Annotated in this window: 35 protein-coding genes and 2 pseudogenes; 13 read left to right on the plus strand and 24 right to left on the minus strand. The window is 55.6% G+C overall.

Going from position 1 to position 43,091, the window contains the following annotated elements; genetic code table 11:
* Positions 1–126: 126 nt before the first annotated feature.
* A pseudogene (locus ACI2KA_RS24000) lies at positions 127–725 on the minus strand (DDE-type integrase/transposase/recombinase); the annotation flags it as partial.
* A gap of 63 nt (positions 726–788) precedes the next feature.
* Positions 789–842, minus strand: a pseudogene (locus ACI2KA_RS24005) (hypothetical protein); the annotation flags it as partial.
* 229 nt (positions 843–1,071) lie between these two features.
* Here ACI2KA_RS24005 and ACI2KA_RS24010 point away from each other — a divergent pair.
* The 6 genes from ACI2KA_RS24010 (at position 1,072) to ACI2KA_RS24035 (ending at position 7,770) form a co-directional block, all read left to right on the plus strand.
* The gene (locus ACI2KA_RS24010) at positions 1,072–2,634 is read left to right on the plus strand and encodes an ABC transporter substrate-binding protein (RefSeq protein ID WP_404504958.1); all 1,563 of its coding nucleotides are present in this window, start codon (positions 1,072–1,074) and stop codon (positions 2,632–2,634) included.
* A 185-nt stretch (positions 2,635–2,819) separates the two neighbouring features.
* Positions 2,820–3,791, plus strand: coding sequence for an ABC transporter permease (locus ACI2KA_RS24015; protein WP_404504959.1), 972 nt, complete (start codon positions 2,820–2,822; stop codon positions 3,789–3,791).
* Between the two features lies 1 nt (position 3,792).
* The gene (locus tag ACI2KA_RS24020) at positions 3,793–4,692 is read left to right on the plus strand and encodes an ABC transporter permease (protein ID WP_404504960.1); all 900 of its coding nucleotides are present in this window, start codon (positions 3,793–3,795) and stop codon (positions 4,690–4,692) included.
* Entirely contained in the window at positions 4,689–5,663 is a 975-nt protein-coding gene (locus ACI2KA_RS24025) for an ABC transporter ATP-binding protein (RefSeq protein ID WP_404504961.1), read from the plus strand. The genes ACI2KA_RS24020 and ACI2KA_RS24025 overlap by 4 nt, the downstream gene beginning before the upstream one ends.
* The gene (locus ACI2KA_RS24030; protein WP_404504962.1) at positions 5,660–6,649 is read left to right on the plus strand and encodes an ABC transporter ATP-binding protein; all 990 of its coding nucleotides are present in this window, start codon (positions 5,660–5,662) and stop codon (positions 6,647–6,649) included. The genes ACI2KA_RS24025 and ACI2KA_RS24030 overlap by 4 nt, the downstream gene beginning before the upstream one ends.
* Before the next feature lie 41 nt (positions 6,650–6,690).
* Positions 6,691–7,770 carry a serine hydrolase domain-containing protein gene (locus ACI2KA_RS24035; RefSeq protein WP_404504963.1) on the plus strand — a complete coding sequence of 360 codons (1,080 nt, stop codon included), beginning with the start codon at positions 6,691–6,693 and terminating at the stop codon, positions 7,768–7,770.
* Between the two features lie 27 nt (positions 7,771–7,797).
* Here the strand turns inward: ACI2KA_RS24035 and ACI2KA_RS24040 are convergent, their stop codons facing one another.
* The 5 genes from ACI2KA_RS24040 to ACI2KA_RS24060 form a co-directional block, all read right to left on the minus strand.
* Entirely contained in the window at positions 7,798–8,748 is a 951-nt protein-coding gene (locus ACI2KA_RS24040) for a LysR family transcriptional regulator (RefSeq protein ID WP_404504964.1), read from the minus strand.
* A 569-nt stretch (positions 8,749–9,317) separates the two neighbouring features.
* Positions 9,318–10,094 carry an ABC transporter permease gene (locus ACI2KA_RS24045; RefSeq protein WP_404504965.1) on the minus strand — a complete coding sequence of 259 codons (777 nt, stop codon included), beginning with the start codon at positions 10,092–10,094 and terminating at the stop codon, positions 9,318–9,320.
* The gene (locus ACI2KA_RS24050) at positions 10,081–10,902 is read right to left on the minus strand and encodes an ABC transporter ATP-binding protein (protein WP_404504966.1); all 822 of its coding nucleotides are present in this window, start codon (positions 10,900–10,902) and stop codon (positions 10,081–10,083) included. The genes ACI2KA_RS24045 and ACI2KA_RS24050 overlap by 14 nt, the downstream gene beginning before the upstream one ends.
* 10 nt (positions 10,903–10,912) lie before the next feature.
* Positions 10,913–11,914, minus strand: a complete 1,002-nt coding sequence (locus ACI2KA_RS24055) for an ABC transporter substrate-binding protein (RefSeq protein WP_404504967.1) — start codon at positions 11,912–11,914, stop codon at positions 10,913–10,915.
* A 45-nt stretch (positions 11,915–11,959) separates the two neighbouring features.
* Positions 11,960–13,042 (minus strand): 4-oxalomesaconate tautomerase, encoded by a 1,083-nt coding sequence (locus tag ACI2KA_RS24060; RefSeq protein WP_404504968.1) that lies wholly within the window; start codon positions 13,040–13,042, stop codon positions 11,960–11,962.
* Positions 13,043–13,150: 108 nt separating this feature from the next.
* On the opposite strand from ACI2KA_RS24060, the gene ACI2KA_RS24065 reads away from it, so the two are divergent.
* Positions 13,151–14,047, plus strand: a complete 897-nt coding sequence (locus ACI2KA_RS24065; protein WP_404504969.1) for a LysR family transcriptional regulator — start codon at positions 13,151–13,153, stop codon at positions 14,045–14,047.
* Positions 14,048–14,260: 213 nt separating this feature from the next.
* Here the strand turns inward: ACI2KA_RS24065 and ACI2KA_RS24070 are convergent, their stop codons facing one another.
* The 12 genes from ACI2KA_RS24070 to ACI2KA_RS24125 form a co-directional block, all read right to left on the minus strand.
* Positions 14,261–14,548, minus strand: coding sequence for a transposase (locus ACI2KA_RS24070; protein ID WP_404504970.1), 288 nt, complete (start codon positions 14,546–14,548; stop codon positions 14,261–14,263).
* A 102-nt stretch (positions 14,549–14,650) separates the two neighbouring features.
* Positions 14,651–14,806 carry an ATP-binding cassette domain-containing protein gene (locus ACI2KA_RS24075; protein ID WP_404504971.1) on the minus strand — a complete coding sequence of 52 codons (156 nt, stop codon included), beginning with the start codon at positions 14,804–14,806 and terminating at the stop codon, positions 14,651–14,653.
* 79 nt (positions 14,807–14,885) lie between these two features.
* The gene (locus ACI2KA_RS24080) at positions 14,886–16,619 is read right to left on the minus strand and encodes a phytoene desaturase family protein (protein WP_404504972.1); all 1,734 of its coding nucleotides are present in this window, start codon (positions 16,617–16,619) and stop codon (positions 14,886–14,888) included.
* A 107-nt stretch (positions 16,620–16,726) separates the two neighbouring features.
* Positions 16,727–17,161: a hypothetical protein gene (locus ACI2KA_RS24085; protein ID WP_404504973.1), complete on the minus strand. Its 435-nt coding sequence runs from the start codon at positions 17,159–17,161 to the stop codon at positions 16,727–16,729.
* Between the two features lie 82 nt (positions 17,162–17,243).
* On the minus strand, positions 17,244–18,206 hold the full coding sequence (locus ACI2KA_RS24090) for a carbohydrate ABC transporter permease (protein WP_404504974.1): 963 nt from the start codon (positions 18,204–18,206) through the stop codon (positions 17,244–17,246).
* Positions 18,203–19,063 (minus strand): carbohydrate ABC transporter permease, encoded by an 861-nt coding sequence (locus ACI2KA_RS24095; RefSeq protein WP_404504975.1) that lies wholly within the window; start codon positions 19,061–19,063, stop codon positions 18,203–18,205. Before ACI2KA_RS24095 ends, ACI2KA_RS24090 begins: the two co-directional genes overlap by 4 nt.
* 59 nt (positions 19,064–19,122) lie before the next feature.
* Complete coding sequence (locus ACI2KA_RS24100) at positions 19,123–20,475, minus strand: ABC transporter substrate-binding protein (protein ID WP_404504976.1); 1,353 nt, start codon at positions 20,473–20,475, stop codon at positions 19,123–19,125.
* A gap of 152 nt (positions 20,476–20,627) precedes the next feature.
* Positions 20,628–21,665: an ABC transporter ATP-binding protein gene (locus tag ACI2KA_RS24105; RefSeq protein WP_404504977.1), complete on the minus strand. Its 1,038-nt coding sequence runs from the start codon at positions 21,663–21,665 to the stop codon at positions 20,628–20,630.
* Positions 21,666–21,722: 57 nt separating this feature from the next.
* A complete protein-coding gene (locus tag ACI2KA_RS24110; protein ID WP_404504978.1) occupies positions 21,723–23,069 on the minus strand; it encodes an aspartate aminotransferase family protein in 1,347 nt (448 codons plus the stop codon).
* Positions 23,066–24,130 (minus strand): phosphotransferase, encoded by a 1,065-nt coding sequence (locus ACI2KA_RS24115; protein ID WP_404504979.1) that lies wholly within the window; start codon positions 24,128–24,130, stop codon positions 23,066–23,068. The genes ACI2KA_RS24110 and ACI2KA_RS24115 overlap by 4 nt, the downstream gene beginning before the upstream one ends.
* A 258-nt stretch (positions 24,131–24,388) precedes the next feature.
* Positions 24,389–25,840, minus strand: a complete 1,452-nt coding sequence (locus ACI2KA_RS24120) for a gamma-aminobutyraldehyde dehydrogenase (RefSeq protein WP_404504980.1) — start codon at positions 25,838–25,840, stop codon at positions 24,389–24,391.
* Between the two features lie 146 nt (positions 25,841–25,986).
* Positions 25,987–26,889 (minus strand): LysR family transcriptional regulator, encoded by a 903-nt coding sequence (locus ACI2KA_RS24125; protein WP_404504981.1) that lies wholly within the window; start codon positions 26,887–26,889, stop codon positions 25,987–25,989.
* Between the two features lie 311 nt (positions 26,890–27,200).
* On the opposite strand from ACI2KA_RS24125, the gene ACI2KA_RS24130 reads away from it, so the two are divergent.
* The 4 genes from ACI2KA_RS24130 to gabD all read left to right on the plus strand — a co-directional run bounded on the left by ACI2KA_RS24130 (position 27,201) and on the right by gabD (position 32,212).
* Positions 27,201–28,796 (plus strand): GMC family oxidoreductase, encoded by a 1,596-nt coding sequence (locus ACI2KA_RS24130; RefSeq protein ID WP_404504982.1) that lies wholly within the window; start codon positions 27,201–27,203, stop codon positions 28,794–28,796.
* Positions 28,797–28,852: 56 nt separating this feature from the next.
* Positions 28,853–29,599: an SDR family NAD(P)-dependent oxidoreductase gene (locus ACI2KA_RS24135; RefSeq protein ID WP_404504983.1), complete on the plus strand. Its 747-nt coding sequence runs from the start codon at positions 28,853–28,855 to the stop codon at positions 29,597–29,599.
* 76 nt (positions 29,600–29,675) lie between these two features.
* Positions 29,676–30,728: a tartrate dehydrogenase gene (locus ACI2KA_RS24140; protein WP_404504984.1), complete on the plus strand. Its 1,053-nt coding sequence runs from the start codon at positions 29,676–29,678 to the stop codon at positions 30,726–30,728.
* A 35-nt stretch (positions 30,729–30,763) separates the two neighbouring features.
* Positions 30,764–32,212 (plus strand): NADP-dependent succinate-semialdehyde dehydrogenase, encoded by a 1,449-nt coding sequence (gabD, locus tag ACI2KA_RS24145; RefSeq protein ID WP_404504985.1) that lies wholly within the window; start codon positions 30,764–30,766, stop codon positions 32,210–32,212.
* Between the two features lie 376 nt (positions 32,213–32,588).
* Here the strand turns inward: gabD and ACI2KA_RS24150 are convergent, their stop codons facing one another.
* The 5 genes from ACI2KA_RS24150 to ACI2KA_RS24170 form a co-directional block, all read right to left on the minus strand.
* Positions 32,589–34,661 carry a CocE/NonD family hydrolase gene (locus tag ACI2KA_RS24150; protein ID WP_404504986.1) on the minus strand — a complete coding sequence of 691 codons (2,073 nt, stop codon included), beginning with the start codon at positions 34,659–34,661 and terminating at the stop codon, positions 32,589–32,591.
* A 19-nt stretch (positions 34,662–34,680) separates the two neighbouring features.
* Complete coding sequence (locus tag ACI2KA_RS24155; protein ID WP_404504987.1) at positions 34,681–36,324, minus strand: dipeptide ABC transporter ATP-binding protein; 1,644 nt, start codon at positions 36,322–36,324, stop codon at positions 34,681–34,683.
* Positions 36,321–37,229 carry an ABC transporter permease gene (locus ACI2KA_RS24160; protein WP_404504988.1) on the minus strand — a complete coding sequence of 303 codons (909 nt, stop codon included), beginning with the start codon at positions 37,227–37,229 and terminating at the stop codon, positions 36,321–36,323. Before ACI2KA_RS24160 ends, ACI2KA_RS24155 begins: the two co-directional genes overlap by 4 nt.
* Complete coding sequence (locus tag ACI2KA_RS24165; protein ID WP_404504989.1) at positions 37,226–38,170, minus strand: ABC transporter permease; 945 nt, start codon at positions 38,168–38,170, stop codon at positions 37,226–37,228. Before ACI2KA_RS24165 ends, ACI2KA_RS24160 begins: the two co-directional genes overlap by 4 nt.
* Before the next feature lie 90 nt (positions 38,171–38,260).
* Complete coding sequence (locus ACI2KA_RS24170) at positions 38,261–39,868, minus strand: ABC transporter substrate-binding protein (protein ID WP_404504990.1); 1,608 nt, start codon at positions 39,866–39,868, stop codon at positions 38,261–38,263.
* 531 nt (positions 39,869–40,399) lie between these two features.
* Between ACI2KA_RS24170 and ggt the strand changes: the two genes are divergently transcribed.
* Together ggt and ACI2KA_RS24180 are read left to right on the plus strand one after the other, a co-directional pair.
* Positions 40,400–42,007, plus strand: coding sequence for a gamma-glutamyltransferase (gene ggt, locus ACI2KA_RS24175; RefSeq protein WP_404504991.1), 1,608 nt, complete (start codon positions 40,400–40,402; stop codon positions 42,005–42,007).
* A gap of 127 nt (positions 42,008–42,134) precedes the next feature.
* A complete protein-coding gene (locus ACI2KA_RS24180) occupies positions 42,135–42,995 on the plus strand; it encodes a carbon-nitrogen hydrolase family protein (protein ID WP_404504992.1) in 861 nt (286 codons plus the stop codon).
* The last annotated feature ends 96 nt before the right edge of the window (positions 42,996–43,091 follow it).

A 43,091-nucleotide genomic window follows, 5' to 3' on the forward strand; every position in this document is an offset into this window, starting at 1 on the left:
CCCTGATCGCATCGCAAACCTCCGGTTTGCACCAGAGATTCAGATTCATCGCGTTTTGGGAAGGCCAAAGAGTCGAGATCAGCGAGGCGGCGTATAATGCCACTGGGCCTTATGATCATTCGACTAGGCAAGAATGGCGTTCGAGGTGAACTCCGTGCCGTGGTCAGAGACGATCATGCCGGGTTGCCACGCCTCTCGATGAGGGTCGTCAGTTCTCGCGCTACGCGACGCCCGGAGGTGTCGGGGATGGCGGCCAGGCACTTGCGCGTCACATCGTCGACGACATTGAGAACGCGGAAGCGCCCGCTGCAGGCGAACGGGTCATGCACGAAATCCAGAAACCAGCGGGCATTGGCCTTCGCCTCGACGAGGATCGGTGCACGCGTGCCGACGGGTTTTCCGCTTGTGAACGGAAAGTCCTTCCTCGCGATAGAGCCGGTAGATGCGATTGATCCCGGACGATTCTCCGTCCCGTCGGAGGAGGACGAACGGTCGCCGATAGCCGAAACGCCGCCGCTCATTGGCGCAGCTTCGCCCGCAATCCTACCTCCGGCGGTCCACTTGACCGATAACGGATCGTCTTGCGGTCGGTGGATATGATCGGGCGGGCCCGTCGGTCCGAGAGGCCCATCACGGCCTTCAGATGCGCAACGGCGTCACGCTTGGCGGCAGGCCCTACCATTTCTTGAAAGAAGCTCGCGAAGTGCGGCTGTATCCAGCATCCTGTTCAAGCACGTTCCCATCAGGCGTTCTGCGGTGACAGGCTTTGCCTCGAAACCAACAGCGCCTAAATGGTCGATCACCGGCGAAGCGAAAATCTGCCCGGTGATAACTGTTGTCATGAAGACTGCAGTGCCGCGATGTAAATCACTCTGGCAACACACAGATAGCACTTATTGGTTCCTCGGATAGAAACGGGTGTAAAGTCCCGCGTATCGTTATTCACCCTACGAATGACGCGCCATAAAAACATTCATTTGATAAATCGTTTGAGCCTTCCAATAATCACCGTATTGCTGCTGGCAGAGAACCAATGGCCTGCAAGGTCATAAGCATAAAAAAGGGAACGAGATGAAATTGAGAGCTTTTCTGTTCTGTCTGGCAAGTACCGCCAGCTTGATTGCCTGTCCTGTTGTCGCAAAGGATCTTATCATAGGTCTCAGCGGAACGGTAACGTCTATCGATCCACACTTCTATAATGCTTCCCCCAATAACAGCATTGCCATGCAGATATTCGACAGACTGACGGAGCGCACGGCTGAGGGGCAATTGGTCGAAGGCTTGGCGCGCAAGTGGGAAGCAGTATCGGAAACAAAGTGGCGTTTTACGTTGCGCGAGGGCGTGAAATGGCACGATGGTAAACCTTTCACTTCCGATGATGTCGTGTTTACGCTCAGTCGCGCTGGTAGTGTGCCGAACAGCCCGGGCGGCTTCGGCGGCTTCGTGAGAAACATCGTGAGTGTCGAAGCCGATGGAGATATGGCGGTCATCATCAATACGAAGACGCCCGCACCAACCCTTCCGGGAGATGTTGCCAATATTGCCATTGTGTCGCGCCACGCAGGCGAGGGCGCCGATACAGTGGATTACAATTCCGGTAAGGCTGCTATCGGTACCGGAGCATTTCGTTTTTCCACATTCAAGCAGGGTATTGAGGTTGCACTCGAGCGCAATCCCGACTGGTGGGGGAAGAAAGTTGTCTGGGATCATGCAACATACCGCATGATCTCCAGCGCCAGCGCGCGTACAACCGCAATTCTGGCGGGTGATGTCGACATAATCGATGCTCCCGCAGCAACCGACATCCCGCGCTTCATATCCACCGAAAGCCTCAAATTGGTCAGCACCCCTGGCCTGCGCGTAATCTATCTGGCACCTTCCGCTTCCGGTGATGCCTGGAAGGCCAATGTGAAGGGCGCAAACGGAGAAATGCTGGAGGCAAATCCCCTTGCCGATCTGCGTGTGCGTAATGCGCTCTCGGTGGCGATCAATCGAGAGGGCATCGTCGACAAGATCATGGAAGGCACCGCCACCGCTTCGGGACAATGGCTCCCGAAGGGAGCCTTCTCATATTCTCCCGATATTCAGCCACCCAAGCAGGAACCTGCTACCGCAAAGAAGATGCTTGCTGATGCAGGGTTCCCCAATGGTTTCCAACTCATCGTTCACGTTCCTAATGATCGCTACCCCAATGCGCCCGCCGTCGTGCAGGCCGTTGCCCAGATGTGGACGAGAATTGGCGTGAAAACCAATGTGGAGGCTCTTCCGTGGACGACCTTTTCGTCGCGCAAATCGGAATTCGCCATGAAGCTTCTTGGGCTCGGCAATGCTACTTATGATGCGAGCTCGATGCTGGTCAACGTCCTAGGCACCGTCGATCCGAAGCGCGGACTGGGGGCTGCCAACGACAGCGGATACTCCAACCCAAGGCTTGACGATCTCGTCGCCAAGGCAATGACAATTTACGATGACAAGGCGCGTGAGGCGGCGCTTATCAATGCGGTGAAGATCGCTGTGAATGACGGAGCGATTATCCCTCTTTATCAGCAGAGCAATGCATGGGTTGCTCGCAAAGGACTGTCATATGCACCGCGCATCGACGAGCGCACGTTGGCCAAGGATATCTCTGAGTAAGACAAAGACTTGAGTGGCTGGTGGCCCTGTCGCCAGCCTGCGCTTCCTCCAGCAGATCACGTCGCAGAACCGGATTCTTGGCGCGTTGGCGTGGAACTATCGGCTACAAATGCAACATGTGAGATGTCGCGCGCCGGCGCGCGCGACACAGCAGTCGTCCATCTCATCAATAGCAAGAGGGCATCATGACCCTATGGATTATACAGCGCCTGCTGCAAGCGATCTTGGTCGCTTTGGCAATGGCTCTGATCGTGTTCATCGGCCTTCACCTGATCGGCAGTCCGATAGAGACGCTGCTTCCTGCAGAAGCAACTCACGAAGATCGCCTCAGACTGATTGCCGATTTTGGTCTCGACCGGCCTCTTTACGAACAGTTCTTCCTGTTCCTGAAAGGTATTCTTCAGGGCAACCTCGGAACGAGCTATGTCTATAAGGAACCCGCCGTCGAACTGATACTTTCGCGCCTGCCCGCAACGCTGGAGCTTGCCTTTGCTGCTGTCCTGCTTTCGCTCATCGTTGGTGTGCCGCTTGGCCTCGCCGCCGGGTGGAAACCGGAAAGTCCCTTCGCCCGGATGATCATGATCGGTTCGATCTTCGGCTTCAGCCTACCAATCTTCTGGATCGCAATCCTTTTGATCATGACCTTCAGCGTCCAGTTCGGCTGGTTGCCAAGTTCAGGGCGGGGCACGACCAAAAGCATCTTTGGTGTGCCGTGGTCCTTCATCACGCTGGATGGCCTCCGCCACATGCTTCTGCCGGCCGTCAGTCTATCTCTTTTCAATATCTCCGTGGTCACGCGGCTCACCGAGGCTGGCGTCCGCGAAGCAATGTCCAGCGAGTATGTGAAATTCGCCAGAGCAAAAGGCCTCACACCGCAGCGCATTCTCGGCGTCCACGTTCTCAAAAACGTCATGATCCCGGTCGTCACGGTGGTTGGCCTCGATATCGGCCAGACGATCGCGTTTTCCATCGTAACCGAAACCATCTTTGCGTGGCCTGGTGTGGGCAAGATCATCATCGACAGTATCGCTGCGCTCGACCGCCCTGTGATTGTGGCTTATCTCATGCTGGTGGTCATCATGTTCGTCATTATCAATCTTGTCGTGGATGTCACCTACCGCCTGCTCGATCCACGCATCCGCCTTCAGGGAGAGTGACGTGCGCGCCATTTTGAGCCCACCCAAATTCTGGTCCGGCCTGCAATTCCTACGGCAGTTTTCCCGCTCGTCACTGGCGGTTTTCGGGCTGATAACAATCATATTGATCGTTCTCTTGGCGATCTTTGCGCCGTTACTATCACCACAAAATCCTTACGACCTCATGCAACTGGACATCATGGACGGACGCATGGCACCGGGAACCGAGTCCTCTGTCGGGTTTACCTTCCTTTTCGGCTCTGACGATCAGGGCCGCGATATGCTCTCGGCCATTCTGTATGGGCTAAGAATTAGCCTCATTGTCGGGATGGGTTCCGCCGCTTTCGCTTTCCTGATCGGAACCGCTTTCGGGCTGATTGCTGCCTATGCCGGAGGCAGGATCGAGACCGTAATGATGCGCATTGTCGACCTCCAACTCTCCTTTCCGACCATTCTTTCAGCGCTTCTGATCCTGGCACTTCTCGGAAAAAGCGTGGGTAATGTCGTCTTCGCCATCGTCCTCGTGGAATGGGCAACGTATGCCCGCACGGCCCGCGGCGCAGCCCTGACGGAACTTCGCCGAGAATATGTGGAGGCAGCCAGATTGCTGCGCATGTCGCATCGGAACATTTTGTTCCGCCAACTCCTCCCGAACTGTCTTTCTCCTCTGGTCGTACTCCTGACGATGCAGGTCGCGCGCGCGATCACGCTGGAAGCTACGTTGAGTTTCCTCGGGCTTGGCGTACCGGTGACGGAACCCTCGCTCGGGCTTCTGATCTCCAGCGGCTACGAGTTCATGCTCTCGGGCACGTACTGGATTGCTCTCTTTCCTGGAATAGCGCTGCTTGTGACGATTTTCGCAATAAATCTGGTCGGTGACCGGTTGCGTCAATTGCTAGATCCGAAGGCTGCACAGAAATGACCGCTATACTTGAAATCAAATGCTTGAAGGCCGAAGTTATGAGCGATCGGGGCCGCATTACCCTCATCGACGATATCAATCTGAACCTCGCCGCCGGTGAAGTCATGGGACTTGTCGGTGAATCCGGGTCGGGAAAATCCGTGACCGGCCTGTCCATTATGGGATTGATAGAAAAGCCGGTACAGGTCACGGGTGGACAAATTCTTTTCAAGGGACAGGATCTGCGGACGCTCCCCCAAAAAGAGATGAGATCCATCCGCGGCAACCGCATCGCCATGATCTTTCAGGATCCAATGTCCACGCTCAATCCCGTGCTGCGTATCGATACGCAGATGATGGAAGTGGTGCACACTCACGAGGCCGTAAGCAAACAGACTGCGCGGGAGCGTGCACGAGACGCCTTGGGTATGGTTGGAATTCCCAGTCCTGAAGAGAGGTTGAGCGCCTATCCGCATCAGTTTTCCGGCGGCATGCGGCAGCGTGTGGCGATTGCTATTGCTCTTATGATGTCACCCGATCTCATCATTGCCGATGAGCCGACGACCGCGCTCGACGTGACGATCCAGGCGCAGATTCTTTCCATCGTACAGAAACTTGCCCGCGAAAAAGGGACCGCCTTGATTTGGGTCACCCATGATCTCTCGGTCGTTGCAGGCTTGTCTGAAAAGCTCTCCGTCATGTATGCGGGCCGCATCGTAGAGCAAGGATCGACCGCGGCTCTACTCCGACGCCCGCTACATCCCTACACAAACGGGCTGATTGCAAGCCTACCTGCTCATAACAGGCGAGGTTCCAGGCTCAAGCAGATAACCGGCACGACCCCGTCGTTCGCCAACATGCCAAAAGGATGCGCGTTTCATTCTCGCTGTTCCTTCGCAACGGATATCTGTCTCAGTTCTCCGTCGCTGGAGTTGATGGAAGGCCGCCTTCTTCGCTGTTTTCACCCCGTCATCGAAGGCGCGTCATCATGAGCAATCGATTGGAAGTTCGCAATGTCAGCAAGTGCTTCAGCCGCAAATCCGGCATGGTTGAACGTGGTGCAGAGTTTATTGGCCTGAAAGCTCCCAATCCCATAGTCCGTGCACTGGACGACGTGAGCTTATCCGTTGCTGAAGGTGAAGTGGTCGGTATCGTTGGAGAATCCGGTTGTGGTAAATCGACACTCGGCCGGGTCATTGCGGGCCTCCTGCAAGCCTCCGAAGGCTCGGTTCTCCTCCGGGGGAAACGGCTGGAGGACATGTCCGGAAAAGAGGCAGAGGATGCTGGGCTAAAAGTCCAGATGATTTTCCAGGACCCGTCTTCGTCTCTCAATCCCCGACAGCGTGTGCGCGACATCATCGGCGCCGCCCCACTTCATCACGGAATGACTACAGTACACGAACTCGATGATTATGTTAGCCAGCAGATGGTCCGGTCGGGCCTCGACCCTTCGATGGCAAATCGTTTTCCACACCAGTTTAGTGGCGGCCAGCGCCAGCGTATCGGGATTGCCCGCGCTCTGGCCGTTCAGCCGGATGTGCTGATTTGCGATGAGTCCGTTGCGGCTCTCGACGTTTCGATCCAGGCACAGATTCTCAATCTGTTTCTCGATCTGAGAGAGCAGCTTGATCTCACCTATCTATTCATCAGCCACGACCTCTCCGTTGTCGAGCATATTTCCGATCGCGTTGTCGTCATGTATCTGGGACGTGTCGTTGAAGAGGCACCCGTCGGCGAACTATTTTCCAATCCAAACCATCCCTATACCCGAGCGCTTCTTCAGGAGAGGCCAAGTCTCGATCTTGCTCAACGGCAATTTTCGGCGATTGAGGGAGAAATACCCAGTCCACTTTCGCCTCCCTCGGGATGTCATTTCCATCCTCGGTGCCCAATGGCAATGGAACTGTGTCGGGTCGAACGCCCGGAACTTCGTTCCCTTGGCTTAAAACACAAGAGCGCCTGCCACCTGAACGATTGAGCCTCCCGCAATCGATATCTTTAACCTTAGAAGGATGCATTATGCCTGTTTCAGCACCACTGGGCCATTTGTCCCAACCCGCCAGTAATGAATTTCCCGCACGGGACTGGGCAACGGTCGAATTCCCTGAAGTACATGGCCTTTCTGCCGATGTGCATGCGAAGGTTGACGCCATACTCGATGGCCTGCCGACGACATCCTTTATGGTGGTCTTGCGAGGGCGAGTTCTTTATAGCTACGGTGACACATCCGAGGTGAGCTACCTCGCTTCGACAAGAAAAAGCATTCTCTCGATGCTTATGGGCAAGGCTGTTGCCGAAGGGAAGATCGACCTCGACCTGACCATGGCGGATCTGAATATCGATGAGGATCACAGTCTTCTCCCTATCGAAAAGACAGCGACGTTACGCAATCTTCTAATCAGCAGCTCGGGTGTCTACCATCAACCGGGAAGTCCTGGCAGCAATACGAAGAACATCCCGGAACGCGGTTCAAAAAAGCCTGGGGCATACTTTCACTATAATAATTGGGATTTCAACGTCCTCGGTGCCGTCTTCGAACAGCTGACTGGCCGCAGCGTCTTTAAAGCTTTCGAGGAAGATTTTGCAGGCCCGATGGAAATGCAGGATTTCGATCCGGCGCGCCAACGTATGATGGGATACGAAGGAACATCGCGCTACCTAGCATACCACTTTTTCCTTTCCGCGCGAGACATGGCACGGCTGGGGCTGGCGATGGTGCGAGAGGGGCGTTGGCGGGATGAGGAGATCGTACCGGCCGAGTGGGTTTCGGAGAGCACGCAGATTCGCGTACCAGCGGATAAGTTGAACGAAAGCGAAAGGTCTCGGATCGCCGGTTACAGTTATCTCTGGTGGATTCCGGTTGTGACAAATGACACACCGGAGTGGAAAGGTGCCTGCGTTGCCTCTGGCCATTTCGGACAGTTTATCCTGTGCCTGCCCGCGCTCGATATGGTCTTCGTCAACAGACGGGCGATCCCGGACGAGCTCGCCATTGCGCGTAATGACGGTAGCTTCAAGGAAGAGCTTCCTGCCGTCACGATGGAGGATTTCCTAAGTGTTGCCGATCAGTTCATTAAGGCGAAACTGAATGCGCACTGAGCGATGTTCTGTGGGCCGACGTCTTTTCTAGGGGCGGTCTTCAGTAAAACATGCAGAGATTTGTTTGCGTAGCCAAAGGCTTGCTGGATCGTGTTCCTTTTCGGCAAGCCAGATCATGCTGGTGGATTGCTTTTCTTCGGCGAAAGGCGATTCCAGTATCAGCAGTTCGCGCGAACGTTCAAAAAGCTTCGCGACACTTTCGGGCATGATGGCAACGAGATCGCTGCGCGCAACGATGGCGACCGCAGCGGAAAAATGCGGAACGACAGCCACCACTCTGCGCTCCAGTCCCATAGCATCCAACCGCTCGTCAATCCAACCACGGCGGCTCGGCGCCGAGGTCACTTTAACATGCCCGAGGGATAGCAAGGCATCGAGAGTGAGAGCTTTCTTTGCTGCTGGGTTTTGCGCCGACATAATGCAGACCCTTCTCTCGGTGAAGAGGGAGGTACAGCGATAGCGGGCGGGGAAATTATCCGCCGTCATAACTGCGACATCGATGGCACCCTCATCGAGATGCTCCTGTACCACCGGAAGAAAGTTTCTATTATTGGCAACCCCCGTACGCGGCATGTGGATGACTTCCAGAACGCAATGTTCGGCTTTGGATCGAACACGTTCTACGAGACGTGGCATCAGGACGACCGAGAAATAATCGTTCATGCCAATTCTAAAGGTGCGATGAGATGTTGTCGGTTCGAAAGTGAGCCGTGATAACATGACGGATTCTGTGTCCTCAATAATGCGCCTTACGGCAGGAAATATCTCGGTACAAAATTGCGTCATGACGAAGCCGCCAGAGGTCTTTTTGAACAATTCGTCGCCAGTTATTGCGCGCACGCGCTTCAAAGCGTGGCTCATGGCAGGCTGCGAAAGGCCAATATACGCACCGGCGGCGGTCATGTTTCCCTTCACAACCAGCGCGTAGATCACTTTGAGAAGATTGAGGTCGATGGCTCCCAATTGAAACCGCTGCATAGTAAATCCTGTCCGCCTCGGTAAAACTCTACGGTAATCACACTGACATGGATCCCGTCTCGAAAAATAGAAGTCTGCTTCCTCACGAGTAATAAACAAGTGACACCGGCCGCAAAAAGGAGTGCAAGTCCGTACCCGGTCATCCCTTTTTCCGGATTGACAGTTCCGCTGGCAAAATGGGGTCGGGGAGGAATGCCCAGGTAACCAGCTTCTCTAAGGCGTTGGAGCGGGATTGCAGGCGAAAACCGTGTGCAGTTTTCGCCTGCAATCCCGCTCCAACTTTATGATGTAGATTGGTATTCAGATTTCAGGTCCGATCGGACCTGAAATCGTCCTGGGCTGGCAACGCTCCTCGTGGCGAAATGTAGATAAAAACAAGTATTATGTGAATGTAAATAGTCGAAGTATTATTGCGTCAGGTGCATAAACTATATCTCGTATCATGATCTCAGACAGTTCGGCGGCCTCTATCTGTAGAGGTTGCGAGCGTGTGCTTCGCGAGGGCAAAATGCGCAACAAAAAAGGGCGGTCCGAAAACCGCCCCAAGCTATTGCCGGTATTCCGTCTGTTTATGCGGAACGCTCTTCATTCGCATTCGGCCGCCAGGTGATGAGTTTTTTCTCGGCGACATCAAGGATAAGGTCGATGATCAAAACGAAGACGGCAAGGATGATGATACCGGCAAACACGCCAACTGCATCGAAGTTGCCTTCAGAACGGGCAATCAGGTAACCGAGGCCTGCCGAAGCCCCCAGATATTCGCCGATGATCGCGCCCACCACTGCGAAGCCGACAGAGGTGCGCAGCGACGACAGGATCCAGCTCGCGGCAGCCGGGAAGTAGACGTGCCGCAACAGGTCGGAGCGCTTGGCACCGAGAATGCGGGCATTCGACAGAACAACGGGGTTCACTTCGCGCACGCCCTGCATGGCGTTGAAGAAGGTAACGAAGAACACCAGAGTAACGGCGAGCGCAACCTTGGACCACAGGCCGAGGCCAAGCCAGAGAACAAAGATAGGAGCCAGAACCACACGCGGAATGGCGTTCACGGCCTTGATGAATGGGTCGAGAACACGGGCGACAAATGGGCTGAGCCCTAGCCAGACGCCCGCGCCGACGCCGAGACCCGTACCAATGAGATAACCAAGCACTGTTTCACTGAGGGTGATGCCGACATGTTTGTAAAAACCGGCATCGGCAACCCAGTTGATCACCTGCTTGACGATGTCAAAAGGCGCCGGGAAGAAGAAGCGGTCGATCGCGCCGGTTGAAACGCCTAGCTGCCATCCGCCAAGGAATACGACCAGGAGTAAGACCTGGATGATGCGAACATTAATGGCTTGCATAGCTTTTCTCCACCTCGCCGCGCAGGGATGCCCAGATGTCGCGGTACAGAGTCATGAATTTCGGATCGAGTTTGATCTCCGCGACGTTGCGGGGCCGTTCCAGATCGACAGGGAAGCTTTCGATAACGCGACTTTTCGGACCGGCCGCGAGAACGACGACGCGGTCTCCGAGCGCGATTGCCTCTTCAAGATCATGCGTGATCATGACCACGGCGCGGCGGTCCTCCTGCCACAGCCGCAGCAGTTCGTTCTGCATCAGATGGCGGGTATGGATATCCAGTGCGGAGAAGGGTTCGTCCATCAGGATGACCTTTGGCTCGGTGATGAGCGCCTGCGCCATCTGCACGCGTTTGCGCTGTCCGCCCGAAAGCTGGTGCGGAAAACGGTTCTCGAAACCTTTCAGGCCGACCTTTTCGAGCCAGGCCAGAACCTTTACACGCCGTTCGTCTTCGGTAACGCCCCGGAACAACAAGCCAAGCTCGACGTTCTGATAAGCTGTCTTCCAGGGAAGAAGTGCATCCTGCTGGAAGAGGTACCCAATATTGTTCTGCACGCCCTGAACGGTTGCGTCATCAATGCTGACCGACCCTTTGGCAGGTTTCAACAGTCCTGCAATCGCATTGAGAATGGTCGATTTACCGCAGCCGGTCGGTCCGACGATAGAGAGAAACTCTCCATCGCCGACCTTGAGGTTCACGTCCTGGACGGCAACGAACGAACCAAAAGCCATGGTTACATTGTCGATTACCACCATTGATTTAGGTTCGGATTGTGCCACAGGCGTTAACTTTCTAACTGACGAAGACATGGATCGGCTTTCAGTTTGCGGCCTTCGAGGCGGCGGCCTCGACGAACTTGTTGGTATAGGTCGAGTTGAGATCGATCGTTGCTTTCGCGACCGCTTCGTTGAAGCTCTTGAGGACCGCCAGGGGCGTTTCCAGATCGGCGGGTACGAACTTCCCGTCTTCAGAGAAGATCGCCTTGGCGGCTTCGACAGCCTTGATGTAAGTCTGCTTGTCGCCCGACACGAAATCATCGGGAAGCTTTGCGACGATTTCTTCCGCGGAATGCTGCTTCATCCAGTGCAGCGCCCGGACCGTGGCATTGGTCACTTTCTGGATCACTTCGGGATTGGCATTGATGTAGTCCTGCGTCGCGTAAAGGACCGATGTCGGATAAATGCCGCCATAAACATCCTTGGCGCCCTGATCGCTTCGCGCGTCGATGAGGATCTTGCCTAAGCCTCGCTCGACGACAATCGTGGCTGCGGGATCGTAGTTGACGAGCAGATCGATTTTTCCCTGCTGTAGAGCGGCAACGGCCGCAGCACCTGAACCGACACCGATGATGGAGATGTCGTTATCACTGAGGTTGTGTTCCTTCAGGTAGTAGCGGATGAAGAAATCGGAGGATGAGCCGGGAGATGTGATGCCAACCTTCTTGCCCTTGATGGTTTCGGGCTTCGCCGGATCGAAGTCTGTGTCGTTCTTTCCGGCAAGCACCAGGCCCGAGTTGCGGGCAAGCATGACGAAGCCGACGACGTGCTTGTTCTGCGACTGCATCTGGATCGTGTGATCGTAGAAACCGACGGCGACGTCGGTGGAGCCGGCAACCAGCGCCTGCAGCACCTTCGATCCGCCCTGGGCAAAGTTCTCGGTGGTTACATCGAGACCTTCGTCCTTATAGAAGCCGAGGCTGGCTGCCACGGGAAAGGGCAGGTTGTTGAGGTTGTATGAGCCTACGCTCATTCTGACGGATTCGGCATTCGCAGATGCTGCCAGCGCACAGAGCGCCGCGGTTGCAAGCAGGTATTTACGCATGAGGGTCTCCTCCCTGTTTCATGTTTTGTGTCAATATGGCTATATTTAAGCTGCGTCTTCAATCGCAGCGGTCGGCTTGGCGAAGGCGAAGCCTTCGAAAAGTCTGCGCGCCGTTCTGACAAGCCCGGCGGTTATTGCTCCATCCCGCATTTCCAGCTGCACGTCGAGACGGCCGGCGGGGTGTTCGATGCGGATCTGGGTCGGCACGGAAAGGCGGCCTGCCAAATCGTAGGCAACCGAGCCTTCGGTCACGGCCGCGGTCGCGATGCCGACGGCGCCGGTCGTCGCCAGTGCGGGATGACATTCATTCGGCATGAAGTATCGTACCGAAAGAGTGCCGCCCCTGCGGGCGGGCGCGACGAGCACGGGCTTTGGAATGACCATGTCCGTGACATCACCCATGCCCATCAGCTTGCCGGCCTGAATGCGGATGCGTGTCATGCGCTCGATGAGATCGCTCTTGGCGGTGAGCGCCTGCGGGTCCTCATAGCCGGTCAGGCCTAGATCTACCGCGCGCATCAGCACCATCGGAATGGCGCAATCGATGGCCGTCACCTTCACGCCGTCGATCATGTCTACGGCTTTGCCTGTCGGCAGCAACCTGCCGGTTTTTGCGCCCGCAGCATCCATGAACGTCAAGGCGATCGGCGCTGCGAGGCCCGGCACACCATCGATCGAAGCGTCGCCGAGATAGATAACTTCGCGGCCGCGTGTCGGAACCTTCGCCTCGATCAGCTTGCCGGTATTGACGTTGTGAATGCGCACCAGCGTGTCGCTGCCATGGGCCTCGACAAGCCCGGCCTCGATCGCGAAGGGGCCGACGGCAGCGAGCATATTTCCGCAATTGGGCGAATAGTCGACATATTGCCTGTCGGTGCGGACCTGCGCGAAAAGATAGTCGATATCCGCACCCTTGACCGTGGAAGGGCCAATGATCGCCACTTTCGATGTGACCGGATTGCCGCCGCCGATGCCATCGATCTGCAACGGATGGCCGGACCCCATGATGGAGAGGAGGGCCGCGTCCCGTTCGGCTTGATCGTGGGGAAGATCGGATGCGAGAAAGAACGGTCCACGCGATGTTCCGCCGCGCATCAGCACACAGGGTATCTTGAGTAGATCGTTCATGGGAGGAAGCCTCAATCTTGCATTTGGTGGATCAATGCGCTGCGTTGTTGCAATATGGGGAAAAAAGTATAATCTGTTAAATGCAATGTTCGGAGGTTTTATTGCGATATGAGCATCAATTGCGAAATTCTTGATTTGCGGGCTTTTCAAGCAGTGGTTGAATTGGAGAGCTTTCACAGAGCGGCTGATGCGCTGCATATCTCGCAACCGGCACTCACCCGGCGTATCCAGAAACTGGAGCAGGCCATCGGTGCGCCGCTTCTCGAAAGGACCACACGCCATGTCGCTCCAACGGCGATGGGCCAGGAGGTCATGCCGCTTGTCCGGCGCATGCTGGAGGAATTTGACGGATCGCTTTTTGCAATGAAGGACGGTGCGCAGCGGCGCGGCCTTATTACCATGGCATGTGTTCCGACTGCGGCATTCTACTTTCTACCCACCGTCATCAAGACATTCAGCCAGCAATATCCGCATATTCGGCTGCGTATCAGGGACCTGACGGCAAACGAGGGCTTGCAGGCGGTTGCCCGTGGCGAGGTGGAGTTCGGAATTAACCTGATGGGAAATTCCGATCCCGATCTGGCGTTCGAGCCGCTGATCGATGACCCATTTGTGCTGGCGATGAGGAAAGACCATCCTCTGGCGGCGTTCGAAACGATCCAGTGGGATCAATTGGAGCCACACCCTCTGGTGGTTGTCGATCGCTCCAGCGGCAACAGGACGCTTCTTGATGGCGCGCTTGCGCGACACAATCTGAAGCTGAACTGGTTTTACGAAGTGACACACCTCAACACGTCACTCGGTCTCGTGGAAGCTGGGCTGGGGATTTCGGTGCTGCCACGATTGGCCACCCCACAGGATGACCACCCTTTCCTTGTTACGCGACCGATCGTCAATCCCGTGGTCTCCCGAACGATCGGTATCGTGCAGAGGCGCAGCAGCGCGTTGTCTCCGGCTGCGGAAAAATTCGTGGAAATGCTGTTGAAGACCTGGAAAACACCCTGAATACCAACGCCATGCTAAAAATGATGGTGCGGACTATCCTTCGCATCGGCTTGAAGGATGTATATTGTGGTGACGCAAATCGCTGTAAGTGGAATGGTTGCTGTCGATCGGTAATAGCAAGTGCTTTCTGGGAGATCGATCACTTTGCACCTCTGCCTGAAGGAGTAGGCCGCGGGCCGGTGACGAAGGAGGATTTCTCGTTGCTGCCGACGATCAGTTGGTGCGGTGTTTTTTAACAAGATCTAGCTCCATTGTAAGCTGGCCGAGCTTGCGTTCGAGTGCTGCGATCTGCGCATCATATTCGGCGATGGTGCTCGCCCCAGCCTCGCCATCGTTCAGCTCGCCACGATCGAACTGCGTTTGCCACAACTGGATGAGGTTGGCCGAAACACCGTAGGTACGCTGTGCATCACGACGTCCGATGACCCCGTTTCTGATATCCTGGCAAAGTTGCCATTTGAACGGCGTCGAATGCCGTCGATATGGACCTCGGGACTTCATGAGCCTTCTCCGATTGAGGCCCGCAGAGTGTAGCAGTTTTTCCCTGTCCCGTGGTCCAGCTCGAGGGGTTCACTCCGGCGCCGGGCCATTTCTCAGTGGCAATCAACAGCTATCCGAAAGACTGACCGTTCGGGCGATTGGCTCATCGAAATGCAAAAGAGGCGGGTTCATGGCCAGCGCACGGGCAATCGCCAGATGTTGGCTCTGGCCACTGGAAAGTCGGCTCGGGGAGCGCGTGCGCTTTGCCAAACAGGCCAACTTTTTCCGGCAGCTTCAAAACGAAAACTCAATTCTGCCAAAATAGCGCTGGAATTATGGAGCAGCGGATCGTTGCGCTCTATTTTGTTTTGTTCATTCTCTCCGTAAATTTTCGGAATACAGAGTTCCGTGCGATCGTGTAGCCAAGTTTTCGACCCAGGCCCGTACTCATCACGAGCTTCGTCAGCGACGAACTACGCATAACGGCGTCTTCCCGGATAAGGCGCTCGTCATGACGCCCTTGCCGGTCGGCAATGATACGTTTTGCCGAATTGTGACCCGGAGCACCTGAAACTCCACCACCGGGATGGCTCCCCGAACCACAAAGATAATATCCCTGTATGGGAGTGCGATAGTGTGCTGCTTCCTCTATTGGCCGTTTGTCGAAATTGTTCTCGGTACCGATCATCGACGAATGGAAGATGTTGCCTCCGGTGATATTGTAGACCCGCTCGAGATCAAGCGGCGTAATGATATGGCGGCCGAGAATTCTGCCACGCAGGTTGGGCGCATAGCGGAAGTATGCTTCAAGAACCTTATCGGCCCATTCGTCCTTGCGACTATCCCAGTCGCCCTCTGCGAGATCGAACGGCAGCTGCTGCACACCGAGCGATATCGTGTGATGTCCGGGTGTATCGACCAGACCGGGATGCGTCACGGAAGGTATCAGGGCCTCAATCACGAAATCGTCCGGGAAGTCACCCTTCTTTTGGGCCTCCCAAGCCTTTTCGTAAAGGGCTGGGCTCGCTCCCATGATGACGAGTCCCTGATGTTGCGGTCCTATTTTGCCCGGAGCAAGGCCCACATAGTCTGGCAGCGTGTCGACGAGAAGATGAATGCGGGCCATGGAACCACGGACATCGATCTGAGATGCCTTCTGCTCAACCGCCAGCGGCAAAACACCGGCATCGAGAAAACCTTCCAGTGAGCGCTTGGGATCGGCGTTGGAAATGACCAGATCTGCCTCGATCACTTCGCCGGAGACCAGCTCCACACCAATTACCTTGCTGTCCTGAACAATGACTTTACGAACTGGCGATCCTGTCCTGACAGAGCCGCCATGCGCTTCCAGTCCCTTTGCAAGCGCACCGGAAATCATGCCCATCCCGCCTTGCGGGAGGCCGTATTGACCATAGTTGCCTTCGAACTCGCCCTGGGCGTGGTAGCCGTAAACATAGGCGGTGCCGGGCGTACGGGGACCGCCCCAGGTTGAAACCATCCCCATGAACATCATGAAGCCACGGAGGCGATCGCTTTCAAAATATCGTGACAACAGATCCTCAGCGGAAATCAGGACGAACTCGTTAAACAGCTCGCTCTCTCCTGCTTGCTCAAAGACCTCGCTAAGCTCCTCGACAGAAGGTGGGTCGCTCATCAAAAGCGCCCCGGTCAATTCGCCAAAGCGCCTCAATCGCGTTCCAAAGCGCATGAAATTCGCACCGTCACGCGCGTTGTGCTTCTCGATAGACTTCAGGGTACGGTCGATATCGCGCCATAGCATAACATGGTCGCCGTCTTCCCACAGGCCCATTTCCAGCATGTCAGGCGCGATCGATACCAGGCCAAACTTCTTTAACTCCAGATCCTCGACAACTTCGCGTCGCAACATCATCTGGATATATGAACAGGATGAGAATGTGCCCCCGGGCACGAGCTCTTCGCTGACGCAGGCCCCACCGATCACGTCACGCGCTTCAACAACAAGAACGCGAAGGCCTTCCCTTGCCAGATAATTTGCACAAACCAAACCGTTGTGACCCGCTCCAATCACAATGGCGTCTGTTTTCAATCTGCTTGTGGATTCGGTAGTCATGTCAAGCGGTCCCTTCCATAGTGGCACTCACGCCAATCAGGTTCATTAAATTCTTTGTAACAGCCGCGCACGCGCTTTGCTCAAGATTGAGCACGGGTTCTCTATTTTCAGGGTAGAAGTATGCGGTAAACTTGATGATCGACGAAGGTACCGTCTGGATAACCGACAAAATTGCCTGTGACGACGCCGGTTGCGCCTTCGAATTCGCCTCCACCCTCCCTGATATGCCAGGTGATCGAGCCGATTTCTTTTCCTTCGTCCGCCGGGACCACTATTCCGGTTTCGGGGGTGAATACGTCCAGGTAGCTATCGATTTCCGGAAAAAGGACGCGACCGGCCTCCACGGTCCTGCCGTTTCTTGCCATCACGACGGTTTCGAAGCGAGCTTTTCCGCACGGGCTTGAGAGCTGACCGTCTTGGGCGACACCCGGCAGCTCAGCCGTTGCGATCACGCCATCGGCGGCTGAGGATACAAATCCCTGTGCATGGCCGATCTGCTCTCCCTTGCCGGAAAAAACGATCAGCATTGTTTTCATGCGCATTTTATATTTCCTTTCATAATTTAAAATCAGCCTGCACTCGATGAGAGGCGTTTTTAAAAGCATTTCCGGATGCAAAATCGCCTTAGACCGTATGCAACGCAGCTCGCTGTCGCCCCGAGAGGTTTTCAACGTATCGGTACGCGATCAGATAAAGTCCCGTCAGAACCCCCATCATCAGAAGAATGAGGCCGCCCACCGCTGCTGCCCGGTCGAAGCGGTATTCTTGGAACGCCAGCTTGTAGAGATAGGTCGCCAGCACTTCCGAAGATCTGCCGGGGCCACCCTTCGTCATGATCCAGGTCATATCGAAGAACCGGAACGTCCAGAAGAAATCGAGCAAACATGCTGTCAGCATGACCGGGGCAAGGTGGGGAAGGGTGACAAGCCGGAATTTGTCCCAAGCGTCACCTCCATCAACATCCATGGCCTCATAGAGATCATCGGGTATGTTTTGCAGGGCAGCCAGCAAAATCAGTGTCAGGAAGGGATACCAGTTCCATATGCTGGCAATCGTTACTGCCGCCAGTGCGGAGGACGGTTGCCCAAGCCAGTCGATCGCCCAGCTGCCGAGACCGGCGCCGCGAAGCAGGGAGTTCAGGAGCCCGAACTGACCTTGATAGATCAATATCCAGAGGATCGACACAGCGGCCGGCGGGAATAACCAGGGAATAAACTGCAACCCCCTCCAGAAAGACTGCATGCTTTTCGCCGAATTCAATAGAAGTGCGAAGGTCAAGCCGATCAGCAGATGCCCGACAACGGTACCGCCGGTAAAGATGAAACTGTTGATGGTCGATGCCCAGAAAAGCTCGTCTTGGAGAGCCCATTTGTAGTGCGTAAAGCCGACGAAAAACTGCTCCCCGCGTCGAGTCTGAAAAAAGCCGGTGTAGATGCTTGCCACCAACGGGAATATCCCGGTGACAACCAGAAACAGGAATGTCGGACCTACAAAGAAGGCCCATTCCCGGCGGTAAGCTCTGGCGAGCTTCACACGATTTTCGCCGACGGAAACCAGAGGTACATGCGACTGTTGTTCGATTATCATTTCACACCTCCTGCAACCATGCCCTTGATGAAAACACCCTGGAACAAGGCGAAAACGACCAGCAAGGGAAATGCCGATAGGAAACTTGCAGCCATAAGAGCTTCCCAACTGATCGTATAGTGACCAATCAGGAGGTTGAGCGCGACCGTAATCGGGCGCGCATTGAGCGAAGCGGTGAACGTCAATCCGTAAAGGAACTCCTGCCAGGCCATCAGGAACGCGAAGATAAAGGTTGCCAGAATACCACCCCAGCTCAGCGGAAGGGTAATCCGGAAAAAGCATTCCAGAGACGTACATCCGTCGATGCGGGCAGCCTGTTCGATGTCTTCAGGCACCCCGTCGAACATGGACTTCAGGATGAGGGTGCATAACGGTACGGTCAGCGTGGTGTCCAGAAATATCAGTCCGGCCCAGGTATCGACCAGGCCACTGGATTTCAGGAAAGGGAAGTAACTCAGAACCAGAATTTCGACCGGGATGACCTGGGTGAACAGCAGCAGTACGATAAGTGTTCCGGATAGGCCTACTCTATAGCGTGACATGCCATATGCGGCGGGTGCAGCCAAAATAATCGTGAAAAACGCAGTGAGAGCGGAAATCCCGACTGAGTTTCGGAACGGTAAGACCAGTTCTTCTGTCGAGAAAACTTTTAGCAGGTTCTGGAATGTCACGCGTTCGGGAATGATCTGTTTGAAAAGCAGGTCTGCCGGCGTTATAGCTATGATGATCATATAAGCGATGGGCAGCAGCATTATGCCCAGCAAAAGCCCAAGCATAATATAAGTATGGTAGTTGCCACGTATCACGCGGCGGACGGCGGACGGTCTTTTCCGCGATGCAAGACTATCGAAGGTCACGGCGCACTCCTTTCAAACTGTTACGTGGCCCATCGGCCGCGCACGTCCGTCGTCCTTGTCTATCGAGTATAGCGGTCTCCGAGTTCGCCGTAGCTGTCGTCCCATTGCTGGTAGAGGTCCGCCCATTTTGCGGCTACCTTGTCCATTCCCTCTTGGGCCGTCTGTTGTTTGGCAACGACGCCATGAAGTTCGGTTCGGAAAATGTCTACCGCCTGAAGTAACTGTGGGGGCATTTCACTGTAGGTATCGTAGGCGTTCGGGCGCTGGGATTGCTCCAACGCGACCTTCAGCGAGTCGGATGTGCCTACCGTGCCCTTCTGGACCTCATCCCATATTTCTTTCCGGGTGATGAGGAACGGCCATTTGTCGGCGATCGCCTGCTGGGTGTCATGGGCTGCGAGGACCTTAATGAATTCCCAAGCAGCTTTTTTGTCTTTCGCGTTGGTACTGATCGCATAGGTGCTGTCACCGCCCATCAGCATTGCCCCGGTCGTCTTGCCTTTCGGCAGCGGCGAGATGGCCCACTCGAAGGTCGGTTTCAATCCCTCGATCACCGCCGGAACGCCATTCCAGTCCGGCATCATGGCGACACGGCCAGTCGCAAACGAACTCCGCAGCTTCTCAAAGTCGGTCGTCGTGAACGAAGGTACGACACCATGCTTGTTCACGAGATCCACGATGAACTGAACGGTTTCGACCGCTTTTGGCTTGTTGATCTGGAAGTCTCCACCAACGCGGCCAATGCGGGTTTCATTCGCATAGAACATCCAGGCAAGAGCTAGCCAAAGCTCGGGACCGTTGCCATCGAGGCCGAGGCCATACATTTCCGGTGGCTTGTTCAGTTTCTTTGAGAATTCGAGCATCTCGTCGATGGTCTCGGGAGCGCGGTCTGGAAGGCCGGCTTCTTTGAATGCCGTCCTATTCCAGAGGAGGACGTTGGTGAGACCGAGCGAGGGAAGGACGTAGGTCGAACCCTTGTAGCCCGTGTCTGCCCACGGCTCGTAGGCGCCAAGGATATCGTTTCCGGCCGCTTTGTCTGCGTCGATCAGTTCGTCGAGCGGAGCGATCCAGCCTTCCTCGACAAAGCGAGCGAGCTGTGTGGGAACCCAGAGCTCGAACGTGTCCGGCAATGCACCGGCCTGGCCGGAAAGCTCCATTTTCTTGATGTATTCAATAAAGCCGATCTCTTCGACCTGTAAATCGACTTGCGGATTGGCTTTGCGATAATCGTCGAAAACCTTCAGGAAAATTTCCGGCATCTCCGTCGAACGCCAGTTCGAATGTGTAACGACAGTCTTGCCTTGTGCGAACAAGCCTGAAGGCGACGCGGCGGCGGCGAGTGCGATTGCGCTCGATTGCAGGAGGAAGCGGCGCGATATATGCGGAACTGTGAAACGAGGTGTAGTTGTCATAATTCATTCCCCTATCGTTTTCCGATTTTGACTGATCGATCCGTTTTTATTTTAAATGCGGCAATGCTCGGGGACCGGACGCACGTCCCCATAAAACCGTGCGCCCAGTCGCACGGGTCACTGCGTTCTTCCCAAAACCGTTCGCAGATTTGTCAGGCTGCGACAGCAGCACTTGTTTCCAGCCGTTTTCCGGTTGATTTGTCGAACGAGTGAATTTCTTGGAGCGGCACCCGAAATGTCTGACGCTCTCCAATCGTAAACTTGCCGCCAGCCATAGCAGGCACGTCAGCTACGATTTGCACGTCGTCCGCGCCGTCCAGTGTGCCGTAGACGAGCTGAGTAGAGCCCAGTTTTTCTACCCGCCGCACGATGATGTTGACCTCTCTGGTCGCGCCTTTTTCGGATACCAGATCATCGGCGAGGAGTTGCTCTGGACGGAAGCCTTCAAGGACATCGCCACGTGGAACAAGGTTCATCGCGGGTGATCCGACAAATGTTGCAACGAACATGTCGGCCGGACGATTGTAGATTTCATCCGGTGTCCCCACCTGCCGGACGACACCCTCGGACAGGACGGCAATTCGATGTCCCAGAGACATGGCTTCGACCTGATCATGTGTGACATATATCGTGGTTGCTTTGGTTTCCGATTGGAACTGCTGGATTTCCTGTCGAGCTGTTGCCCTCAGCTTCGCGTCGAGGTTGGACAGTGGTTCATCCATCATAAACACGGATGGACTGCGCACCAATGCTCGTGCCAAGGCGACACGCTGGCGCTCGCCACCCGAAAGTTGCTTTGGTTTGCGGTCGAGGTGCCTCTCGATCCTGAACATACGCGCCGCCCAAAGTGTGCGTTCCTCGATCTGCTTGCGGTCCAGCTTCATCTTTCTCAATGGAAATTCGATGTTGGCGCGGACAGTGAGATGCGGGTAAAGCGCGTAGGTCTGGAAGACCATTGCGACATTTCTGTCCTTTGGCGAGAGGTCCGTGACGTCCTTGCCATCGATTCTGATGGCTCCTGACGTCACGGTTTCAATACCGGCAATCATCCGCATCAATGTGGACTTGCCGCAACCTGATGGGCCCAGCAAAACAAGAAATTCGCCATCAGCTACGTCGAGACTGATCCCGTTGACAGCCGCATAATGACCGAAGGACTTTGTGACGTTGCTGATTTGAACGAAGCTCATGCTGTGTCCCCGAATATATGTTGAACGATAGTCACCCCGTGAAAGGTGGCCGGTTTTTTATACGGCGGCCTTCCGCTGGAACTCAGGGCTGCGAATGACGTCCTGGAATGCCTCCAGGAAGATGTCTGCATGTTCTGTCGAAAATGGAAGAGGCGGACGGATCTTCAAAACATTGCCTTCAACACCGCTCGCACTGATCAGGATGTTCCTGTCGCGCAGCTCATTTACAACGAAAAGACCGAGATCCCCGTCCGGCTCTTTGGTCTGGGGATCCTTTACAAAGTCCAGCCCAACAAACAGGCCGGCACCTCGGATGTCGCCGGTTGCAGCCATACCTGCTGTCAGTTCACGAAGACCGGCCTGTAGATAATTGCCGACCTTCACGGAATTATCGGCAAGCCCTTCGTCTTCGATCACGGAGAGCGTGGCGTGGGCGGCGGCGCAGCAAACAGGATTCCCACCAAACGTATTGAAATACCGAGCAGTTGTTGCGAATTCGCCCAGAATTTCCGGACGTGCAACCACCCCTCCGATCGGCAAGCCGTTACCCATCGGTTTACCCATAAGGACGAGGTCGGGTACAATGCCGTGTCGTGCAAATCCCCACATCGGGCCGGTTCGTCCAAATCCAGGCTGGACTTCGTCGGCAATGAACAGGGCGCCTGCCGCGTGGACAGCTTCGAGAGCGGGCTTCAGGAAGCCTGCAGGATCCGCAAAAATGCCATCGGAGGAAAAGATCATGTCGGCGACGAAAGCGGCAGGCTTGAAGCCGTGGCGCGATAGGTCTTCGAAGGCTTCCTTGATGGAGGCAGCGAAGACTTCGGCGACGTTTTCATCCCCGATGCGGTATGCATCCGGGGCCGGAACGGTCCGCACGTCGGGCCAGAGCGCAACGCCGGTGCCGAGGGAAGGAGACATTCGAGCTATCTGCTCGGTGATGCCGTGATACGCATTTTCGGTCACGACTATACCCGTGCCGCCAGTATGGGTTTTGGCAATGCGCATGGCGAGATCGGAAGATTCGCTGCCCGTGCAGGTAAACATGACATTCGAAAGTTCGGACGGGAAATGTCCGAGCAATTTCTCGGCATAGCTCAGTACGACATCGTTGAGATAACGTGTGTGGGTGTTGAGCACGGCCATCTGCCGGGAAACCGCCTCGACCACCCGTGGATGGCAATGGCCGACGGAAGGCACATTGTTGTAGACGTCCAGATAGCGCTGTCCGCGGCCGTCGGTGATCCATACGCCCTCGGCCGAAACGGCATGGACCGGCGTTTCGTAAAAGAGTTTATAGGACGGCGCGAGGACCTTATTGCGCCGTTCGATGAGCTGAAGCGTCTCAGTGTTTAGCCCATCGACTGCACTGGGGTCGAACGCATTAATCATCAGCGGCTTGGTCATGAGGAAGTCTCCTTGTCGCAGACAGCGAAAAACCGATCGACTGCCCAGTTTTTGTCGAGGTCCGTTAAGTGCGATAGGGCGCGCCATGCGTAGCCGGTGTTCTTGAGTATCTGGCTTGCGCGCTCCGGAAGGCGGACTGCACGGAATTCCGTAATGGCGACCGCAATCGCTAGTCTGGTGAGTATGAGGTCCGGCAGGATCGCGATCTCACGCGAATCCAGTGCCGTGACGGCATTGTAGCCTCGCACAACGTCGAGCGCGCCGGAAAGGCCCGGTTCGTCAAGGCGCAACTGATAACATGCGGCTGTAGCGACGTCGTTGATCCGCTGACTTCTCGTTACATCGCCGAAATCGATAATGCCGGTGATCCTTGTCACGTCTTCGGAATGCATAAGAAGGTTGTGCCCATTAAAGTCGTTATGGATCACCTGCATCGGGAGGTCGTGCAGCGTTTCGAGTATATGGTCCTCAAATCGCTGCAAGATCTGGTGGGGCATGTGCCAACGACCGGCGTAGACTTCGGGAAGCAGCGGCCGGACGTTTGCCGCATTCGCGAGGTCCCACACGAGATTGCGGCGATCGGCGGGATGTTTGAAATCAGCGAGGGCGCTTGCCGTTCTTGCAAGGGCATTGCCGATCTCAAATGCCTGCTGGCTGCTTTTTAGAGTGGTGACCTGCGATACGCCGTCAAGAAAAGTCATGAGTTGGACGACACGGTCTTCGCCGCTCTCCATCCTCGCGACCGCCTGTAGGCCGCCCGCAGTGCGGACTATCTTCGGCACCGGCAAGGCGGGATCCTTTTCCGCAATGTGAACACAAGCCTGTGCGCGCAAGTCAGCCAAGGATGGCGACTCCGATGCGCTGTAGATCTTCAACACGAAATGGCGATCGTCATCCGCGACAACTTCCAGAATTTCGTCACGTTCCGACACAAGGCTTCTGACATTTCCGCGGACTTGCCAATGCTGTTCGAGTATCCGTGAGACTTCGTGCTCCCCGACCTGCGAGAAAGTACTATCCCCACCTCCATCAAATCTTTCGAGGAGGTCTTCTTTATGCATTTTTACCTCCTTTTGCTCTGTTGCAGCGGCGTTGAAGCGATTGATGGCCGAAGGCCGACTTCCACCACAACACCCGAGCTGCATATAGGATTGCCCGTACTCTTTTTCGTTGCCTGGACCATGGCGATCTGGATGGAGCAGAGGAGAAGATTTCCATGCACCAACCAGCCTCCCCGAGTGGAGCGATTGTACCCGTCGTCTGCCGATCGAATGGAATAAGACGGGTACGATCTATCGCCGTGGCCACTGTTGGCTCCGTTACGAGAAGTTGAGCATTACGTGGCGGATCGAGGTATAGTCCTCAAGGCTGTAAATGGACTGGTCCTTGCCGTAACCGGAATGTCTCAGTCCACCGTGCGGCATTTCGCTCAATAGCGTGAAGTGCTGGTTCACCCAGACCGTGCCATAACGCAGACGAGCTGCGACCTTGAGCGCGGTGGCGGTATTAGAAGACCATACGGAAGACGCCAGGCCGTAGTGGCTTTCATTCGACCAATCGACAACCTCTTCCGCGGTTTCGAAGCGGGATACCGCAACGACCGGACCGAACACTTCGCGACGCACGATTTCATCCTGGATATTGGCGCCGACGACGAGAGTGGGCTCGTAGTAGAAGCCGTCTCCGGACGTGGGCCTGCCGCCCGTCAGGACTTCAATGTGCTTTGAGGTGCGGGCACGCTGAACGAAGCTTTCGACGCGGTCCCGTTGACGCTGGCTGATAAGCGGACCGAGTTCGGTCTGTTCGTTCTCAGGTGCGCCGCTGCGAATGGTTTTGATTGCTGCGTTGAGTTTCTCAACGACCTTGTCGTAAACACCTGACTGGGCATAGACTAGGCAGGCCGCGCAGCAATCCTGGCCGGCATTTTCAAAGCCCGCCATGCGAACCGTTTCGACGACAGCATCCAGATCGGCATCGTTGAAGACGATAACCGGCGCTTTTCCGCCAAGCTCCAGATGAGTGCGCTTCAGCGTGGTGACGGCGGACTGCAGCACCTTCTGGCCGGTCGTAACGTCACCCGTCAATGAAACCATCGAAACACCTGGATGCGAAACAAGCGTCGAGCCAACAGACTCTCCACGGCCGGTGACGACGTTAACGACGCCCTTGGGCAGGAGGGTTGCCAGGAATTCGCAGAGGCGCAGAAGGGTGAGCGGAGTCTGTTCGGACGGCTTGACGACAACCGTGTTGCCGACCGAAATCGGTGCGAAAACCTTCCAGGCGGCCATCATCAGCGGGAAGTTCCAGGGAGCAACCGACCCTACAACGCCGACCGGATCGCGGCGGATGATAGACGTGTGATTTTCGACATATTCGCCTGCAGCACTTCCATTTAGGACGCGGCAAGCACCGGCGAAGAAGCGAATGGCATCGATTATGGCTGGCATTTCGCCATTAAGCATGCCCAGATAAGGCTTGCCGCAATTGAGGGACTCAAGGCGCGCGTAGGTCTCGATATTCTTCTTGAGGTGTTCGACAACATCAAGAAGAAGCTCCGAGCGCTGTCGTGGCGTCGTAAGCGACCAGGTTTTGAAGGCGGCCTGCGCGGCTGCCACTGCGGCGTTGACCTGCTCCCGGCTCGCTTCCTTGATGGAAACGAGAGGCATGCCTGTCGCCGGGTTCAGAATCGTTTCTTCGCCACCTGTTCCATCGACGAGCTCACCGTTAATGAGCAGCTTCGTCGAGAAAACCGGAGTGGTAACCATATCCATTAAATGTCTCCCTGACCAATGGGCAATCTGCGGACACTGGATTTCAGTGCCGTGATCCAATCCTCAGTAGTGTGTCGCGGAAGTGAGGGAAGGGAAATTACGAAATGCTTGGGATGGGATATCGGTTTTATCGATATCTCGCCGGACTATCGTTTCGCATGATAATCGCGTGCTACGGTCTTGAAAATTTCGGCTTGGTCGGTATCCGGCGACCCTTGTCGCCATACTAGGCCGACATCCAGAGTAACCGAAAGGCCTTCGACCGGGCGGGCTTCAAGACGATCGCCTTCGAGAGTGTAGGGCCGGAAGGCGAGATCTGGCATGATAGCGACGCCGGTATCGGTGCCGACAAGGCTTCTGACTGCTTCCACCGAAGTCGTTCTCAAGAAAACCCGGTCGATCAGTTCTTCGCTTTGCAGCCAGCCTGAGATTGATTCCAGCAAGTCGTCATTTGCCAGCAAAATAAGCTTTTGGTCGCGCAGGTCGGACGATTTAACGCGGCTTTTGTCGGCTAGGGCATTCTTTGGGGCCACCCAAACTCTAAATCTCGACCGCACGAGCGGATCGACCGACAGGGCGAACTGCTCTTCGATGTTGGATATTACCATGAGTGCGAGTTGCAGTTCGCCACTGATGAGGAGGTGTTCGATATATCTTCGATGATCCTCAACCACTTCTACCGCGACTTCAGGAAAAACCCGCCGAAACCGGGCTAGAATGTCGGAAAGAAAATAGCCGGCAACGAGGTTCGTCACCCCAAGGCGAAGACTTCCTGACACGCTGTCGATCTTGGCCGTGAAGGCGTCCTCTGCATCCTTGACAGTGGAAATGATGAGTTTTGCATGACGCAGGAAGCGATGCCCCTCATAGGTCAACGCGATCCCCCGGGCGTGGCGGGAAAAAAGCGCGCTTCCGACCTGCTCTTCGAGTTGCCGGATGCTTTCGGTAATCGCGGATTGCGAGATTCGTGCAGCCGTCGCAGCGCCGGATATGGTGCCAAGTTCGGCTGTCAGGACGAAATACTGCACCTGTCTGAACGTAAAATACATAACTGTTCCCATTCATTTGAGCGCATTTCCGTACGCTCTTATCTTTGTGCGCTATCACTAGCTGAGTTAACGTATCGGCAGAATCGATATCTCCGCAACGGCAAAAAATACTTCTCCGGTCCCCGAACTCGATTTTACAATCAACTTAGTCCATCGCTTTCGCGGGGGAGATCGCTCAAGGCTTTATGTCTCATCGACAAAGCCAGCGGCCCGTGCTTGCAGTTCTGGCAAAATTTGCCTGACGAACCGGAGGTTCCAGCCGCGATTGTAGGGAGACCGGCAAAGCGACTATAGAAAAGGATAAGTCACCAATGTCCGAGGCAGATTATGTCGTAATTGGTTCGGGTTCTTCCGGTGCAGTCGTTTCTGCGCGTTTATCGGAGAATCCGTGGTCGCGTGTCGTCGTTCTCGAAGCGGGAGGTTCTGACAAAAGCCCAATTATCCAGATGCCTGCGGCGAGCTATCTTTACGCAATTGGGAGCAGGAAGTACGACTGGTGCTTCAAAGGTGAGGCAGATCCCACCCGGTTCGGACGTGAGGACGATATGCCACGCGGCAGAACGCTGGGGGGATCGAGCTCGATCAATGGCATGCTGTACGTTCGTGGCCAGCCGCGGGATTTCGACGATTGGGCAGCCTTGGGCAACAGGGATTGGGATTTCAAAAGCGTACTGCCCTACTTCCGTAAATCCGAGGACAACGAAAACGGTGCGAGCGAGTTCCACGGTGCCGGTGGTCCTCTAAAGGTGTCCAACCTGCGAGCCGGCCATCCAATTTCGAACGCATTTCTGGAGGCTGCTTCGAAATACGGGCTCAAGCGAACCACAGACATCAACCAACCTCCGAATGACGGCGTCGGATTTGTGCAGGCAACGCAAATCCGTGGCAGACGTTGCAGTGCGGCGCGCGCTTTTCTCTGGCCAGCACGTTCGCGCAGCAACCTCGACATTCGCACCCACGCGTGGGTAACGCGCATCATCTTCAATGGCAAGAAAGCGGTTGGGGTAGAGTATGAAAAAAATGGGCGGACGGGCGTCGTTAAGGCTCGCCGCGGCATTGTTTTGTCCGCAGGTGCGCTCGCCTCGCCTCAAATTCTGATGTTGTCAGGCGTGGGACCCGCCAGCCATCTGCGAAGCCATGGGATCAATGTTGTTCACGATCTGCCCGGGGTCGGCCAGAACTTCCAGGATCACCCGGGCACCAACCATACAGCCTTTGTGAACAGAGCCACTTACAATGTTCAAACGAACCTCTTTTACAAGGCGATGTTCGGTGCCCAGTGGTTGCTTTTTGGTCGTGGACCTGGAAGCACGCCGGATACTCATATCATCGGCTTCACACGCTCGCGGCCGGATCTGAGCCATTGCGATCTCCAATACCACTTTACACCCGTCGGATACGACTTTGGCGAAGACGGGCCGATCATGTTTGACAAGCCGGCGGTCACCGGAATTACGAACATTCATCGCCCACATTCGCGTGGTGAGATTACGCTAAGATCGCCGAGTTATCGGGACCAACCGCGTATACAATCCAACCTTTTCGGCGATGAACGCGACATCGACACCCTTGTGGCCGGTTCGAAAATCTTGCGTGGCATTTTCGATACGGAGCCGTTGCGCCAGTTCGTTACGGGCGAAATGTTCCCTGGAAAAGAAGTCCAGACCGAGGACGAGTGGCGTGATTACGTCCGTCGCACCGCGATCGGTATCTACCACCCAGCAGGCACGTGCAAGATGGGGCGGGACCCGATGGCGGTGGTAACGGACCGACTTGCCGTTCACGGTCTGGAAGGTCTTTACGTCGCCGATGCCTCCATCATGCCAACCATCGTTAGCGCCAACCTCAACGCAAACTGCATCATGATTGGGGAACGAATGGCTGACTTTCTTCGCAAAGGCGAATGATAGGGGCAATCGACATTCAGGCGCTCACTTCGGACCAGAAATAGAAAGCGAGAAAAATGATGGATCTAGCAGGCAAGAAAGCAATTGTTACCGGCGCAAGTTCCGGTATCGGGCATGCAGTTGCTCGCCATCTGGCCGCTCGAGGCGTTGAGCTTGTTATCATGGGGCGAAACGAGGGAAAGCTTATCGACCTTGGAAACGAGTTGCCCTCAAAAACCACTGCTGTGACTACGGATATCTCGAACGCGGAATCCACTGCTGAAGCAACCGCGAAGGCATGGGGCAGGCTCGGTAATGTCGACGCGCTGGTCCATGCCGCGGGTATTCTTACGCCGAGCTCCATTGAGGAAATGACCGTTGCGAAATGGCGCGAGCAGATTGACGTCAATTTGTCGGGCACTTTTCATGTAATGCGAGAGTCGGGCTTGCGGATGAAGGGGCAGGGGTTCGGCAGCATGATTAGCATTGGCTCGGATTTGTCATTCAAGGGTGCGCCGATGTACTCTCATTACTGCGCGGCGAAAGCTGGTGTTGTTGGACTGACCCGCGCTTTCGCTCTGGAATTGGCGCCCACCGTACGCGTCAACTGCGTATGCCCCGGCCCGGTCGACACGCCGATGATGGAATCTGAATTTCAGTGGTTCGGCGGCACCCAGCGGGTACGTGAGGAAATTGTCGGCAAAATCCCAATGAAGCGCATGGGTAGCCCGGACGAAATCGCGGCCTTCATAGCTTTCGTTGCGTTTCAGGCGACGTTTGCGACAGGCAACATCCTTAGTACTGATGGCGGCAACACAGCCTAATATCTCCCTCTCACAGTCCCATGGTCCGCGCAACGTCGCACCATGGGTTGTTCAAGTACACGCACGGATTATGAGCATGACGGATATCAACATAGCAATTATTCCCGGAGATGGGATAGGTGTCGAGGTGACTGCCGCAGCCTGGGAAGTTTCACTTGCCGCTGCGGCAACCTGTAATATCGGCCTTTCGGCAACGACATTTCCGTGGTCCTGCGACCACTATCTGAAAACCGGAGCCATGATGCCCGCGAATGGCATAGAAACACTCCGGAGCTACGATGCAATCTTGCTTGGTGCGATCGGGTGGCCGGCGAAGGTTTCCGACGACGTTTCGCTGCATGAACTTTTGCTGCGCATCAGAAAAGAGTTCGACCTTTACGCGAACGTCCGACCTCACAAGCTTCTACCCGGTGTGACCGGCCCCCTTCGTGCTGAGAATATCGATATCCTCTGTATCCGCGAAAATACGGAAGGAGAATATTCAGGTGCGGGTGGAAGGGTACACCGTGCCACGGCAAATGAAGTGGCGATCGAGACTGCCGTCTTCACGCGCCAAGGCGTGGAACGAATTCTCCGATACGGTTTCGAAATGGCGCGAAAGCGCAGGAAGCAACTTGCTTCGGTGACGAAGTCCAACGCGCAACGCCATTCTATGGTCTTTTGGGACGATGTGACAAGGCAGATGTCCGTGGAATATCCGGACGTAGAGGTACGAAGCTACCACGTCGATGCACTCGCTGCCCGAATGGTCATGTTCCCGGAGACGCTGGACGTCATCGTGGCATCCAATCTGTTCGGCGATATCCTGTCCGACATCGGCGCAGCTATACAGGGTGGACTTGGATTTGCGGCATCAGCCAACATAGACCCGACCGGGCGCTCGCCGTCGATGTTCGAACCTGTTCATGGTTCGGCACCAGACATCGCGGGCAAGGATGCGGCGAATCCGATTGCCGCGATATGGTCGGCTGCGATGATGTTCGAGCATTTGGGACAGCCCGAACTCGCCGCCAGAATCATGGCGACTGTGGAGCGCGTCTGCGCACGTGGCATTGGCGTAGGTTCTGCGGGCTCGAGCCAGGGTACCCACTATATCACGAATGAAATATTACTTGAAATCGCACGCTAGTCGAATACGCACCCGTTCTGCAGAGGATAGCCACCATGGCTCTAAAAGATAGCACCTTGTTCAGACAAGCCGCCTTAGCGGGCGGAAAATGGATCGAAGCCGGGGATGGTCCCTCTGTGGACGTCATCAATCCAGCCGATGGCAGCCTTCTCGGGCGCGTTCCCAAACTGGGAGCGATTGAAACACGCGAGGCAATTGAAGCAGCGCAACGGGCGATGCCCGCATGGGCGGCCCGAACGGCGAAGGAGCGCTCCGGCCTTCTTAGGCGCTGGTTCGAGCTTATGATCGAAAACAAGGACGATCTTGCGGAGATTCTCACGCTCGAGCAAGGCAAACCATTGAATGAGGCGAAGGGCGAAATCGTCTATGGCGCCAGTTTTGTGGAGTGGTTCGCCGAAGAGACGCGCCGCATCTATGGCGACATTATCCCGGGCCACCAGCCGGACAAACGCATCCTCGTGATGAAACAGCCGATCGGCGTTGTGGCTGCCATCACCCCATGGAATTTCCCGAACGCAATGATCACCCGAAAGGCCGCGCCGGCACTGGGTGCGGGATGCGGTGTGGTTTTGAAACCTGCGTCGCAAACACCGTTCTCGGCGATTGCGCTCGCTGTTCTTGCCGAGCGTGCGGGCATACCTCCGGAACTTTTCAGCGTTGTGACCGGAGCAGCAAGAGAGATCGGCGGCGAAATGACGTCAAACCCTATCGTTCGAAAGGTAACGTTTACCGGATCAACTGATATTGGTGCCGAATTGATGCGTCAAAGTGCCCCGACGATCAAGAAGATGGGGCTTGAGCTTGGCGGCAACGCGCCATTCATCGTCTTTGATGACGCCGATCTGGATGCGGCAGTTGAAGGGACGATCGTCTCCAAATTCCGCAACAACGGTCAGACCTGCGTGTGCGCCAACCGAATCTATGTTCAGGACAAGGTCTTCGAGGCTTATGCGGATAAGCTCTGTGCTGCGATAGCGAAATTGCGCGTAGGCAGCGGTATGGAACCCGACGTAACCTTGGGCCCGCTGATCGACAGTGCCGCAGTCGGCAAGATCGAGGAGCATATCGCCGACGCTCGGTCAAAAGGGGCTCGAATCATGATGGGCGGGAGGCTTCATGAGAGGGGCGGGAACTTCTTCGAGCCTACCGTGCTTGGGGATGTCACCAGCGAAATGATGCTCGCGAACGAAGAGACGTTCGGTCCCGTCGCACCGCTTTTCCGCTTTACCGATGAAGATGATGTCATTCGTCAGGCAAATGACACGGAATTTGGTTTGGCGTCGTATTTTTACGCGCGTGATCTCGCCCGTGTCTTTCGCGTGGCCGAAGCGCTGGAATACGGTATGATCGGTGTCAATACCGGCCTTATCTCTACGGCAGAAGCGCCATTCGGAGGCGTAAAGTCGTCTGGCCTTGGACGTGAAGGTTCAAAATATGGCATGGAAGAGTTCCTGGAACTCAAATACGTCTGCATGTCAGTGTGATCGTATATCGCTCACCGCTCTCGCGATGAAAACACATCGGAGGTAAATCAGATATTTAAATCGCGTCGCGTGAAAAAAATCACGCGACGCGATTTGCTGTTTGCTGTTTTGCTTTATCTGTTCTCATCGTGGCAAGCTGGCGCATATTTTTGCGCGATGCGTTTAGGATGAGTTCTCATTTTGAAGGGGTGCAGACGTATGCTTCGCACCGCCGACTGTAGCCGCGCTCAGCACCGTTTTTATTTGACCGAACCCTGTTCATATTGATGATTGACCGAAAAAATCAAATTCCGTCGCTGTTACGGACAGGAAAAGGTGTGACGCATTTTCACATTCAGGACCGCATCCAGCAAAGCTCGACGGAATTTGCCGAAAATCAAACCGGTTCTCGTGGGATCTTTCGCTCATAGTGTCTTTCGAACACCAGTTCCGCCCTCTCCCTTGCAACGAGATGAGTGGCAATGACCCAGTTGTCGGCGTCGGCACGCGTAGTGGATTCCACGCTTACCGTGCAATGCCAATCATCCTTGCACATGGACCAGGTGGCGGATGAAAGGCATTCGGCGCTGAGTGGGTCGTCTGTCTGGATCGTGAAACGCCTGAGCGTCTTTGAAGACGTTTCAAGGTTCGTCTCAAGATCAAGCGTTGATCCGCAATCTTCATCGACGGTGATGCTCATGGTGCCGGTGGCGACGTCGAAGTCGCGGCGTCTCGTCATATGGGGCGCCGCCAGTGATGCGACTGCGCGTTTCGCGGTTTCGTCCGGTGGTATGCCGAGCGTGTTGTCGTCCGCCGTCGCGGCATATCTGACCGGCAGGCGCAAAGAGCTTGCACCGAGATCGATGGACAGCGTTGCCGGTTTGCTCTCCGGCCAAACGACTGGCCAATAGCTCGTCGCGATAGCCAGCCGCAACGAATGCCCTTTCGCCACCTGCCAGCCAGCCGGGAACATCTTGACGGAAACGTCGTAAAAAACACCCGGCTCTATATCGGCGCACCTGGCATCGCCTTCGCGTTGACGCAAACTGACGAAACCGAACGCGATACGTGTGGAAGATCCGTCCGGTGCGACATCGCACAAACGAACCACGACCTGGCCGACGTCACAGTCCGAACTTACCCGCAGGGCGACTTCGACCTCGCCAAGCAGGTCGATACTTGCGTCTACTGGCGGGCTGTCGAATAAGAGCGATTGGCCGTCATCCGTGCGCTGATCTTCCGGCATATGCGGGGCCAATCCGGTTGGGTACCACGGCATCCATTCGCCAGCAGCGCATCCGCTGGTCAGTTTTGAGCGAATCGAGCGAAAGCACGGTGAGGCGATTTCAGGGGCATCTTGACACAGTCCGGTGTGTGAAAGGTTCCATCGTTCGATCCGTGTGGTGGATGGCGGCCACTCGAAATCCGCGACCCAGCGCCCGGGGCGAGTGGGGCTACTCGGATTTGGACCTGCTGTTCCATCGACCAGCCAACTGCGGGCGACGGGATCGTCGCTGGCTTTGTTGTCCTCGTTCTTCAGCCAATGTCCGAACCACCGATCGGCGAGGCTTACGAAATCGATTCCCGGTCCGGGCAGTGCCTCTTGCGGCATGCTGTGCCCCCATGGACCCATGATACCTTTCGATGGAGCGTCGAGCATCGTCAGAACGCGCGGGATGTTGACGACGTAACCGGAGTCTGCCCATCCAGCAACCATCAGCACAGGTACCTTGATGCGTTTATAGTCTCGGGCAGCGGAGCCTGGTTCCCAATAGGTATCGGACAGCGGATGCTGCGACCAAAATTCGAAATAGTTGCGATATGCCTCTAGCCGCTCCATCCATATCGATTTCCAGTCCTCGCCAACCACCCAAGGCAGGGGTGGTCTGGCGTGCATGCCGGCAAGAACCGGCCCGTGCCAGGCAGCGTAGACGAGAAGGCATCCGCCTTGATGGCGGTTGAGATAGCGATCGTCGGCGGCGTTGACGGGCAATATGGCGCCAAGCGATGATGGCTGTTCGCAGGCGACCATCAGACTGGCGTGCGCTGGCCAGGACAAGCCTGTCATCCCGGTGCGCCCGGAACACCAGGGCTGGCGGGCGATCCAGTCGAGCGCGTGACAGGCGTCTTCCCAATAGGCCTGCGCGAACTGATCGACATGGAGGCCGCTCGAATTGCCGGTTCCGCGCGCGTCAAGCTTGATACAGGCGTAGCCGCGTGCAGCAAGTTCTGCATAGGTTCTCTCGTCGGCTGCCGCCGTGAAGTCGCAGCCTCTATACGGGTGATAATCGATGATGGCAGGGACTTTTCGGCCGCCCGGTTCTATAGGAAGCCAGAGTTTTGCCCCCAATGTAATCCCGTTGGGCAATGGAATGGCAATGTAGTCCGTGCGTTCAACGTTACAGCGAAAACCCATCTTTTCGTCCTCATCTGGCGCGGCAGGCTTCTGGTCCGGGGTCAGAACAGTCACTCTTGGTGCTCGTCGCGGCTCACATACTGCGGACAGGCCTGAAATTCGCAAAATCCCAATGTCTGCCAGGTGCTGCTTCTATCAGGCTGCGTGTGTATTCTGCTTTCGCCGACAGGAGCACGGTCGAGGTGGGACCTGCCTCCACGACCCGCCCGGACTTCATCACGACGATCTCGTCGCAGATTTGTGCCGCTACCCTGAGATCGTGGGTGATGAAAAGGATACCAAGACCGAGACGCTCTTGAGCCTGAGCCAGAAGTTTAAGGACTTGGTCCTGAACGGATACGTCGAGAGCCGATACGGCTTCGTCGGCGATCAGAACCTCCGGCTTGAGTGCAAGCGCCCGCGCGATGGCTATACGCTGTCGCTGGCCGCCTGAAAACTGGTGCGGATAGCGCTCGGCTGCATCTTCGGGAAGGCCCACGAGTTGCAGCAACTCCCTTGCCTCTGCAAGAGCCTGATTACGCGCCACTCCGAAATTGGTCGGTCCCTCGATAATCGATTCGCCGACGGTTATGCGCGGGTTGAGTGATCGGTTCGGATCCTGAAATACCATCTGTATGCGGCGTCGCTGCAATCGAAGCGGATTGTTGGAGAGATTGTCGATACGGGTATCGTGAAGGTGGACGGAGCCACTCGTCGGATCCTGCAGGCGTATGATGCAACGCGCCACGGTCGATTTTCCCGAGCCGGATTCGCCGACTATCCCCACGGTTCTACCGCGTTGCAATTGCAGGGAAACATCCGCGGCAGCATCGATCGTGCGGGCGCGCCCGAGCATCGTGCGAATACTGTAGGATTTGAACAGATTGGCAACGTTCAATACCTTTGTCTCGGATGACATTGGTCGAGGCTCTCGCGGCACAAGGCTCGGCACGGCCTTGAGGAGGTTGCAGGTATAGTCGGACTTCGGGCTTTTAAGAATGTCCATCGTCGCGCCTGCTTCGACGACCTTGCCGGCGCGCATGACCGTCACACGGTCGGCGATATCGGATACCACACCCATGTCGTGGGTGATGAAGAGGACCGCCATGCCGTGCTTCAGGCGCAGCTCGTCGATGAGCTTGATAATCTGCTTCTGGGTTGTCACATCGAGAGCAGTCGTCGGTTCATCGGCAATCAGCAACTTGGGCTCGAGGAGCAGCGCCATTGCAATCATGATGCGCTGCCGTTGGCCACCGGAAAGCTGGTGCGGATAGGAGACATAGATGCGTTCGATATCCGGCAGATGCACTTCTTCCATTATTTCGATGATACGTGCCTTGCGAGCCGAGCGTTTCATGTTCGTGTGCGTTTTGAGAACTTCCTCGAGCTGCTCTCCGATTTTTACCACGGGATTCAAGGCCGTCATCGGCTCCTGGAAGATCATGGCCACGGTGGTCGCACGCAATTCACGGAACTGCTTGTCGGATGCATTCAGCACGTCTTTTCCGCCAAGCTGTATGTGTCCGCCGCGGGGCTTCAGCACACCCTTGGGAAGCAGTCCCATGGTGGCAAGGGAGGTCACCGATTTTCCAGAGCCAGACTCTCCGACGATACACATTATCTCGCCTGCGAAGACATCGATCGATACGTCTGACACGATGGGTGGCGTCTGGCTTGCGACAGGGCCGACGGTCAGGTTGCGGATAGACAAAAACGGCTTTTGCTTTTCGTCGTTCATTTGCCCGCTTCCCTCTTGTTGCTCTTCGGATCGAGAACGTCGCGCATGAAGTCTCCGATGATGTTGATCGCCAGAATCGTCGCCGAAAGCATAATTCCTGGCCAGAAGATGAGCGCGGGCTTGATCTGGAAGAAGCTGCGGCCATCAGCGATGATGTTGCCCCATGTGGGCGTTGATGGGCTGATGCCCGCGCCGAGAAAAGACAGCACGGCCTCGGTCAGTATCGCGGAGGCGCAGATATAGCTGCCCTGAACGATCAGCGGCGCGATGGTACTTGGCACGAGGTGTTTCCATAGTATCCTTCCAGTGCGGCTGCCGAGAACGATAGCCGCCTCGATGTAGAATTCCGTTCTGGCCGAGAGGACGACTGCGCGCACGAGCCGGACCACGCGTGGTATTTCGGGAATGATGATGGCTAACAGGACTGTCCAGAAACCCGCCCCGAGAAGCGTGACGATCGTAATTGCCAGCAGGACTGCCGGTATAGCCATGATGCCGTCCATGATCCGCATCACAATGCTGTCGAATATCCGAATATAACCGCACAGAAGACCGATGACCAGACCTATGGCAATGCTTGCGACCATCGCGCCGATCCCGATTCCCAAGGCGATCCTCGTGCCGTAGACTACGCGTGAAAAGAGATCACGCCCGTAAGCGTCCATACCGAACCAGTGCTCGGCGCTAGCAGGTTTCAGGCGCAACAGCGGGTCGAGCTTTACAGGATCTTGCCCGGCGATAAGCGGTGCGAAAATGGCGGTTGCAACGACCAGGAAGAGAACGAGTGCAGCCGACAGCGTTATTGGATCCAGTCGTTTCCAGTTCAACAGCGTTTTCCCTATCTTTTTATGGACAGACCGGTGCAGGGGAGTGCGGTCTGATTGAGGAGACGAAGCGACAGTCATTCGTAGCGGACCCTTGGATCGAGGAGGACATAGGCCAAGTCGATCAGAAGATTGACGAGAACGTAAAAGAGTCCCGAGAGAAGCGTCAGCGCCTGTATTACAGGGTAGTCGCGTCCCATGACGGCATCGACAGTCAGTCTTCCAAGGCCAGGAATGTTGAAAACGCTTTCTGTGATGACCACGCCACCCAGCATGAGCGCGAAGCTGATGCCGATTACGGTGATGACCGGCACGGTGACGTTGCGCAGTGCATGTTTGACAAGCACTTTCGTTTCCGAAACGCCTTTGGCGCGGGCGGTGCGAATGAAATCTTCGTTCAGGACCTCTAGCAAACTTGCGCGGGTGATGCGCGCAATCAGAGCTATATAAAGGACGGACAGCGACACGGTTGGCAGCACGATGTAACGTGCGAACGGTGCGATGCCCTCGCTAATACCGCGGAACCCCTGAACGGGAAGCCAACGCTGCTCTATCGAAAAGAACAGCATAAGAGTGTAGCCGATCACGAAAACCGGGACAGAAAAGCCGATTACGCAGATTGCGATGACGATTCTGTCTATCGCAGTGCCATGTCTGGCGGCAGCCAGGACCCCGAGTGGCACTGCAACGAGAACAGAAAGGGCGATGGTGGTAAAGGCCAGGCTCAGCGTCGGGCCGATACGGTCGGCAATGATCTTGCCGACAGGCGTCTGCGACATGATGGATGTACCAAGATCACCGGCGGCAATCTGTCCCAGCCATTTGCCGAACTGCACGATCAACGGTTGATCAAGGCCGAGATTCGCCCTTATAATCTCCAATTGCTGCGGTGTTGCATTGTCACCTGCGATGAGTACTGCTGGATCTCCGGGTGCAAGCCTGACCAGCAGGAAGATAGCCAAAGCGACCACAAAAATAACGGGTATAGTGGCAATAAGTCGTCCTACGACAAACCTGAGCACGTCGAGTTTCCCTTCGCGTGTTTTACCGTAAGTACCGAATGATTTCGATCGGGACGGCGCTCCTTGAGTAGCGCGCGTCCCGACGATACATCAATCCGCTTTCTTTTCGATATTCCAGAAGAACGGAACGGCAGGGCCGTCGAGTACGCCATGGAGCTTTGCACTCCAGGCGGCTGGCGTCTTGAGCTGGCCGAGCGGGATATAGATTACTTGATCGTAGATCCGCTTTTGCAATTCTTCAGCCACTTTCCGCCGGTCTTCAGGCGTCTTTGTAAGCGCGAAGGCTTCCCGCAGTTCGATGATTTTGTCGTCTTTTGGCCAACCTGGCCAGCCGTCCTTGCCGACCGTGTTCAACGGCAGGCTCGTCAGGGGGCTGGATACATCCATGCCGCCTAGCCCTGTGAAGGCCATGTTCCAGCCGCCCTCGGACGGTGGTTTCGGATTGTTACGAAGCGCGACGGCGCTCTGCCAGTCCATTGGCAACAGCTGTACCTTGAAGCCGGCTTCCTGGAGAAGCTGTGCAGCGACAATCGGTTGCGGTTTCTGGGTATTGACGTCGGTTGGCTGAATGATGCGGATCGGAGTTCCATCGTAACCGGATTCCTTGAGCGCGGCTTTGGCCTGCTCCATCCCGGAACCGGCGATGAGTGTCTCGCTGCCGGCTTCGGTCGTAAGAGGTGTGTCACAGAAGAAGACGGCGCCGCAAACCTTGGTGAGCGACGGATCGCTTGACATCGCTGCCATGAAACTCGGTTGGGACATGGCAAGGAAAGCGGCGCGACGGACCTTCACATTGTCGAAAGGAGGGTAGAGAAAGTTCATTCGGCCGAGAATCTGCAGACCGAATGGATTGTTATTTTTGACAATGATTTCCTTGTTGCCGTCAAGTAGCGGCAGAAGGTCGATCTGCGGCTCGTCGATATAGTCGATTTCGCCGTTCGCCAGCGCATTGATCGCGGTCTGGGCGTCGGGCATGACGATCCATTCGACGCGATCGACCTTGACAACCTTGCCGCCTGAAAGCCAGCTCGGTGGTTCAGCACGTGGAGCGTATTTCTCATTTTTGACGAAAGCGGCTTTGACGCCCGGCTGGAACTCGCTTTCAACGAATTTGAATGGGCCTGAGCCGACAAAGCTCGTAATAGGCTTGTCGGCAGGGGTTGAGGCAACCGCCTTTGGCATCATGAACGGTACGAGCGATGACGGTTTCCCAAGGGCTTCAAGTACGATCCCGACTGGCTTGGACAGCGTCAAGGTGATGGTCTTGGCGTCTGTGGCTTCCAGACTCTTAGTTGCTTTTGCAAGCACCTGTCCCATAGAATCGCGCTTTTCCCAACGCTGCAGTGAGGCCACGCAATCTTCTGCGGTCACAGGCGTGCCATCGCTCCACAAAAGCCCCTCGCGGAGTGTAAATGTGTAAACGAGCCCGTCATCGGAAATCTTCCAGTCCGCCATCTGGGGCTTGATCTGAAACTTTTCGTCCATTGCGACGAGCGTGTCGTAGATCATGTAGCCGAAATCGCGTGAGATGTAAGCCGACGACATTACAGGGTCGAGGACGCGTAAAGGTGCATGCATGACCGCCTGGATGGTCGTTTCGGCCAATACTGAGTTGCCTGAACTGAATATAAGGGCTGCCGCAATCGCGGACGTCGCGGCGCCCATTCTGATTTTGTTCCTAACATTGATCAGCTTCATCGTTGTTCCCTTTATTGATTTTTTTACGCCCTCGCACAGATTCCCGTCGGCTTTCATCTGATGTTAGGCCGATGGAAGTGTTCTGTATGTCACGGCTGGAAGTGTAGGATCGTTTCCGGAGACAAGGTAGTTCGGTTATGTTGGCAACATGGTATCGGATAAACAGATGCCTTCGTGACAGCCTGTGATGGAATTTACAGAGCTCGGGTCTGCCCCTGGCCACAAGCCTTATGTCTTCGAGTGCGCGCTGTAATCCATTCTAATTACGCCAAGATAAAGTACGGCATCAGACGAGTCGTGAAACTTGCTGCAAGATCGGGTGGAAGAGAGCTATCTGAAACTCAGATGGGTAGGTGAGGCAATTTTGAATATCTTCTTTTTTTCAACTCAATGTAATTGTGGCTTGGATCAAGCGCCGCAGACATTCTTTCACGGTTAGAGCGCCGGACGAACTGATCCAGCAAAAGCGACACTCCTGTCGGTCGACCTCGGCGGGGGGCAATATTCACGTTTCAATTGAGAGCACTGACCATGACCAAAGGAACTATCGTTGCAGCTCAACCCGAAGCAGCCGAGACCGGGGCAGTCATTCTGCGCGCAGGCGGCAACGTCGTGGATGCAGCTATAGCGAGTGCGCTCGTTCAAGGCGTCGTAGATCCACAGCAATGCGGAATTGCCGGCTTTGGCAGCCTCCAGCTCTATCTTCCGCAGCGTGGCGTTCACACATGCATCGATTTTCACGCCAAGGCGCCGGCAGCAACACGACCGGACATGTGGGAAGATCTCATCGAAGAGGAAACCTTTGACGGCTTCGGCTTCGTGCTACGTGGCCGCGTCAACGACGTAGGGTATCAGTCGATTGCGGTGCCCGGCAGCCTGAAAGCTTACTACGAAACGCAACTAGAATTCGGTACGATGCCTTGGTCTGAAATCGTTGCTCCGGCAATCGCACATGCACAGGCGGGTGTCAGGGTCCGACCGCATATGAACATGTGGTGGAACCTCGATGATAAATCCGGGCGGATTCCCAATCGCGAACGGATGGCATTCAGCAAGTCCGGTCGGGAAATCTATTTTGATGATCGTGCTATGCCGCTCGCCACGGGTGAAATTCTGCGCAACCCCGATATGGTAGAGACCCTGAAGCGGATCGCCGCGCACGGGGCGGACATATTCTATGAGGGCGATATAGCCCGCGAGATGGTCGCTGACATGCAGGCGAACGGCGGTTTAATAACGCTTGAGGACCTCGCCAGCTATCGCACGAGCCGCTATAAGCCCTTGACATCCTCCTATCGCGGATTGGAACTAGCGACTAACAGGCCGCCCGGCGGCGGCATGATGCTGATCGAGATGTTGAACGTGCTTGAGCAATTCGATCTCGCACAACTCGGACATAATAGCGCGGATTATATTCGCATCGTTGCCGAAGCGATGAAATACGCGACGATCGACAAGGACCGTTTCCTTGGCGACCCGTCGTTCTTCGACGTTCCTTACGATATGCTGATGGGCAAGCCTTACGCCGAAGAAATCGCAGCACGCATCCGGAACGGGGAAAAAGCCTCGGTCGAGCGCTATGCCGGTAATAGCGAGAGCAAATACACGACACATGTTGGCGTTGTGGACGATGCGGGCAACGCCGTTACTATGACTCATTCGCTCGGTACGCCATCGGGCGTCATCACCGAGGGTTTGGGGTTCATGTACAACGGTTGCATGAGCGTCTTCGATCCGCGGCCTAGCAGGGCAGGTTCGCTCGCTCCGGGAAAAAGCCGCTTCAGCTCCATCGCTCCATCCATTGTATTCCAGGACAGCGCGCCGCAGATCGTCATCGGGGCTCCGGGCGGCACCCAGATCGCCATGGGTATTCTTCAGGTCCTGCTCAACATCATCGATCACGGCATGTCGCCGGTCGAAGCCGTCTATGCGCCGCGGTTCAGCGGAACCTACAATACGATCGAGGTCTGTAATCGTATTCCCGGATATCTGACCGATGACTTGCGGAACGAAGGTTATGAAATCAGGCGGCTCGCGGAGAGCTACACGTTCTCGGGCGTGCACGTCATTGCAAGAAATGGCTCCGAGTGGCGCGGTGGGGCAGACCCCGGCTACGATGGCGTCGCGCTCACTGTTTGAAGCGTGTTCTCTATGAGAGCGCAGATATGACGGAATCAAATCTGCGCTCTCATACTCTCTTTTGAATCATGATCTTATCGATCACCGGCTCACCAAGGTCGTAAACAACAGCACAAAGGAACCCAGAATGAATCCCAGAAGGATGACAGTTTCGGTCATACAGATCACTGCAGTTGATGACGACAACCAGGCCAACGTCGATAAGCTTTGCGCTCTTCTGGATGTCGCGGGCCAACGTGGCTCCGATCTTGTCGTTCTTCCGGAGGTCATGACCGGGAGTGGGGCGAGTGATCCGAAGGCATATCGACGTATTGCCGAAAAAATCCCCGGGGAAACGACAAGACGGCTCGCAGAAAAAGCACGCTGTTATTCGATGTGTGTCGTCGGCTCGATGTTCGAAGAGGGTGAGGGAGGACTGATCTATAATAGTGCTCCATTGATCGGCCCAGACGGCGAAATCCTTTTCAATTATCGCAAGACGCACCTCTTTTCTCCGGGAAACGGCCCAGATATTGCTGCAGGCATTGGTGAACCTGGTAAAATCGAGCCCGGGAACAGCCTATTTGTCGTTGAAACTCCGAAATGCAAACTTGGCGTGGCGACTTGTGCAGATCTCAGATTCCACGAAGTTTTCAGGGAGCTTTCACTCATGGGCGCGGAAGTCGTGGCCTTACCCACCGCTTTTCCGTCACCGCGATTAGATCACTGGGAGTTCACACTCCGAACGCGTGCCACGGATAACCAACTGTTCATCGCCGCTACCGGATTATACGGCAGGGAGCCCAAATCGAATGCCCAGTTTGTCGGGCGCAGCATGATCGTCGATCCATGGGGAGTGATCGCCGCGACGGCACCCGATGCTGAGTGCTGCACAACGATCGAGATTGATCTTGACCGCATAAGACAGGTGAGGGATTGGTACCCATTAACAGAGTTGCGACGACCAGAAATTTATGTTGAACAGCGTCGCCAATTCCAAATGTACTAGCACTTCTGTGGTTGCCGCCCGTTATGCAAGAAGTTTTTGCCCATATGAACGTGTGATCGAGTGCGGTCTTCTGTCAGGCCTTTAATTGCGGCATTT

The organism is Agrobacterium sp. NPDC089420 (assembly GCF_044900305.1).
Lineage (GTDB): Bacteria > Pseudomonadota > Alphaproteobacteria > Rhizobiales > Rhizobiaceae > Agrobacterium.

What these genes read in the sequence shown, in the direction of transcription:
- ACI2KA_RS24010 (WP_404504958.1), top strand. Translation starts at nt 1,072, where the DNA reads ATGAAATTGAGAGCTTTTCTGTTCTGTCTGGCAAGTACCGCCAGCTTG.
- ACI2KA_RS24015 (WP_404504959.1), top strand. Translation starts at nt 2,820, where the DNA reads ATGACCCTATGGATTATACAGCGCCTGCTGCAAGCGATCTTGGTCGCT.
- ACI2KA_RS24025 (WP_404504961.1), top strand. Translation starts at nt 4,689, where the DNA reads ATGACCGCTATACTTGAAATCAAATGCTTGAAGGCCGAAGTTATGAGC.
- ACI2KA_RS24030 (WP_404504962.1), top strand. Translation starts at nt 5,660, where the DNA reads ATGAGCAATCGATTGGAAGTTCGCAATGTCAGCAAGTGCTTCAGCCGC.
- ACI2KA_RS24035 (WP_404504963.1), top strand. Translation starts at nt 6,691, where the DNA reads ATGCCTGTTTCAGCACCACTGGGCCATTTGTCCCAACCCGCCAGTAAT.
- ACI2KA_RS24040 (WP_404504964.1), bottom strand. Translation starts at nt 8,748, where the DNA reads ATGCAGCGGTTTCAATTGGGAGCCATCGACCTCAATCTTCTCAAAGTG.
- ACI2KA_RS24045 (WP_404504965.1), bottom strand. Translation starts at nt 10,094, where the DNA reads ATGCAAGCCATTAATGTTCGCATCATCCAGGTCTTACTCCTGGTCGTA.
- ACI2KA_RS24050 (WP_404504966.1), bottom strand. Translation starts at nt 10,902, where the DNA reads ATGTCTTCGTCAGTTAGAAAGTTAACGCCTGTGGCACAATCCGAACCT.
- ACI2KA_RS24055 (WP_404504967.1), bottom strand. Translation starts at nt 11,914, where the DNA reads ATGCGTAAATACCTGCTTGCAACCGCGGCGCTCTGTGCGCTGGCAGCA.
- ACI2KA_RS24060 (WP_404504968.1), bottom strand. Translation starts at nt 13,042, where the DNA reads ATGAACGATCTACTCAAGATACCCTGTGTGCTGATGCGCGGCGGAACA.
- ACI2KA_RS24065 (WP_404504969.1), top strand. Translation starts at nt 13,151, where the DNA reads ATGAGCATCAATTGCGAAATTCTTGATTTGCGGGCTTTTCAAGCAGTG.
- ACI2KA_RS24070 (WP_404504970.1), bottom strand. Translation starts at nt 14,548, where the DNA reads ATGAAGTCCCGAGGTCCATATCGACGGCATTCGACGCCGTTCAAATGG.
- ACI2KA_RS24080 (WP_404504972.1), bottom strand. Translation starts at nt 16,619, where the DNA reads ATGACTACCGAATCCACAAGCAGATTGAAAACAGACGCCATTGTGATT.
- ACI2KA_RS24085 (WP_404504973.1), bottom strand. Translation starts at nt 17,161, where the DNA reads ATGCGCATGAAAACAATGCTGATCGTTTTTTCCGGCAAGGGAGAGCAG.
- ACI2KA_RS24090 (WP_404504974.1), bottom strand. Translation starts at nt 18,206, where the DNA reads ATGATAATCGAACAACAGTCGCATGTACCTCTGGTTTCCGTCGGCGAA.
- ACI2KA_RS24100 (WP_404504976.1), bottom strand. Translation starts at nt 20,475, where the DNA reads ATGACAACTACACCTCGTTTCACAGTTCCGCATATATCGCGCCGCTTC.
- ACI2KA_RS24105 (WP_404504977.1), bottom strand. Translation starts at nt 21,665, where the DNA reads ATGAGCTTCGTTCAAATCAGCAACGTCACAAAGTCCTTCGGTCATTAT.
- ACI2KA_RS24110 (WP_404504978.1), bottom strand. Translation starts at nt 23,069, where the DNA reads ATGACCAAGCCGCTGATGATTAATGCGTTCGACCCCAGTGCAGTCGAT.
- ACI2KA_RS24115 (WP_404504979.1), bottom strand. Translation starts at nt 24,130, where the DNA reads ATGCATAAAGAAGACCTCCTCGAAAGATTTGATGGAGGTGGGGATAGT.
- ACI2KA_RS24120 (WP_404504980.1), bottom strand. Translation starts at nt 25,840, where the DNA reads ATGGATATGGTTACCACTCCGGTTTTCTCGACGAAGCTGCTCATTAAC.
- ACI2KA_RS24125 (WP_404504981.1), bottom strand. Translation starts at nt 26,889, where the DNA reads ATGTATTTTACGTTCAGACAGGTGCAGTATTTCGTCCTGACAGCCGAA.
- ACI2KA_RS24130 (WP_404504982.1), top strand. Translation starts at nt 27,201, where the DNA reads ATGTCCGAGGCAGATTATGTCGTAATTGGTTCGGGTTCTTCCGGTGCA.
- ACI2KA_RS24135 (WP_404504983.1), top strand. Translation starts at nt 28,853, where the DNA reads ATGATGGATCTAGCAGGCAAGAAAGCAATTGTTACCGGCGCAAGTTCC.
- ACI2KA_RS24140 (WP_404504984.1), top strand. Translation starts at nt 29,676, where the DNA reads ATGACGGATATCAACATAGCAATTATTCCCGGAGATGGGATAGGTGTC.
- gabD (WP_404504985.1), top strand. Translation starts at nt 30,764, where the DNA reads ATGGCTCTAAAAGATAGCACCTTGTTCAGACAAGCCGCCTTAGCGGGC.
- ACI2KA_RS24155 (WP_404504987.1), bottom strand. Translation starts at nt 36,324, where the DNA reads ATGAACGACGAAAAGCAAAAGCCGTTTTTGTCTATCCGCAACCTGACC.
- ACI2KA_RS24160 (WP_404504988.1), bottom strand. Translation starts at nt 37,229, where the DNA reads ATGACTGTCGCTTCGTCTCCTCAATCAGACCGCACTCCCCTGCACCGG.
- ACI2KA_RS24170 (WP_404504990.1), bottom strand. Translation starts at nt 39,868, where the DNA reads ATGAAGCTGATCAATGTTAGGAACAAAATCAGAATGGGCGCCGCGACG.
- ggt (WP_404504991.1), top strand. Translation starts at nt 40,400, where the DNA reads ATGACCAAAGGAACTATCGTTGCAGCTCAACCCGAAGCAGCCGAGACC.
- ACI2KA_RS24180 (WP_404504992.1), top strand. Translation starts at nt 42,135, where the DNA reads ATGAATCCCAGAAGGATGACAGTTTCGGTCATACAGATCACTGCAGTT.